The organism is Marinoscillum pacificum (genome assembly GCF_024714495.1).
Taxonomy (GTDB): Bacteria; Bacteroidota; Bacteroidia; order Cytophagales; family Cyclobacteriaceae; genus Marinoscillum; species Marinoscillum pacificum.
This window is the reverse complement of record NZ_JAMZMJ010000001.1, coordinates 173015-230685: the sequence shown is the minus strand read 5'-3', so window position 1 is coordinate 230685 and position 57671 is coordinate 173015. Positions and strand designations below refer to the sequence as shown.

Genomic DNA, 57671 nt, shown 5'->3' with positions numbered 1-57671 from the left:
AGACGTTCACGAACCAGCCGCATTCCTTTGGAGCTCGACTTAACCATATTTTCAGTATCAAATCCAGGTCCATTGTCTTTGGTCGTAATTTCAATCCAACCATTTCTTTGAACGAATGATAAACTGATTTCACCGTCTCCATGGAGCGTGGATACTCCGTGCCATATGGCATTTTCCAATATTGGTTGAATAGCCATCGAGGGGACGTAGGTTGAGTAGACATCAATTTGTTCATCAACTTTCACATCATAATGAAAACTTCCTTTGACTCTTATTTGCTCCAGTTCCACATACAATTGCAGTGCTTCCAACTCATCATTGAGAGGAACGGTTAGTTCATCTGAATGATCCAGGATTTTACGCATCAGCTTGCCGTATTTGACAAGGTAGCCTTCTGCCACATCATGTTTGTCTTCCAAGATGTATGACTGGATAGAATTTAATGCATTGAATAAGAAGTGAGGGTTGATCTGAGCTTTAAGAGCTTTGAGCTCAGCCAGGCGCTTTTCTGTTGTGGTTTCTTCTAAGCGCTTTTTAGTTCGGTAAGATTTATACTGACTTGTTCCAAAAACACCACCTAATAAGAGTAATAAACTTATTGATCCAACATAAGCATATTGTCTGATTTCCTTAGTTCTTTTCTCTTCTTCAAGATTGGTGTAGAAATCATCGACGATTTTATTGAAATCGTATTTTTGATGAAGTTGAGTATAGGAATTTAATTCTTGATGATACTTAAACTTATATTGACTTGAGAGTTCTAAATTCTTTTTTTCGCTATAAAGTTTAGAAATGAGATTATACACTTCAAAGAAACTTGGATTATTCTTTACACTAGATTTAGTGGTATCCGAAACCATAGCAGCTCTGATTAGCACAGTTTCATATTTGTCAAAATTACCAATATCATAAAGAAAATAAGCATATTGTTTTAATACTGAAATAGTAACTCTGCTCCTAATTGCATAATCTTTTATTTCATTGAATTGAATCATTGCATTTGAGAAATACTTTTCAGCTGAGTCTAATTCATTTTTTTTCCATAATGAAATGGCTAAATTAAGAGAAGAGCCTGCTAGTACTTGAAATTCTTTTTTTTCAATTGTTCGTCGAGCATAATATATGACACTGTCAAAATCAGACATTCCCATATAACATTCTTGAAGTAGATAAAGCAAAATAGCCTCATTTTTATCTTGATTTTTCAATTGCCCATTATTACTCATTAAAAGTTCAATACCATCCTCAAATTCCCCAAGACTGATTTTTAATCCCGCCAAATTATTGATGATCTTGGGTAGTCTATAATTTAAATTATTTTCTTTTGAGATAGTTAATGATTTATGCAAGAACTTTTCTGCTAATTTGAAAGAATTAAAATTTTCAACTATTAAACCAGAGTTCATTTGAACTGATCCCATTACCTTGTAACGATCTTGAAATTTGTATTCTGTACAACACCTTGTAGCACGGAGATAATGTATCAATGCTGAATCATAAACCTGAAATGTTTCTAAAAGATACCCCATGATATAATGACTTTGAGCTATACCGAAACCATCATCCTTTTTGGTTGCCACTTCCAATAATCTCTCCGCGAAATAAAAAGAGGAGTCGGGTTTAGAGTCAAGTAGCGCAATACTTTGATCATACAGCTGTTGAACCTCTGGATGAATTTCATTCTCTTGTTTGCTCGAACAAGAATTAAGTATCAGAAATAATGCAAACAAAGGAAATAAGCCGAGACTGCTAAAATTCATGTAATACAAATGGCTGTTGGAGTATGTCAAAAATAACGTAATTGAAAGTTATCTCCTATAAGCATGGTCATTAGAATTAAGCCCTCAGCTTCCCTTCAAAATATTCCTTCCACTCATCCATTAAATGGGGATCCGTAATCAGCCTTTTGATCAATTCAACTTCTGAGCCATTGGAATTTTTGGCTACCGTAAAATCATGAATGGCCATTCCACCACTTTTGGTAATGGATTTGATGTCATCACCAGCACAGAACTCACCCTCTTCCAGCACTTCAAAGTAGATTCCTGATTTGAGGCTATCATGAAAAAGCTTGATCATCTGATTGTCATCATACTTGACCCCCAGTTTGAAACAAGGAAAACGTGGTTGAGTTACTTTGATCACCACTGAACCGATCTGATAAACATCCCCAATCGAAACTTCTGTCTCCAGCAAACCTGTTGTAGTAAGATTCTCACCAAAAGCTCCATTTTCAAATTCATGCTGTGGAGCTATGGAATTCCAATACTCAAAATGTTCAGCAGGATAAGCATAAACGGCTTTGAACTGACCTCCATGGACTGTCAAGTCTGATTGTGTATCTCCTTCAAGACCTAATTTCTTGACTTTTACCAGGCCATTGACAGCTTCTTTAAAAATACTGGTCTTTACTTCTCTGTTATTGTAAAGTATAATTTTTGGTTGGCCAACCTGGATGGAGAGAACTTTCATGAACTTCTGTTTAGCAATTCAAAACTAAACCTATTTTACAAGTTTCGCCTTTTCACCCTTTAATTCCCTAAGCCGGGCACCCATAAAGGGAAAGGCGATAAATTCAAATTATTTATTGTTGATAAGTTTAAGTAGTTCCTCCATCTGAGCATCACGGCGAGCTAACACATGATCCAGATCGCGCTTCAAAACAATATCTGGTTCTACTCCATTTCCGTCTAATGTAAGTCCATTTCGTTGGAAAGACACCATTCTGGAATACTTGTAAAGGATTTTGGAATTGGGCAACTCAGACCTGTAAGACATTCCGCTGGATCCATCTACTTTCTTGCCGACAATTTGAACATTAGGATGACCTTTAAAAGCTGTAACCAGCACTGTTGCCGCACTAAATGAGCCTTCATTGGCCAGAATATAAACTGGTTGAGTGTATCGATAACTATCCACTGGAAACTCACGAATTGGCAAAACCATCAAATGCGGTGCACTGAAATCAGCGGAATCAAACGCTAGTTTAGGTTCGAAAGATGACATGAATTGATCGATGGCTATTCGTTCCTGATCATTCCAATACGGACTATTCCATTGAAATAAGAAACGCGAATTCAATTGATCCCGATTCATGGCTCTCATGCGATCATTGTACTCATCATTATCCACCGTAGTTTCCCTTGCTAAAGCCACATTGGCTACCCAGGGGTGCTCTGGATCAGAAAAGTAATGCGAGAAAAAGCCAATAAAATGTCTTTGTCCTCCAGGATTGTTGCGCACATCAATGACCAATGCATCTGTATCTCGAAAATCTAACATCTTCTCTTGAAGCAAGTCATAGAAGCCCTTAGACTCGTCTTTTCCCTTCCTCACCATTTCTGGAATGGTAATGATCCCCACATCATCCATACGCTGAAATAATCCTTCTTGATCTCCAAAAAGTGACTCCTTGTCTTTTTCGGTTTTATCTGCCAATTCACTCCAAGCAATGCGTTCTTTAGAAGTATGGATGGTTACAACAGTATCCTTGGCATTATGTAAATCCGTAAAAACACACTTCAATGAATTAGTGAAAGGAATGCCGGCTCGTTGAAGTTTTTTCTCTATAAAGACAAGTTTAATGACCTCTCGATAGAATTTAGCTTCTTTTGGAGCTTTCTGATGCTGGTAATCCGCCTTGTCCATCAGCTCGTCTACCCTCATTCCATTGACCGATTTCAGGACTGGATATTTCGGATAAACCAAATCATACGTTTGATCATTGTTTGGTTTTACAGCTATTACCAGACTATCCTGAAAAGGTGTAGTAGCGAAGGGCAAATAGGATATTTCTGTATTTCTCGGATCATCCGCTACCCGAACATAGGAATGACGATCACCAAAGTAGCCCATCGTTTTAGACAGACTATCCAACAATTCAAGGACTGAGACTTTTTCCTGAGCTCCAAAGTAAGTTTTGAGAGGTTCCAAGTTTGATGCTACTGATACGTCAGCAAGATTACAATAGGACGCTCCAAATTCCAGATCTTCCTGGAAGGCATTGAGATCTTCTAGGGCTTCTTCTCCCGAGATAAATTCAGGTTGAGAACACCCAATAAGTCCCGCAACAATTAAAAGGTAACAGATTTTGTTCATGTTTTGATCTTAACTTTTGATGGCTAAAATCAGCTTTAAAAAGCTCCTAATCGACCATATTTATAATATTGCACCAATTAAGCGACCATTTTATCAGACATATTTTTTAGAAATTGGGTTGGCGACATCCCCTTGTATTTTTTAAAAGCCAGATTGAAACTTGACTTGGAATTGAAACCACATTCCATAGCAATCCCTAATAAGGTCTTATGCTGAAGTTCACCTTTTTCTAATTGTTGAATCAATCTTTCCAATCGCCATTGATTGACAAAGTCATTGAACTTGATGGAGCGGTACTGATTCAGACTTTGCGAAACATTGTGAGGAGATTCGTTGAGGTTTTTTGCCGTTTCTGGCAGGGTCAATTTGGATTGTAAATACAACTGTTGTTGCTCCATGAGATCATCTAGTCTGGACAGTATATCGCTCGCATGTTCCTCACTTAAACTAGAAGATTGGTATGATTTTGCTTTTGAATTCGCAACAAGCTGTTGGCTCAGGTGTCCTTCTCGAATGGCTTTAACAGCAATCAAAATGACCAATACGGTACTAGATAGATGTAACCAATGGTAACTCACGAAATCATAGATCACAAAATCAACGAATGTGATTCCCGAAGTAATTAGGCTGCTGAAGAAGCAAGCTGTAGTAATGAAGGCAAGCCATTGATAAGTTTCCTTTTTAAGATCCTTTCGCTTTTTCTGGATGACATTCCAAGCCAAAATGCAATAGATTAAAAGCGTTCCTCGTGCGATGAGGTAATTGATGTAATAGGCAATGGGTGTAAACTCAGAGAACTCCCATTCTCGTTTAAAGTCGGCTGATTGCAGCAGGTACGGCACTACTAATACCGCTCCTAGAAAGGCAGGCAAGTAAATAAGTGCTTTTCTGACATTTGATACCGCCAAACCTAACGACTCGACGATATAAGAGAAAAACAGTGCTCCGGTGAATCCATGAATCAAAAAACGCAAACGCAGTAAGTGCGGTAAATACTCCTTCATGATTCCTTCCACTCGCAAATAATGTAGGACTTGAAATAGTCCGATACTGAGTAAGAAAAGAGCCAGGTAAACATAAGGCTTTTTCCTGTCCCTTTTGGTCAATAGAAAGAAGACCAGGGAGAAAGCGATAAAACTACCAATGAAGATGACCAGGTGAGCGTACAAAAGTTGAGGTTGCCAATTTGATGATTAGATACTGTCTTATCTACGAAGGTAAATCAAGAAAGTTAACTTGATCAGTTGGCCAAGATCATCCCTTACGCTCACTAATCGGATTGTAGTCTACCTCAATTTTTCGTTGAAGTCTCTCCTCATCTGCTTCTCGAAGCGGCTCAACTTCCTTCAAGGATTTGTAACAATCCATTGGTAATTTCTGATAGATCTTAGTGCCTTCCGTCTTCCAGGCAATCATCTCATCGGAAACTTCTTTGATGATCCTGGCAGGATTGCCAACCACTAAGCTTCTTCGAGGGATTTCTTCTCCTGCTTTGATAAATGCCAGCGCTCCAATGATGCACTCCTCTCCGATTTCCACATTGTCCATGATTACGGCATTCATCCCAATCATGCTATTGCGACCGATATTAGCGCCGTGTACAATCGCCCCATGACCTATATGTGCATACTCATGAAGCGTGACCGTTTTATTAGGAAACATGTGAATGGTACAGTTTTCCTGCACATTGCAGCCATCTTCCAGGATGATTCGACCCCAATCACCTCTAATAGCAGCTCCTGGACCAATGTAGCAATGCTTTCCAATGATCACATCACCCGTAACAACTGCCATTGGATGTACAAAAGACGTTGGATCGACTACCGGAATAAAGCCATTGAATTCGTAAATCATTTGTACTTGGCCAAGGCCGTTTTGGTGAACTCTGACAATACCAATCGACCACTTTGCTCCGCTCGACTTGCTAATAATTCATCCCAGTTTTCACAGCCTTCCCAGAAGATTCTCTTGAGTTCAGCTCGAGCTTCTGGATTGGTATTAGCTAAGTAGTTCGCTAGTTTGTCGATTGCTGCATCCATTGCTTCTGCATCATCAAAAACCTCAGCAAACAAGCCTTTGTCCAAAGCCCAATTTGCTGACTTGAATTCATCTGCATTGATGGTCAACTGGCTCATAGCAGACAATCCTATTTTGCGCTGAACCGCAGGTCCAACCACGAATGGTCCTATGCCTACATTCAACTCACTAAGCTTGACAGAAGCAAACTGTGTAGCAAAACAATAGTCCACAGCGGATACCACTCCTACACCACCTCCAACTGCTTTTCCTTGTACGCGACCAATGATCAATTTTGGACATTTTCGACAAGCATTGATCACGTTGGCAAACCCAGAGAAGAACTTTTTACCTGTCTCAAAGTCATTGATATTGATTAACTCATCGAAGCTGGCTCCTGCACAGAACGTGCGTTCTCCACCACTTCTAAGGATGATCACGTTTACCGAATCATCTTGTCCAGCTGTTGTAATCTTCTTAGCTAGTTCTGCTAGCACAGCACTTGGCAATGAATTATGCTTCGGATGAAAGAACTCTATGGTCGTGATGCCTTTTGGGCCGTTTATTCTATTTACGTAGGGTTGTTGCATTTCTATTTTTGGTTAATGTTAAGAGTGATTAGTTTAAAGACAAAAATTACTAGTCACGAGACATCATTCACCCTTTTTCATTCTTTTCAAATAATTAATATAACCATTGATCATTCTTGTCAGCTCTTCAATCCTTTCTTTGTAACCTATTAAGGTACTTTCATCAATATATTCACAATCTAAAGCACAGGTCATGTGATCTAAGGTTTCAGAAATAGAACCTCGTGCTACTCTACAGAATTGTATGTTTTCTTGGAAATGAAAACGACCATGTCCTTCGGCAATATTTGCACAAACAGATCTGGATGACCTAACAATCTGACTAACTAAATCATACTTTTCTTCTTTGGGAAAAGTCTTCGAAAGCATGAAAACATCTTTTCTTAATTCCCTTCCTCTTTTCCAAATTTCTAAATCGGTAAAACTGCGGTGTTCCATAGTTTTTTAATGACTAGTGGTCCTTGATGAGTGATTAGTATCGAACTTGAAATAAATTAGCAAACAACTTCCTTTTTACCAATCACTTCTCCACTAATAACCAATCCACCAGTCACTACTAAACAATTCCAAATTGTCTAAAATGATGATCAAAGTGTTTTCTATTCAATAGATCCCAAAGATCCTTGTTTAGCATTCCGAAAACCGTATTTGGCGTTTCTGCATCAGGATTTTCTTTGAAATAGGCTTCAAACTGATCATATGCTTCCAGAAGCATCTCCTTAGCCTCGGCCAGGCTTCCATATCTTAAGTCTTCTGTTTCTCCTTTTCTGAGCAATGGATGATCAAACTTCTTCACCATTGGTTCATAAGTATACAAACTCTCCTGAAGACGCTCGATGTATTTCTCGGGCGTTTCAATAGTCGTTGGAATCTCACCTATTGACATGCGATGGAAAAACTCGATGTGCTCCACCATGTGTTGTGGGGTCATGATACCCCACTGTGGCTGCATGTCTTCAGTCAAGAGTGACAGCTTCTCTTCCAGATATGATCTACTTATCTCATCAAATGGGCACTTTTTCTGAACCAACGTAAGAATTGTAGCAAAAGCCACTAACTCATCGTTTGCATCAAAAATCTCCTCATACCATTTCACCACACCTGCTGGAAACTCTCTTCCTCGCGAATCCCGATCAATTTTTTGCTTACAAGTCAATCGAACATAGATCGTGTCGTTGTGGTAAATGGGCTTCAAAAAACGACATTCATCCAAACCGTAGTTAGCCTGAACAGGACCTTTGTTTGGATGAACAAACAATCCAGCTCCGGCCGATAACAAGAAATAGCCATGAGCAGCACGCTTTTCGAAGATCGTTCCTTTCAACGAAGTGATGTCCGTGTGCGCATAGAAATGATCCCAGGTCAGATTGGCAAAATTCTGAATGTCATTATCCGTTACTGTGCGCTTATGGGTTGTCAATGACATACCAGGTTTGATGTCCTCAAAGTAATATTTGAATGGATGCTGAGGTGCTTCCTGTACTTTGGCTCCTGGCTGATATTGCTCGGTAATGGCAGTCAAAGTTGTTGGAGTACCTTGAATAGCACAACGCTGCAAGTAATGCATGACACCACGCTTACCACCCATTTCTTCTCCGCCTCCAGCTCGTCCCGGACCTCCATGAGTCAGCATCGGCATTGGTGAACCGTGACCTGTGCTTTCTTTCGCACTTTCTCTATTCAAAACCAAAATACGACCATGATGAGAAGCTGCGCCAACCACGAACTCCTTGGCAATAGCATCATCGAAAGTTGCAATGGAACTTACCAAAGACCCTTTACCCATCTGAGCTAATTCAACCGCTTCATCGAGAGTCTTGTAAGGCATGATTGTGCTTACAGGTCCAAATGCTTCCGTTTCGTGCGTTAAGGTCTTCTTGAAAGGGTCATTATTAATCATCAGTAAAGGAGAGTAAAACGCACCCTTAGAAGCATCTGCCTCTATCAAATCAAACTGACCTTGAGGATCACCAAAGGCAACTTCACATTCCGATAAGAGCTTGTTAACCTGCTTGTTAACCTCTTCCACTTGCTCTTTACTCACAAGTGCTCCCATTCTGACAGCTTCATTGGTTGGATTACCAATGGTGACTTTGCCAAGTTGCTTTCCTAAGGCAATCTGTACATCTTCAACCAATTTCTCTGGAACAATAATTCGGCGAATAGCCGTACATTTCTGACCACTCTTCACGGTCATTTCCTTACGAACCTCCTTAATGAATAAGTCAAACTCAGCCGTTCCGGGTACAGCATCTTCTCCAAGAACAGAAGCATTCAAACTATCTGCTTCCATATTGAAAGGAATAGAATTTTCAATGATGTTCGGAAAGCCTTTCAACATTCTTCCAGTGCTGGCGGAACCGGTGAAGCTTACCACATCCTGCTCATTAAGTGGATCGAGAATGCCATTACCTGGTCCGTTCACCAATTGAAGTGCTCCTTCTGGCAATATCTTCGAATCAATAATGTCTTTGACCATGGCTGCTGTCAAAAATGAAGTAGGCTCTGCTGATTTGACTATAGCAGGCATGCCGGCTAACCAATTGACGGAGCATTTCTCCAACATACCCCAAATAGGAAAGTTGAAAGCATTGATATGCACAGCCACACCACGCTTTGGAACCATGATGTGGTGACCAATGAATGTTCCTTCTTTGGATAGATTAGCCAATTCACCGTCAACATGCCATGGTGTGTTTGGAAACTGCTTCCGAAGGCTCGCATAAGCGAATAAGGTACCTATTCCCCCATCGATATCAATCCAACTATCTACTTTGGTCGCACCTGTACGATAACTCAGTGGATAGTAGTCATGTCTTCGCTTGTGTAAGAACATGGCCAATTTCTTGAGCATCATACCACGTTCCTGGAAAGTCATCTTTCGAAGATTCTCATTGCCAATGGTTCTGGCGTAATTTGCCATCTCCGCAAAGTCTATTCCTTCACTACCACACAGACTAATGACCTCTCCAGTGACAGCATCGTATTGGGGTATGCCATCTCCCTCAGGAGTCATCCACTTTCCACAAACCAGATTTTCGAGTTTATTCATTTCTTTCGTTGATTAGTTAAATAGTGATTAGTGATTGGTTATTCTCAACATGTTCCAATCTCTAGTCACTGATCACTAGCTTCTTTCTAATATCGCTGCATATCCCTGACCTACACCTACGCACATGGTCACTAAGGCATATTTCTTACCTGTTAAGCTCAACTCCAAGGCTGCTGAATAACAAGTTCTTGCCCCAGTAGCACCAAGAGGATGACCAATAGCTATTGCTCCGCCATTAGGATTGATTCTTGGGTCATCATCAGCCAATCCCCATGCTCGAGTACAAGACAAAACCTGTGCTGCAAAAGCTTCATTGATTTCGATAATATCCATATCATCCATGGTCAATCCAGCTTTCTTCAGAGCCTGATTGGAAGCTTCTACAGGACCAATCCCCATGATTCGTGGCTCTACACCTACCACAGCCGAAGAAACGATTTTAGCTAATGGTTTCAAACCATATTGCTTCACAGCATCACCGGATGCTACTAGTACAGCAGCAGCGCCATCATTCAAACCTGAGGCATTGCCTGCTGTTACTGATCCATTTTCTTTTTTAAAGGCAGGCCGTAATTTGGCTAGAACTTCTAGAGAAGTGTTTGGCTTAACGAATTCATCCTGATCAAAGACAATCGGATCCTTTTTCCGTTGAGGGATTTCTACAGCTACAATTTCTTTTCCTAGTCTACCGGACTCCTGTGCTTTGGAAGCTTTCATTTGTGACCAGTAGGCAAACTGATCTTGGTCTTCTCTACTGATTTGGTACAGATCCACCAGGTTTTCGGCAGTCTGTCCCATACCATCAGTTCCATATAAGTCCACCATTTTTTGATTGACAAAGCGCCATCCAAAACTGCTATCATGCATTTCTGCATCTCTTCCAAACGGTGTAGAGGTCTTCGAAATCACCCATGGGCCACGCGTCATGTGCTCTACACCTCCAGCGATGAATACATCCCCATCTCCCGTTTTAATGGCTCTGTTCGCATGTATAATAGCTGATAATCCAGAAGAACAAAGTCGATTGACGGTTTCTCCTGGAACGGTAAATGGCAATCCTGCTAATAATGAACTCATACGAGCCACATTGCGATTGTCTTCACCTGCTTGATTGGCACAACCCATGATCACATCACTGATTGCCTCAGTAGGAACTTCTGGGTTTCGTTTAACCAATTCCTTAATAACCAAAGCTCCTAAATCATCAGCTCTAACAGGTGATAAGGTGCCTGTAAAGCTTCCAACTGGAGTTCTGATCCCATCAACTATATATGCGTCTTTCATTCTTGATTTAAATGTTCTTTACTTGTCCTGTATACAGTACCTCTGAATACATAGAGCTTCTCAGAGGTATCTTTGTTCGAAACCACCACGTCAAAATCGGCGGTTTTATGAGTTATATTTAAGGAATTAGCCTCAGCAATTAATACATCTCCTTCTTTTGCAGATTTCATGAAGTTCATACTTCCCTGAATGGAAACCGCAACCCGCCCATATGAATTGGAGGCAAAGGCAAAAGCACTGTCGGCGAAGGTATAAGCCATCCCGCCATGCAAGATCCCGAAACCATTGAGCATGTCTTTCTTAACCGTCATCTGGATGATACAATGTCCTTCTTCAATGGAAATAGGTTCTATCCCCAGCCATTGACTACAGTAATCTTGTGCCATCATGGATTCATAGACTGCTCGTGCTTTGCTCATTCTGCATAGAATTTGAGTTGTTCACGAGCCATCTTTCTAAGCAATGGACTGCATCGGTAACGTTCTTCATGGTACTCAAAATAGAGTTCATCCATTCGCTCCACACACGTTTGTATGCCAATATGATCTGCCCATCTCAATAATCCTTTAGGATAGTTCACTCCTTTGGTCATGGCCGTATCAATATCATCTCTAGTCGCAATACGATAGTGAAGTGTGTCTGCTGCTTCATTGATCAACATCACCAGCACACGATCTAACAACTTTTGCCCTTCCACCGGATCAGTTTTAGGTTCTGGTATTTCAGCTCCTTCGCTGTAATCATAATGCCCTCGACCAGATTTTCGACCTAAATAACCAGCTTCTGCCAGCCTTTTTTGAGTAAATGAAGGCCGAAAGCGCGGATCATAAAAGAATGCTTTGTAGACCGTTTCTGTAACCGTGTAATTGACATCATTGCCGATGAAATCCATCAGCTCAAATGGACCCATTTTAAAACCTCCGAGCTCTTTCATTGCCCAATCAATAGTCGCTGGATCTGCCAATCCTTCTTCATACATCCGGATAGATTCTCCGTAAAAAGATCTTGCAACCTTATTGACAATAAAGCCAGGGGTATCTTTTGCAATCACCACATCCTTTTCCCAACTAGTAATAATCTCTTTGACTTTGGTGGTTAAAGTAGTATTAGTCTGAATAGCAGGAATCACTTCAACCAACTTCATCAATGGTGCAGGGTTGAAAAAATGAATCCCTATGAATCTTTCGGGGTTTTTCAGGCAGGCCGCTAAAGAGGTGATAGACAAGGAAGATGTATTACTTGCTATAATGCAATCCTTCGAAACATGCTTCTCAAGACCTTCGAAAACAGTCTTTTTAATTGCAGCATCTTCAATAATTGCTTCAATAATTAAATCACTTGATTTTAAACCACTTAACTCACTGATATATTGAATATTATTCTGAATCGACTGTTTCTTTTCTTGATCGATTTTTCCCTTTTCAATCAATCTTGAAAGTACCTTTTCGAGTTGTTCTTTACTCCTGTCTAGCGCTTTCTGATTGGTATCAAAAACGAGTACTTCACAACCAGCAGTCGCCGCTACTTGAGCGATGCCACTACCCATTGTTCCGCTACCTATTATTCCTACTTTCATATGTTCGATTCATTATGATGTCTCAAATAAACCTACCCGTCATTCTGAATTTATTTCAGAATCTCATAAAGGTAGATTTCATTAAAGATCCTGAATCAAGTTCAGGATGACCACATCAATTTTGAGACATCAAAACCCATAATTATCTTCCTTTAAACGCTGGATTTCGTTTCTCGACGAAAGCAGCCACACCTTCATTGTAATCTTCTGTACTAGCAGCTTTCAACTGAAGATCAGTCTCCAACAACATCTGCTGATCGAATGAATTCTTCAACGACTGATTCAATGCGAGCTTGGTTAATCCCAAACCCTTAGTAGGCATATTGGCCAATTTCTTTGCTATTGCTTGAACTTCATCCTCAAATGTTTCTGCTGAAAAGTATTTGTAAATCATCCCTATTCGTTCCGCTTCTTCTGCAGACACTTTATCTCCTAGCATGGCCAGTGCAGTTGCCTTTGCCATTCCTACTGCTCTTGGTAACGTATATGTTCCGCCTGAGTCAGGAATCAAGCCAATGGCACTGAATGCCTGGATAAAGACCGCATGCTCTACAGCTACAATAATATCACAAGCCAAAGCAAAGTTGGCTCCTGCTCCTGCAGCCACTCCATTCACCTTCGCTACAATTGGTTTTTCAATTCCTCGAAGCAAATGAACAATCGGCTCATAGTGATCTTTCATGAGGGTGTCAAAACCAGGGTCTAACTCAGGAGTAGTTACTTCTTTCAAATCCTGACCTGCACAGAATGCCTTACCCGAACCGGTTAAAACAATGGCTCGTATAGAGTCATCATCTTTGCATTGCTGTAAAGCATCGATGAGTCCATGAGCTAGGGCTGTATTGACACTGTTGTAAGCTTCAGGTCGATTAAGGGTGATGGTAGCAATGTTGTCTTTTACATCAAAAAGTACTGCAGACATTGGGTTGTTGTTAGTTTAGTTGTATTTCGTTTTCAAGTTTTTCATTTTAGATGCTGAAACAAGTTCAGCATGACCATAGATGTTTATTCGTCATTTCTTAAATGTCATCCTGAATTTATTTCAGGATCTGAAACTTGAAAACGTCATTTAATTCTATTTCAAACATTTAAAATAATCGAATGGCTCATCGCATTCATTGCATTGAAACAAGGCTTTGCATGCTGTAGAACCAAATTGACTGATCATTCTCGTATTAGTTGACCCACAATGGGTACACTTCACAAGTCGTTCTCCATCGATTAGAGCTGCTTTGTCGGCAGCTTCTTCCATCGGTGGAGCTATTCCATATTCGGCTAGTTTTTTCCTGCCTCGCTCAGTTATCCAATCTGTAGTCCATGCGGGTGCTAACACCAACTTCACTCTTGATTGATATCCTTCCTCCTTTAATGCCTTTTTGATATCATCGCCAATGGTATCCATTGCAGGACAGCCAGAATATGTTGGAGTAATGGAAACGACAACCAAATCATTCTCCATATCCACTTGTCGCACTACTCCCATATCCATAATCGAAAGAACAGGTATTTCCGGATCCGTAACCGTCCAGAGTGCCTTCATGATGCTTTCGTTCTCCATATGTAGCGTAGAGTTTACCATTGCATGTTTGGATAAGCTCGTTGCATAAATTGAAGGTCGCTCAAAATAAAGCCCATGTGCTCAGAATGTATTCCTTGTTTTCCTCTAACCATTCTTGGTTCTGATTCAGGAATGCTCAATGTCGCTTCAGCAATTACTTCATTAATGGTTGCCAATGAATGATCTTTCACAACACTAAGATCAGCACCTATACCTTGTTCCTTCATCTCCTTTTCAATTGGAGATTCATGATACAATTCATGTAAATAAGGATACAGATGATTCAATGCGGCTTGGGTTCGTTGATGGCTCTCTTCAGTACCATCTCCTAAACGTTTCATCCATTCAGAGGAAAATCTCAAATGATACTTAGCTTCTTTGATAGACTTGGCAGCAATTGCCGCAATCGTTTCATCTTCTGAATGCATCAATTGTTCCAGCAATGGAACATGATAGCTATCGAACAAGAACTGACGTACAATTACATGAGCGAAATCAGTGTTTGGCTGTTCTACAATAATGGAATTACGGTAATCCCTATCAAATCGAAGAAAAGCTATGGAATCCTCTGTTGCCTCATCTCCTTTCAGTTCAGCTGCATATTGAAAATAGCTTCTTACCTGACCAAACAAATCCAATGAGATATTAGTCAGTGCAATATCAGTCTCCAAACTTGGACCATGCCCACAGAGCTCAGACAATCTATGTCCCAGAATCATGGAGTTATCACCAAGCATTAGTAAGTATTCATACAATGACTGATCCTTCATGATTACATGTGTTTTAGTTCTTCCGGCAAATTGTAAAATGTAGGATGTCGATAGACTTTATCCTTAGCCGGCTCAAACAATTCTCCTGATTCTTCAGGATTAGATGCTGTGATGTCACTTGATTTGACCACCCAGATGCTCACACCTTCACTTCTTCTGGTGTAAACGTCTCTAGCATTTTCGATAGCCATTTCTGCATCTGCAGCATGTAGACTACCGAAATGACGGTGTTCTAAACCATTTTTACTTCTTACAAACACCTCCCAAAGAGGCCATTCATTTTTTTTCATGTTGTTTAGTTTATTCACCAACAATCTCTTCGTAGATAAAGTCTTTAGATTCTTCGTTTCTTAGAATGACAAAGACTTATGCACTTAACTTCTGTTTCTTCTGCTCTTTCTTTTCTGCATGAGCTACAGCTGCATCGCGCACCCAGGCTCCTTCGTCCCAGGCTTTTTGCTTAGCAGCAATACGGTCTTTGTTACACTGACCATTTCCATTAACTACTTGCCAGAATTCATCCCAATCAATGTCGCCAAAGTCGTAATGCCCTCTTTCTTCATTCCACTTCAAGTCTGGATCAGGGATCGTAATTCCTAAAATATCGGCCTGGGGCTTGGTGATATCAATGAACTGTTGACGAAGCTCATCATTGGTTTTACGCTTGATTTTCCATTTCATGGACTGCTCAGTGTGTGGAGATTCAGCATCTCTTGGCCCAAACATCATCAAGGACGGCCACCACCATCTATTCAAAGCATCCTGAGCCAAAGCTTTTTGTTCAGGGGTGCCATTACAAAGAGTCAACATGATTTCGTAACCCTGACGCTGATGGAAACTCTCTTCTTTACAAATACGAACCATCGCTCGTGCATAGGGTCCATATGAAGTTCTGGTCAACATCACTTGATTGATGATCGCTGCCCCATCTACTAACCAACCAATAGCTCCTATGTCCGCCCAGGTAAGTGTTGGATAGTTGAATATGGAAGAGTATTTAGCTTTGCCAGACAGTAATTGCTCGGTCATCTCATCTCTGGAAATGCCTAAGGTCTCTGCTGCACTATATAGATACAATCCATGACCAGCTTCGTCCTGCACTTTTGCGAGCAATGCCACCTTTCTTCTCAATGAAGGCGCCCTAGTGATCCAGTTGCCTTCTGGCAACATACCGACGATCTCTGAATGCGCATGCTGAGAAATCTGACGAATATGTGTCTTGCGATATTTCTCAGGCATCCAGTCCTTTGGTTCGATGCTTTCACCAGCAGCTATCTTAGCTTCAAATCGATCTTCTAAACTTTTAATGTCCATATCTTTTAGTGATTTGTCCCGATTGCATCGGTTGTGATTAGTTCATTAGTGATAGTCAAAGAGATATTACTAATCACCAATCCACTAGTCACTCATTTACTAATTATCCTTTTTCATCAAAATCAACCACTACCTTATCTGAGATAGGCAGTGCCTGACAAGTCAATATGTATCCAGCGGCGATTTCATCATCCTCCAGACCATAATTCACTTGCATATCTACCTGTCCTTCAATGAGTTTGGCTTTGCAAGTGCAACAAACTCCTCCTTTGCAGGCAAACGGTAGATCAGCATTATTTTTCAATGCTTCGTCTAATATATTATTTGCTCCTTGTGCTGTTTTGAAGTTGATAGACTTGCCACCTTCCAAAACGGTTACATCAGAAACTTTGCCATCGAATTCCTTAGCCACCACTTTCTTCTTGCCAGCTCCAGCTGTTCCGAATAATTCAAAATGAATTTGTTTCTTCTCTACACCTTTGGACTCCAGGAAATCACGAATCATAAAAATCATTTGTTCTGGACCACAGATAAAGTAATGATCCAGGTCCTCAACATCACAAATCGTTTTGAAGATGACATCAAGCTTATCTTCATTCAGTCGACCATTGAATAGCTCCACATCTCGTTGCTCCTGAGTGAGGAAATGATAGATTTCCAGACGATTCATGAAGCGATTTTTCAATGCTTCCAAATCCTCTTTCAACATGATAGAAGAAACACTCTGATTGATGTAGAAGAGCTTGAAGGTTGTATTTGGCTCTTGTGTCAGATGTGTTTTGATAATCGACAATATTGGAGTAATTCCACTACCTGCAGCAAATGCTACATAGTTTCTTTGGGTGGTATCAGAACAATCAACGAAGAACCGACCATCTGGAGCAGCTACTTCTAACTCATCTCCAACCTTCAGGTGATCGTGCACAAAAGACGAAAACTTACCATCATGGACTTTCTTCACTCCAATTCTCCACTCATTATCAAGTGGACTAGAACAGAGTGAATAGGATCTACGAACTTCTTCGCCGTTGATTAATGCCTTAAGGTTGAGGTATTGTCCTTGTTTATATTGAAACTGGTCATGCAGCTCCGGTGTGACATCAAGGGTCACAATGGTACAGTCCTGAGTGGACCTGTCGAGCTGTCGTACTTTAACGGGGTGAAATAGCATACTAACAGTTATTAGTTCAAAACTAATGATTGTTAGTTACAATTCAAAAATCATATTTTCAACCCACCTAACAATAGCTGTTTTAAATATTCTTCAATATCAACCATGCTTAATTGCGAATGTTTATCATACCAGCTATAAAACCACTTTAAAGTGGTCAATATGCTGAAGAAAGCAATCTCGATATCCATGGCATGAATGAGACCATTTTCCATGGCCCCTTTTAAAATGATTCGAAAATCATTTTCATAGGAGTTTCTAAGCTTTAGGTATTCTCTTAGACCCTCTCCTTCAAGGTGTCTCCACTCCACAGCTATGAGTGCCATCAGATCTGTATGCTCAACAGTAATTCTTAAGTGTAAAGCAATTAGTCGCTCAAGCTTTTGCAACTCGTTCACTTTTGAAGATTTTATCTCTTTCATCCCATCAACAAACAGATTAGCTCCAAAAGACAATAGTTCTACCAAAATATCCTGCTTAGAAGATATGTGATTGTATAGACTCGCCGGTTTTATCCCTAATTCATTAGCAATGTCCTGCATGGATGTTCCAGCGTAACCAGATTTGCGAAACAAACGTGTGCAGGTTAACAGGATTTGGGCTCTCTTACTCGTTGATAATGGGTTATTCATCGATGTGAAGATAAAATGAATTGCTTAAATGTTAAGTTTGCCACTCTTCCAGCCCATTTTATTCCCATCCATTCAAAGTGATGGAACGATTATTGTGAAACACTGTTTATTTGACTGATGATTATTACTAAATCCTTACATATCATGTGGTTGAGTTTCATTCGGCTCATACTTCCTGCAGGGTTTGCTTTGTTATTTGCAATTACTCCGCAGGATAAACCGTTTACTCAAATAACCAATGCCAAGAATGTCACTGCTGAAAATATCCGAAGTGAAAAGATTATCCGTGCCTTTGAAAAAGTAGTAGAGCGCTACCACAGCCTTCATGAATATCAAATTGTTCTGGTACAAGGTCAAATCAAAGAATCTACAATGCAGGCTCAGCCTATCGTTGGGATGGACAACCTGTTCAATGGAGTGAAAAAATACCAGGTCAAAATCGGTGAGTTTGTTCGTGATAGCGATACCCGTCTCGAAGATTTATCTGAAGATATACTAATGGGTTGGTTCGCTCATGAGCTGGGACATTTAGTGGATTACCAGCCGCATTCCAACTTTGAAATGATTGAGTTTGGCATCAAATACATGTGGTTTGATGATTTTAAGCGCAAAGTGGAACATGCCGCAGATCAAATCGCAATCAAATATGGTTTCAAGGAAGAAATACTAGCAAGCAAGCGATTTCTGATGGAAAGTGAATTCAAAGACAGCTCCTATCAGGACAAAATCAAAGAATTCTACATGCCTTTGGAAGAAATTGAATCTCTTGAAACAGAAGCATCAGGAATTTGATGCTATGAATTGCATTAATTCCTCTAATTTTTCCTTCCCCATTACCTTCGGTGTTTTTACTTGACCACCTTTCTTTTTAGTAGATTCAAGGTAAGCATGATATTGGGCTTTAGAGATACTTTCAACCCTGAGATCACGTAGCGCTTTACTTCTAGCTACTTTATAGTTCTTATTTGCACTTTTCAGCTCATCATCTAGTTGATTTCTAAATGCTAGATTATTTATTTCATCATCAGAAACCACAACCCATTGATGATAATATTCCTCCTTATCATCCTGCAGAGCCCCTACCATATATTCACTCACTTCGACTTCCAACTGATTACTCACCTCAACAATTGCGGCATCCATTTTCTCTTCAGACAATTGAGACCCTACTACATTCAAAAAGAACTTAGTTCTACCTGTAATTTTAACCTCATGAGGATCAATGCTGGTAAATTTGATGACATCACCGATGATATAGCGCCATGCTCCAGCACAGCTACTGATTACCAATACATATTCCTGATTAACCTCCACTTCGGATAAAGAAAGAGACAAAGGATCATCTAACAGATTACCCATTTCATCAACCCCACGCTCATCAAAAGGAATGAACTCATAGTAATAACCATGATTTACGGCCAATTGCATGCTCATAGTGTCCGGTCTGGCGCCATACGAGAAAAAGCCTTCAGAAGCTAAATAAGTATCTATAATGGTTATTGGCTTGGCACTTATCTTCTCAAATCCTTTCTTGTAGGTATCGAATGCCACACCACCAGATGCATACACCGTCAGGTTTGGCCAAATGTCATGTATGGTTTTGAGATTATGTGCCTTCACGATTTCCTGAAGCATCGTTAGTACCCATGATGGGATACCTGCAATGGCTCCAATGTTCCAATTAGGAGCTTCTTCTATGATTCGGGCAATCCGCTCATCCCAATCATCTATGGCGGCTATTTCCTTTCCAGGTCTATAAAACCAATCATACCATCCAGGGAAATTGGACACATTAATTCCACTTATTTCTCCCTCCTTATGTCCATTATGCTCATTAAGGTTGGCAGAACTACTAAGCATCAATATTTCTGTTTCAAAAAGTTCTTTTGGAAATTCGAAATTTGGTAGAGATTGGATCATGCTTGTCCCAACATCACGCATACTTTGAATAAAGTCATCTGTAATCGGAATGCGCTTACTGGATTTGCCTGTGGTACCGCTGCTCAACGCAAAGAAATCAGGTTTACCTGGCCAGGTGATATCTGGATTGATTTGCTGCTGAGACCACCATCTTTCATTCATTTGATGATAATCTACAATAGGCACGGCTCGCTTAAATCCTGCTTCCACATCCTCTTCTTTCAGTAACTCCGAGAATCCATAAAACTTCCCAAAAGCCGTTCCCTTGGCTTTATCTAAAAGCGTTTTTAATTGATTAATCTGATATTCTTGTGGAGTCCTAAACTCAAAAGATAGTTTCTGATTTAGGTTTAAAGCTCCGTGAATGAGTGATGCAGTAAATGACATAGTGGTTGATTCGTTCCTTTAATAAACAATTAGTGGCAAAAATGTTCTTAGAAATCATGGATAAAACAGGTATCTTTAACTAAACCGAATGCTATAATGATGAAGCGTAATCCTTTTTTGGCCCTACTATTGTTGACTTCATACTTTCTATCAGGTGCTCAAAATCAATCACTTGATCTCCAAAGCCAAATTGAAGTACTAAGAACTACAGAGTTGGTCCAGTCTATGGCGCAACGTTCCTTATTGACACCTTCCTATTTTCCTGAAAAGAAGGCTCTGGTTGCCAGACAGGCCTATAATTTTTGGATTGAAAATCCTGGTGATCGCCTGGTCTCACACTTAAATGTCTACCAAGCCCTATACTACGCCAACAAATACCTGGGATATGATCCAGTCAATAAACAATCTTATAATCAAGCATTGGGTCATGATGAATCAGTCATGTCCGTTCAATATGGCACTGATGAAAACACCTTTTACACTGCCGGATCTGATGGAAAAGTACTGAGATGGAAGCTGGAGGAAGAATTTAATACACCAGAGGTAATATATGAAGGAAAGTACCTGGTCCGATCGCTTGACATCTCTGACGATGGTAATTGGATTCTTGTAGTTACCAAAGATCAGGGCATTATCATTTTGGATAATAGAACACAAGACTCCAGTGATGAGAGACCAGCAGTAGCTAAAGACACAGAATTGGTACAGTCCGGTGTTTTCATGCCTGGAGAGAATAAAGTTGCCGTGGTGACTAAAAAAGGAGAACTCAAAATCAAAGGTTTTGGTAAGGAGCGAGTCATAGGACGAACCATGGACAAGGTAACTACCATGGAAGTAAACAAATCTAATGATGAAATATTGGCAGGTACAGCCCAAGGAAATGTTCAATTTTGGGAAGACACCCTAGCCAGAAAACTTTACATCGAAGAAGCTTTTGCTATAAACACTATGGCTATAAGTTCTGATTTTAAAACCTTGGCCTTGGGGCGAGAAAAAGGTGATGTGGTGCTTTACGATCTGATCAAACATCAAATGATACGAATCATAAGCGGGCACCAATCAGCCATCACAGATGTGGATTTCAACTTGGATGACACCAAATTGCTCTCCTCAAGTAGAGATGGCTCTGTAAGAGTTTGGGACATCAATGATCCAAGAAAACTTCCTTTGATACTGGACGATCATGAGGATTGGGTCATGTCTGCATGCTTCTCCCCTGATGGGAAAAGAGTCATCTCAGGCTCAAGGGATAACTCCATTCGTTTTTGGCCAGTAGACCCTAAAGAATTGGCTGATAGAGTATGCCAGCTTGTAAGTAGGGACCTTACTGAAGAAGAATGGATTGAATTCGTCGGAACAGGCATACCGTATACCAAGACTTGTCCTTTAAGCGATGTTTCTTTAGAAAGTAAATAGATTCAAAGTGTAGATGTATCTTAGATAAATGACAAATAAACATGTTTGGTTAGTCGGATTTTTGATTTCAATACTTGTTTTGCTCATGAGTATTGATTTTCAAACTTTTACTGGTGCAAGTGGTAACGGTTGGAGTTTAGGGTTGCGATTAGAGCCTGCTTACTTCTTATTTATTCTCCCCACTTTGTTGCTTATAGGTGTGTTGATGCAGGTATTGCATCTTAAAAAACGTTAAACTGGTTCCTTTTAAAGATTCACCTATCCACTGGTGTAAGCATTATAGCTTTTGATTTATTGATTTCGTAAGTTCAATTAGATCAATCTAACTCAAACTATCATGCTAAAAACCTTTATTCTGGTTGCTTTGCGCAATTTCAGGAAAAACAGACTAACGACAGCCATCAACACCATTGGTTTGGTTCTTGGCTTTTCTACATTCATCATTCTTGCTTTCTCTGTTTACAATGACTTGTCCTATGATCGATGGCATAGTAAATCAAGCAGAACCTATCGATTTACAACGATCGACGAAGCTCTGGGTGTAACCAGCAATCAGGTTGCCATAACCAATCCATACATGCCACGTGCAGCCCAGCAAGAAATTCCTGAAGTAGAAACTGCGTCAAGAGTGCTCTATGCAGGAGAACAGCGTATGGAAAAAGGTGATCAAGGATATTATTCTCAACATGGATTATATGTAGAAAATGACTTCTTTGATATCTTCGATTTGCCTGTTCAGAATCGTGAAGAAGCACTTAAAAAGTTCAATCAACCTCACAAAATGATTCTTTCGGAATCCTTCGCAAAAACCATTTTTGGACAAAGTGATAAAATTGGAGAAGTACTGGATATAGATGGTGACTCCTGGGAAGTAGTTGGTCTAATGGACGACATTACCCAAAACTCTCATTTAGAGTTTGATGCACTTCTCTCCTTATATCCTGCCCACTCAGATTCTTCCTTAGCGCAATACATCAACTCATGGAATGGCTTAGGAACGGTGGGCTATGCTGTACTTGCAGAAGGAGCCGATGAGGCTTCTGTAGAACAGAAAATGAGTGAAATCGCCCTAGCCAATGATGTCAACGATTTCTGGATACCCCAACTTCAACCTGTTGAAGAAATCCATTTGGGGAGCGCTGGCATCTTATTTGACTTTTATCATCAGCATAAAGGCGATCAACTTTATGTCTATGCTCTTACCGGAGTGGCTTTATTCATTCTGTTGATTGCTACATTCAATTTCGTCAACTTAACTACGGCACAGTCTACGGCCCGAGCCAAAGAAGTCGGAATTCGCAAAGTAGTTGGTAGTTCTAAGGGATTATTAATTAGTCAGCATATGACTGAGTCTATCCTGATGTCCATAGGTGCTATGGTTTTATCCATCGGAGTAGTTTATGCACTTGTTGAGGTCGTCGGATTAGATATGAACTTCGATCTTCTTGCATTGGTCAGCAACAATCCTCTTGCTCTTTTATCACTAATTGCTCTGGCGATTATCATCGGAGCATTAGCAGGTGTTTATCCAGCTTTTGTTTTGTCCAGCATCAAATCAGTCAACATAGTTCGAGGCAAATTCCAAACGAGTAATAAAGGTATATGGCTCAGAAAAACGCTTGTTGTAATGCAGTTCGTAGCAGCCATAGGCATGATTTGTACTACGTTGATAGTTTCCAAACAAATTGATTTCATAAAGAACAAGCACCTCGGATTTGAAAAGGATCAGGTTATTAATATCAATGTAGGAGATCCTGGTTTGGCTGACAGAATAGAAAGCTTCCAACAAGAGCTAGAAGGCAATCCAGCGGTATTGCATACTTCCTTTAGCAACAACATGCCAGGGCGTACTTTTGGACGTGGTGGTGTTAATGTAGAAGGCGGAAATCAAGACGAGCCATGGATTGTAAGTGTCATGTCCATGGATGAAAACTATTTGGAAACCATGGGCATCCAATTGGCAAATGGTCGAAACTATGACCCTAGCTTTGGTTCAGACCAACAGGAATCAATCATTATTAATCAAGCAATGATGGAATCACTTGGCTGGGAAGAAGCTGTTGGTAAGAAATTAGTCTTTGGAAGTAATACCACACGAACAGTGATTGGAGTAATCGAGGACTTCCATTTCTCCAGCATGCGTCACAAGATTGAACCATTAATGGTTTATTACAATCCTGGACCAAATAGCAATTTCAATGTGAAGGTGAGCCCTGAAAACGTGAAATCTACCATGGACTTTTTACAAGCCACATGGAATGATCGTTTTCCAAATTACCCTTTTGACTACCAGTTCTTTGATCAGGAATTTGATCAGATCTATGCATCAGACGAGTTCTTCGCCACGTTGGTGAGCACTTTCACCTGGTTGTCCATTGTGCTTTCTGCTTTGGGACTATTCGGTCTATCTTTCTTCATGGTGGAGCAACGTAAGAAAGAAATTGGAGTACGTAAAGTTTTAGGCTCCACCATTGGACAAATTGTTTCTCTAATCATGAAAGAATTCGTGTGGTTGATTATTGTCGCCAATCTTATTGCCTGGCCTGTAGCCTATTTGTTTACGAAGCGGTGGATTAGCGATTTCCAATACAGAATAGATCTATTGGGGTTTGAAAGTTTAGCTACATTCTTATTTGCAGGAATTGGAGCGCTACTTATCGCACTGATTGCAATTAGTTACAAGTCAATCAATGCAGCGTTAGCTAATCCGGTCAAATCACTAAGAGATGAATAAACAAAAGAGGCCGTTTCAAAAGTATTTTGAACGGCCTCTTCCCTTTTTCTTAAATGCCTTACAATCAGGAATTCTCTAAGAAGAACTAGCTGTATATTACCAGTCGAATGAGAGAATTGCGCTAAATAAAAGATTTTTCATTCAATCGTGACTTTAATAACTCAATCATTTTCTTCGATGATCACGTAGTTTCTTAACTCCGTAGATACCTCCAGCAGCCAACAAAATCGATAGTCCACCATCAATAGGAGTTGCAGGTGGAGCACTTTGAGCCATCATTGGAAATACCGACATCAACAATATTACAGAGGTTATAACCTTAATTTTCATAATAGTTCGTAGTTGGGTGAAGGACTTATTTAATGGAGAATTTCAAACTCTCGTTACCTACCTTGAGGATATATACCTGATGTCTATTCAGCTTTACATCAACTGAAACAGGCTGCTCTTCTCCATAGATTGTCTTGTTGAAATGAACACGCCCGTTGACATCATAAACAGTAATATACTGGTCTTTTTTGGCATATCTAATAGTCAATCCTCTTTCATTAGCTTTTAACAATGTGAGATCTGATGCCATATTAGTTTCTGCCAGTACACGACTAGATAGAACTTTCAAAGCGAATCGCTTGTCACTAGCTTTTTTATCCAGATGAACACTGATATCAACGTTCTCCTGTAGATTATAGGAAGTATTGCTTTCCAAATCCACCAGCCACACACTCAAGTCTTCATTAATACCTTCTAGTTGTTTTGTTTTGATGAGATAATCTCCAGATTCTTTCACCGTATATCCTAGTGGAATAGTAATATCGTCTAAACTTGACAAACCCAATGCCTGAATAGCTAACTCAACCCCATTATTGATTGAATACAGGGAGACTGCTGTATTGGCTAATTTTCTTTTAGCATCAAGCGCATAATCTATATCATTAGTCGCTAATAAATCAAATGCTACAAGTGTTTCACTTTCAAATTGATCACCTGCTAAAGCTAATTTGATTTTTGGCTGCTGTAAGGTGCTAGAAGCTCTATAAAAGTTGGCATTATTGTTATTTCCAGCCACTTGCATGCTTGAGTAAAGGATACGTCTCCATTAGTTGTAGCCTCAATATAGAATCCTTGCATTGAGGTAATGTATCCATCATACACTCCGGTACCTTTTGCACCAGTTACACCATCACTCAAGCTGTTTGTACCTACAGCACCGAGAGCATTAGCTGTAATAAAATCTCCACCTCTAAAATTCCCATTGTTTTGTCCTCCATCATCCCAGAAGTAAACTACTCCGGTTGTATTGGTGGAATTTGTTGAATTATTTAAGAATTCTGCAACACTTATTGCTGCAGTATAAGGATTCCCTACCAAATTAAAGTTATCAGAAGTCCCTTGTGTTACCGGCACACTTACCGCAGCACCAACGGGGCTTCCCGCAAATCCAAGTGTAAAAACTTCTTGACCATAGCCATTAAGTGATACAAAATAACCAACTCCTGGGGTGGTCGCATTTGAATAGTCCAATGCTTCGAAATCTCCAGTTTCGTTATCCCATAAATAAGCATAGACCCCATTAAACAACCCAACATTTCCATCGGTGAATGGAATAGCGTAAATACTGTAGTTTGAATTCCCATAAACAGAACGTGAATTGGCGACTGTTCCAGAACCAATACTAGAGTAACTTCCCAATAAGACTAATGAACAGTTGGTATTTGCACGAATTAATCCGCCATTTTCAGTAAACCCGTTTACCTTTAAAGTAGCACTTTCCCCTCCTATCTCTAATCGTCCACTTTCAGCTACAGTAAGGTTATTAACTTCAAAACTAGCATCAGTAGCGATGGTTGGTGCTTTATAGTTTGATTGAGACGTAGCAGGAATGATTACGTCATCACTAGCACCAGGAACAGAGCCACCTTCCCAGTTAGAGGCTGTGCCCCAATCAGCATCTGTAGTTCCTGTCCATGTAATTTGTGCTTGAGCATGTAGAGCACATAGCGCCAAAAGGAGTAAACCGACTCGGAATATTTTAAACCTATTGATTCGATTTGATAGTTTCATGTTGTGTTAGTTATGATTGGTTTTCAGTAAAACGGTAGGTCCATGAATTACCCTACTATCCAGTTCTTGAATAGTCAATAGTTTCTCAGCTCTTGAATTTTACCTATATTAGATTAACTCAATAAACACTTACATGATCCCATTTTTCGGAGAGATTCTTGGCACATTCATTTTGATGGTCCTTGGCAACGGTGTTAACGCCAATGTCTCACTAAGTAAAACCTATGGAAATAATTCAGGATGGATTGTTATAGCCTTTGGTTGGGGAATAGCTGTATTTGTAGCAGTTTACATTGCTGGTCCTATCAGTGGAGCACATATCAATCCAGCAGTAACCATCGGGCTGGCTGTTACTGAAAAGTTCCCCTGGGCACAAGTTCCGGGCTACATTATCGCTCAAATGATTGGTGCTTTTCTAGGCGCCTTTGCCACTTTCTTGCAGTATCGACCTCATTTTAAAGAAACAGAAAATGCCGATGCAAAACTTGGTCTGTTTAGCACAGGACCAGCTATCAAAAGCACTCTTGACAACCTAATTTCTGAGATCATTGGCACCTTCATTCTTGTTCTTGCGGTATTCTTTCTAGTAAGTGGTGAAGGGCTGGGCTCCCTTGATGCACTTCCTGTAGGTCTTTTGGTACTTGGTATAGGACTGTCATTAGGAGGAAGTACTGGATACGCAATCAATCCAGCAAGAGACTTAGGTCCACGCATTTTTCATGCCATTGCTCCTATTCCTGGAAAACGAGATAGTAATTGGGCTTATTCATGGATACCAGTTATCGGACCAATTATTGGTGCCGTAATTGCAGGTTTATGTTATAACCTGATGACATAAAAAAAGCTGTACACTAACAAGTGAACAGCTTTATGAAAACTGGAATATTTTATAAGAATTAGTCGATTACTTCAACGTTAACCGCGTTCATTCCTTTTCTACCTTTTTCTAGGTCAAATTTAACTCTGTCATTCTCACGGATTTCATCCACAAGTCCACTTGAGTGAACGAAGATATCATCTCCTTGATCAGCTGGTTTAATAAATCCAAATCCTTTTGACTCGTTGAAAAACTTTACAGTTCCTTCTTGCATTGTACTAATGTATTATTGTTTAAAAATTATATCGAGTTAAAAACATAACTGCTTAAGACTCTGGCACTAAGAAATATGAAGGAATAAAGTTGAAACATAGGAGTAGTTCGTCTGAACTAAACTTTTGGAAACGGTTACCCCCGTATAATCGAAATGATGCTGCAAGCTACAGCTAATTATTGAATTACAATTCAATACTTTCAATTATTATCTTTTTTTAGGCTCTCCCGAGTTGATATAGCATGTCGGTGTGACTCTTTAGTGCATGAAACAGTGTTCGTTTGCTATGATATGGTATTCCATACTTCTCAGCTGTTTCCTGCACAATCTTCGACAGCTCTCTATAGTGCAGATGACAAATATGCGGCATCAAGTGATGTTCGATCTGATAATTTAAGCCACCAACAAACCAGGACAACACTCTATTTCTTGGCGCAAAATTGCACGTTGTTGCTAGTTGATGAATAGACCAATTTTGACCTATTAATCCGTTTTCGTCTGGTTGTGGAAATTCTGATGACGGCATGATATGCCCCATCTGGAAAATGACCGTTAATACAATCCCGGTGACAAAGTGCATGCTGAAATAAGCTAATAAAACGATCCACCAGGCAACAGGTATCATCAACATTGGGATCGCTATGGAATAACCAAAGTAGAAAAACTTAAGAATGATCGCCTCAATAATAATTCTGTTGTATTCCTTCTGGGTCTTTACTAACCCCATATTTCTATATCGCTTCAATCTGGTAAAATCTCTTGTTGTCACCCATACCAGTGTCATCATTCCATATAAAACCCACGCGTAGACAAATTGAAACTTATGAATCCAAAACCTATTCTGATCAGGTGAAATACGCAGTATGCCAGGAACATGAAGATCATCATCTGCTTCATCAATATTCGTATAGGTATGATGAAGGACATTATGCTGTATTTTCCAAACTGTAGGGTTGGCTCCGATCAAATAGATTGACCACCCCATCACTTTATTTATCGCCTTTTTAGAAGAGAAGGTACCATGCAAGGCATCGTGCATCACACTCATTCCTATACCGGCCATTCCTAGTCCGCTTAACAGGTAAAGTCCAAATACAGCCCAAATATTACTAATGAATCCAGAACATAGAATCAACAATGGAAATAAGAACATTGAAATCATCACAGCGGATTTAACACCCATTCGATAATCACCAGATCTGGAAATCTCTTTGGAGGAGAAATACTGATTCACACGCTCTTTTAATTCCTTGGTAAAACTGGTTCCAAGATGATTTGAAAACTTGTATACGTTCATTTGTGGATATTTCGATACTCCCGTAGGTGGGATAACTTGAGAGTATGTTCTTTTGGGTTAATAGTTCTACAGCTTAAGCTCTTCCGTAAAACTACCAGCTATTTATTGAATAGAAATCAATGTGAGTGAGTTATTTTGTTTAACATATTTATCGATATATTAAACATTTTGCAATTAACCCCGTTGTAACTCTATGAAAAGGAAGTTTATAGCACTAGGTTTATTAGTAGCAGGACTGATTATAGGATCAAGTTTTGCAGACAATTCGTTAGATTATCAATACTTATCCAACACTGTTTCAAAGCTAGATGGTCAGCTTCACCATTTAGAATCTTCATTCATCAGTAGCCTACATATTATCGAATCCGCTGACATAGATTAACTCACTCCTCTTTACTTCAACTCCTTCGGAACGAATCACTACAGCCATTTCCTTTTCAGAACTCAATCGAGTAATAAAGCCCTGATTCATTTCTTTCATTATTTCATAGTACTTAGACGCCTTAGATAAACAGGTAATTGCAGTATTCCTTTTCTTCTCTGCTAATGCAGTCTCAATCAACGACTCTAAATAGTTCTCATGACCTGATTTAACTACGAAACCCTCAAGAGATAAGAACTCAAAGTTGGTATTGAACAGTCGGTTGATAAATGGGATTTTTGAGACCAATTTGATTAGATGCTTTCCTCCAGGAATTTCAAAGATCTTCCATCGCTCAGCATTAGCTTGCAAAGCAGCTACTATCTGGCCATTTTCAACAATACCATAAGCCCCATTTTCATAGCCAAGGTTCTCATCTGTAAATAACATGTGACCTTCATATTCCAGTTTGGCCAATTTCTTATATTCAGCTAACAACTCCCCTTTTAGCTCTATCACATGAGAGTGCTTTTTAGGAAAAAACCGACTGAAGTACACGGTTTGAAATCTTCCTATTTCTTGAAAATGATAGCTGTCAATTATGCGTTTAGAACGAAGATTACCTGGATCTACATAAGCATAGTACACCTTAGGTTTTTCGGACAAAATATCCGTAGAAAAAAGAGATTCTATTTCTTCTTTTAATCTACTTTTTTTGGCTATTCGGCTGATAGCCTTACCACTAGTTCTAAAAGCATCTTTAAATGAAAAGTACCGGATATAAAATGATTCAGCAGCTTCACCTAAAGAATAAGTTTCTCGTTTCACGTAACAGCAAACCCCTACTACGCTCCCACCAAGTTCTACACTTATAAAGATTGGATGATCGATATAGTCTATTTTAGAATCTACGCGCTGATGTTGATACACCATACTTTGACCAGGAGTACCAATCACGTTGTTATTCAACAGTGATCTAATTTGATCTCCTGGATCTCCAAATCTTAGCTTGAGGAGGCGCATTTAGTTGATAATAATCTTTCCGCGATGTTGCTCACCTTCCATATCAATCACATAAAAGTAAAGTCCAGCTCGCAAGTCATGTAAAGAAACTACTTCTCGACTAGAATAAAGCACTTTAGAGAGCACTATACCTCCATGTTTATCATATATTTTTAGATCAGAAAAGCTGGTCAATTCCTTGGTATAGAAACTAGCCAGTTTATCGCCCGGCACTGGATTTGGAAAAACCAAGACTGACTTTTCAGTTAAATAATAAGTTCCTGTGGCAGTAACCATAAGCTTTTCTCCATTATTGAAATAAATGGTCGCTTCATGCTCATTAAGTCCTTGAATTGGATTCGCATCTAAAAACCTAAGTTCTTTGGCCACATTGCGAACATTAACTAGTCTTTGTCTTCCTAGATAATTCACTTGATCAATCACAACACTGTCTATACCATACACACTACTCAATTCTAGTTTCAACAAAATTCCTTCGTCATTTACTTCTTCATGATAGAAAGACTTCACAAAACATCCCGCACCCTGTTGTTGATAATTGAATGTTGTAGATGGTAAGTATTGATAATTGTCTATTTGTGGTCTAATATTGAAATACGTATTCTGAGGGCTATACACCATAAATGAAGTATCAGTAGTCGTATGGACTAACTCCAGTTTTTGTTCGCCCGGCTGTCTAATTTCATAATAATCAATTCCTTGTCTAAGTGCCCAACTAATCAACACAGAGTCAGCGCAATCAATCTCTACAGATGCTTTCAACTCTTGAGAAACAACAAACGGATCAGTTTTAAAAGTGTCCTGATCAACGATCATCATGGCTTCAACAATACCATTTTCTAAACTATTAGCCATACCCCATCTCAAGTATCCTCTCTTTAAATCTATACCTGAACGGATAAGCTTCCAATCACCTTCTAAATACCTGTAGTATAAATCTCCTTTTGTGAAATCCAAACTTGAACTCCATCTAAAATAAGTTCCTGTTTCTCCATTGTAAGGAAAATTACTACCCCTAACAGGATAATCCCATTCAAAAACATCTGTTAAATCCATATGATAAGCAAGGCTGTACATCTGATGATCCGACAATAGTTTATTGCCGGAAACAATGACTTGATATTCTCCAGCTTCAGGAAATTCAATCGATAAAAATTCAATCGTATTAACAATGTCTGTACCTCGTGTAGCTTCCTTTTGTAGTTCAAGCACCTCAGGAAGCGTTGACAAAACCCAGGGTCTGATCGTATCCTTTTTTGGGCTAATTAGCATCAGATCCAGATCATTTATCAAAACTCGTTGATCTCCGGCATTGGCAGCAGGATCTACCCAGTTCAAAACAACCGTCAGTTTTTCAATTTGATCTGGCACTACAATTACTTCAGTATTTACTGTAGAAACTGTTAGTGTATCAACCCAGTAGTTTGATTTTTCAAGTAGTTTCATAGACCTACTAGCATTCATCACTCCAAAACCACGCTCATAGTCTGGCCCAGGATGACCAAGATCATCACTTCCTGCTATTAGCAATGCTTTGATCAAGTCAGATCTTGGGTATGCATTAAAGGTCTCGTAATAGTATTGCTGCATTAAAGTTGCTGTTCCTGACACCAAAGCCGCCGCATTGGAACTTCCAACCAAACTATAAGCGGAGATCTCAGGTTTCACTCGACCATCGAAAGCAGGCCCACGTGAGGAAAAGTTGATGCTTCTGCCTACTGAATCAGTAGCACCAACGGTTAAGATGTTTTTTGCGGTTTTAAAGTTGCCTGTGATATTGGCATAATTCGTAACTCCTTGATAGGTTCCTGATTCCGGTGTTTCCAATCCACTATTTCCAATACTGAAAACATGTAGGACCTCTGGGTTAGATGCTACTTGTTGATCATATTGCTGAGCTCCAAGTCCATATTCATTTTCGATCACAGTCCCATAAGAATGATTTTGAAGATAAGAATTCAATGAACTAAAATGCTCAATTGGGTCTGGAAATAAGTTTTCAAATGAAGAAGCCGTAATTTGAGCCTCTGGAGCCACACCATATCCTGTCACAAAGCTATTACCTGCTCCAGCAATGATCGTCGCCATTTCTGTAGCGTGATTTGACAGCTGTTCATCTTCTAATCCTGATAACAGGGATCTACCCCTCAAATCCAAATCTTGCGAATCATAAGAACGTTCTTTTATGGAGATCGTCATTTGCTGTCCTCTTAGATCTGGATAAAGGTGGTGGAGTTTTGAAACTCTATTTGGATTTAGGTTTAAATCGATAACCCTACTCTCCTCCTGAACTTCACCTGACTCCAGAGAAATATAATTGACCGCTGGCGATTTGGCTAGTTCTACTAAGTCTGATCGCTTGCCAGACCCTTGATAGATACCACCATTGACCCACCGCAAGTCAAACTTTTCCACTAATTCACCAATTACTTTATTATCATTTGATATAATCTGAACATAAAATGAAACTTTTTTATGGTTATTTAGCGCAAAAATGGATTCATCCCATTTCCATCTTGAATCCACCACAAAAAACGGCTTCCTGATTAGCTTAGATTCATCTGATATATTACCAGAAACCAGGTAGTAATTATCAGGTAACCTTCTCAATATTTCACCTTCACCGTGCCGTACCATTTGCACAGCCTCCGTTGGATTCATTTGCACTAAAAGTGCAGTTTTATCAATATTTAATGAATTTTCATCTTTCGATACAACTTTCTTCAAATGATCGAGAACAGCAGTTTGACCAAACACCGGAAACGCTAAAGTGACAAGAGTTAGCGTTATTAAAATCTGTTTTACAGTTCTCACATTTTTAAGCATTGTGAATTCATTCTAAGAAAAGTTTCATAGTGAAATTAGATTTTTTTGTCGACAATAATCAATAATACCTCCCAGCCTCTTTCACCATATTATATTTTGCATAAAAGAATTTTAATTACTGTTTATATGTTGTATCAAATGATATACTCCAAATAAATATTATTAGTTCTGCTTTTAACAAATCTACCTCATCATTATATTGGCTCCTTAATTAAACCTAATTCACTATGTTAAAACTCAAATTTTCGCTAATGAGTGTAGTCACACTCATAGCAACCGTTTTCATTATGTCATCATGTGCTCAAGATGACATTGCACCTAACACCAATGAGATTTCTGACGAAGTATCAGCCAAATTTTCAGAACTTGGATTTGATGTGAGTGATATCAAAAGATCATCACAGGAAAATCCGATTACTGGAAAAGTTGAATCAGGGTTCATTCTAGAGAATGATATCATGATATCTGATGCCTTGTTTGAGGAAATGCTTAAAAGTGATGTAGCCCATGAGGGAGCTTGCGGTGAACAGTACAGAACTAACAATCTGGTAAGCACCCCACAAACTATAAGTGTATTAGGCTACACTGGTGGAAGTTATGCATTGGACAATACCATGAGAACTGCGCTTTCATGGGCTGTTGACAACTACAATGCATTGAACATTGGATTGAATTTCTCACTTTCTTATGGAACCAACACAGGTTCTGCAGACATTGTAGTTTATCGCGTTAGCGGTGGCGGCGGTGGTTCTGCTGGATTCCCAAGTGGTGGAAACCCATATAAGTGGGTACAAATTCTTTCTGGTACTTCTAGCTATGGAACAAACACTACTGAGCACGTTATTACGCATGAAATAGGCCATTGTTTAGGTCTGCGTCACACAGATTACTTCAACAGGTCACTTTCTTGTGGAAGTGGTGGAAATGAAGGAGACGGTGGAGTTGGAGCAATTCATATTCCTGGCACTCCTACTGGATTTGACGCAAACTCGATTATGCTTTCATGCTTTAGCGCTAATGAAGACGGAGAGTTTGGAAACTATGATGTAGTTGCTTTAGAGTACCTATATTAAGTTTCACATTGAGCACAACTTTAAAAGGCCGCATCCGCGGCCTTTTTCATTGTTTGATAAACGAATTCTTATTGAGCGATAATCGGAACTTCCAACTTCATTTCTGCCCATTTGACTACTAACTTTTGGCTATTGTCATATAAAGGCTCCAGTTCAATAGTAAACTGCTCTGTAAAATCACTTTTTAAAACAGGCACCTTCACTGTAGCAACGTCTTGCGTAGAATCAGGCTCAGAATATCCCCATCCAAAACTACTATTCAAGATCAGATCAAAATAATACTCACCAGGTACTGCATACATTCGGTATCGCCCTTTTTTTATTTCTTGATCAACTAATAACACATCCGATTTGAATTCAATTTCCGTAGCCTCATTTGCACCAAGTCTCCAGTACTGTCCATAAGGTTGCAATGCACCTTCTTCTTCTGTTCCAAACACTACTCGCTCACGAACAGATGGCCTACAGTAATCTACAACTATCTCTAAACCACCATTTTCCAATTCTGCAGTTCCTCTTGGACTCAATGAGTAGTTACGGTATTGCAAATAACCGAATGCAGCTCCAAGGATCACCACTAAAACTCCTAAGCCGATTAATATTTTCTTCAACATATTCTTTAAAAAGTTAAAACAATAGCAAGGTAGAATACTTTATTTGGTATACCAAAATGTATTTATTCACGCAATACGATAGTTTTTTGGTAAGTTTGGAAATAGTATGAAAGTTCTTGGAATTGATATTGGCGGCACTGGAATAAAAGGTGCCATTGTAGATACAAAAAGAGGTAAGTTAGTCACAGATCGAGTGAGAATTCCCACACCTGATCCTGCTACGCCACAAGCTGTTATAGATACCGTAATCAAGCTCGTAAAGGAGTTTGACTATAAAGGACCAATAGGGTGTGGTTTTCCTGCGGCTGTAAGGCATGAAATCGTCAAGACTGCATCCAATATTGACAAAAGCTGGCTTGGAATGAATGCTGCAGCACAAATCAGAAAAGCAACCAAATGCCCTACTCATATAATCAATGATGTAGATGCTGCAGGAATCGCTGAAATGAAATTTGGATCCGGAAAGAAACAAAAGAAAGGAGATACAACATTGGTAGTGGCTGCAGGAACAGGTATTGGCACCGCTTTATTTGTCGGCAAGAACCTGGTTCCAAATACTGAGTTGGGATTTGTGCAAATAAATGGAATGGCCGGAGAGCATTATGCCGCTAATTCTGTTCGCGAAGCACAAGACCTATCTTTGGAAGAATGGGCCACAAGGTTCAATGAATACCTCAATCGATTGGAAGCATTGTTTTGGCCGGACCTATTCATCATGGGCGGAGGAATCAGTAAGAAATTTGAAGAGTACCAGCAGTATTTCAAATTAGATACCCCTATTGTTCCTGCCAAATCAAGAAATCATGCAGGAATTATTGGCGCTGCCCTTTCTGCTAAAGACTTGATTAAATAAGTACTACACAACTAAGATTAAACCCAACAATGGCCGAATATCCCTGGTTAAAAAATTACCCTGACAAAGTTCCGCATGAAATAGACCCGGACCAGTATGAATCATTATTAGACTTTTTAGATGATTGCGTTACTCGATTCGGAGATCTCCCAGCCTTTGAAAACATGGGAGTCGAATTGTCTTATAAAGAGCTTGATGAACAAAGTACAGCTTTGGCAAATTATTTAAGTCAGGAGACTTCCCTGGTAAAAGGTGACCGCATCGCTTTACAAATGCCTAACGTCTTACAATACCCAATTTCACTTTTTGGTGTTTTGAAAGCAGGAATGGTTGTTGTCAATACCAATCCACAGTACAAACCCTCTGAAATGGAGCATCAATTCAATGATGCTGGTGTAAAGGGAATCATCATCCTCAGCACGTTTGCCTTCAAGTTGGAGGAAGTAATGCAGCACACTACTGTAAAAGAAGTTATTGTGGCTGAAGTTGGCGATATGCTAGGATCATTCAAGGGAGCGGTGGTTGATTTTATGGTTAAGCGTGTCAAGAAAATGATACCAGACTACAATCTCCCAACAGCTATCAACTTTGGAGATGCACTAAAAAAGGGTAAAAAGAAAACCTATCAAAGGCCAGAAGTAAAATCCTCAGATCTGGCTCTTTTACAATATACAGGAGGCACAACCGGCGTTGCGAAAGGGGCTGCTCTAAGTCATCGCAACCTGATTGCCAATATAGAGCAAGTAGCGGGCTGGATGAGAGCATCTTTAATTGACGGACAGGAAGTAACCATCACTCCACTCCCATTGTATCATGTTTTTGCATTGACCGTCAATTGTTTTGGGATGATGCGAATTGGAGCTAAAAGTGTCCTTATTACGGATCCGCGTAAAATGAAGGATTTTATCAAGGTATTGAAAAAGACTCCATTTACGGTAATTACTGGTATCAATACATTGTTTAATGGATTGCTTCAACAACCTGATTTTAAAGATGTTGACTTCTCCAAACTAAAAGTAGCTGTATCAGGAGGTATGGCTTTGCAAATGGCCGTTGCAGAACGATGGAAGCAGGTGACCGGAAATGATCTGGTAGAAGGGTACGGACTGTCTGAAACCTCTCCGCTCCTAACCTGCAATCCAATCATTGGCAAACAAAAACTTGGAACTATTGGATTGCCGGTGCCATCAACGGAAATCAAAATCATTGGTGATGAGGGTGACGAGAAGCCTGTAGGCGAATTTGGTGAAATATGGGCACGAGGACCACAAGTAATGACTGGTTATTGGCAAAATCAAAAGGAAACAGATATTGTCATGGAAGGTGACTGGTTTAAAACAGGTGATATAGGTTTTTTTGATGCTGATGGCTTCATCAAAATTGTTGACCGTAAAAAGGAGATGGTCAACGTTTCTGGTATGAAAGTATTCCCCAATGAAGTAGAAGATGTTATTGCTTCTATGCCAGGAGTATTGGAAGTTGGTGTGATTGGAGTACCTCACAAAACGTCCGGTGAAGTAGTTAAGGCATTCATTGTAAAGAAAGATCCCAATCTTACTCAGGATGAAATCTTAAAACACTGTAAAGAGCACCTTGTTGCTTATAAAATGCCAAAACACATTGAATTTAGAGAAGAGCTGCCAAAATCAAATGTCGGTAAAATCTTAAGAAAAGAACTGCGTAAAGAGGAAGCAAACAATGTCGTATAATATTGTGGTTCTGGATGGTATTTATGCTAACCCGGGAGACCTTAGCTGGGAACCATTAAATGAATATGGAGATGTTACCATCTATGAGCGTACCAGTCCGGATCAAGTTTTAGAAAGAGCAGCGAATGCTGATATTCTAATCATTAACAAGATTAAATTAGGTGCTGCTGAGTTTGAGAAACTACCTAATCTTCAACTGGTTATCATTTCTGCCACAGGAATGGATAATGTGGATCTGGATGCCGCTAAGAAATATGATATTTCGGTTAAAAATGTCTCAGGATATAGTACTCAATCTGTCGCGCAACATGTCTTTAGCATGATCTTGACGCTTTACAATCAAGTGGAGGCTCATGATCAATCAGTAAAAAATGGTGAATGGAATAGTGATAAAGGCTTCAGTTATTTACTGTCTACAATTCCAGAGCTATCCTCTAAGACCATCACTGTGGTTGGATATGGACAAATTGGCTCCGAAGTAGCTAAAGTATCTAAAGCCTTCGGAATGGAGGTATTAATAGTGAGCAATCACTCCAAACATCTTGATGATTACGAGCTTGTATCTCTTGAGGAAGGTTTTAAAAGAGGTGATATTGTTAGTTTACACTGGCCTATGACACCAGAACGCGAGGGCTTGATCAATAAAAAGCTATTGAGAACCATGAAGCCTTCTGCCATATTGATCAACACGGCTCGTGGTGGACTGATCAATGAAAGCGATTTAACAGATGCTTTGAAAGACAAAACCATCGCAGCTGCGGCGTTAGATGTGATGATCAATGAGCCACCTGTAACAAATCATCCACTTTTGATGTTATCTAATTGTATAGTTACTCCCCACATAGCTTGGGCCTCATCAAAAGCCAGATCCATACTTTTGAAAAAGGTCTTCGATCATGTGGCCAATTTCAAAACAAGATAGATTTGCAAGCATATAGTTCATACATCAGATATTTTTTAGGCGGGTTATTCGCTTTACTAGGTATCGTCTTAATGTGCATACCTTTTATCCCTTTTGGGTATGTGTTGGTCTTCCTTTCGCTATTTATACTAGCTCCAAAAATTCCATTTCTTAAAAAGTACGTGCGTTTTTTGAAACGAAAGGACAAAAAAGGTCACTTAAAACGTATAGAAGACCGTATGAATGAATGGGAAGCCAGTTTTATGGCACAATCTGCGGAGAATACAAACAAATAACAGTTTCTAGGAGCCTGATTTGCAACAGTTTCCTATTTTTGCGAGCAAATAAGATTTCCTCATGAGGCTCGGCCAACTTGCAAGACACTTAGAAACCAGCACAACAGAAATAGTTCAGTTCCTTCGAGAATCAGGAATTGAAAAGAATGACCACCCTAACGTCAAAATTGAAGAAGAAGACGAAAAGAACGTCATTGCTCATTTTAGGCCGGATTTAATTCCTTCTGAAGAAGAGATAATCAACGAAACTCAAGAAGAAGAAGCTAACGTTTCTGAGTTAGAGGAAAGTATACCAGAACAAGCCATACCAACCACTGAAATAGCTGAAGATGGCACTGAACTAACTCCAATTTTGGAAAATGAGGATCCAGAATTAGAGGACGAGGATAAGATTCAAGAGCCGTTAGTTGAGGAGTCTAATGCTATGAAGCAGGTCGTTAGTATCACAGCAGCTGAGCTAAACACCGAAGAAGATGAAGCTCCTGTATTAACAGAATTTGATGTTATTAAAGCTCCCAAGGTTGAACTACCTGGACTGAAAGTGGTAGGCAAAATAGATCTTCCTGAACCTAAAGCAGCCAAAGAAGAGGACGAAATATCAGAAGATGAACCTACTGAATCAACCCACTCTGAAGAGCAACAAACTGAGACTAAAGTCATCAGACATCATCATAAGAATAGCAGAAGAAGGCTTACCGAAGAAGAAAGAGAAGCTCGCAGACTTAAGAATAAACGCGAAAAAGAAAAACGCATAGCGCGCCAGGAAGCTAGAAAAAAGCAGCTAGAGGAAAGGAAAATCAAAGAACAGAAAGCGGAACATTATAAACAAAAGATTTCTAAGCCTGTTCCGATTACTAAAACAAAGAAAAAGAAACCAAGTAAAGCAGCCCAAACTGCAGATACCAGACCTAAGCCTAAAACAGTATTAGGAAAGTTCTGGAGATGGTTAAATACATAAAAAAGCCGGCGCATGCCGGCTTTTTTATTTTAGATGTAGGAAGTCAATTATCTTCTTGCCCCACCTCTTTTCATTTCTTCTATAGTGTTGACAGCTGTTTGAAGTTCACGCTTCAGCCTCACTTGTACTTCCCTGCTCTTATCTCTATGTTCGTCATATTCATGACGCATCTGTTCCAAATCTTTCTTGAATCTGGAAGTTAAGCCATTACTTCGGATATACATGAAGTAAGCTATTACTGCCAAAGCCGCCAAAATGATAATGATCGTCCAAACTAGAATGTGATAGACAGTTTTATCAAAAGGGATGCCTACAAAACTGATTTCAGAATTGGTAGCCTCACTAGTCTCGAGATTATTCTTTACAGTAGCCAGATCACTTTTCAGTGAATCAATCATTGCATTAAGCGCCACAATCTCTACATTCAATTGACTGATTGATCGATCTTTGGTGATCAAAGAATCATTCACTTCTACCCAGAACTGATTCATTCTGGTAATGGGAATGACTTTGTACTGCTCATAAGTAGAATACTTTTCCATCATACCATCAAACGTACCTTTCAGTGTTTGAGGTTGGTCGACAGCAGCTTCTTCCTCTTGAGCAACTACTGCAAATGAACTGATTAATAATAGGACTAGTGCGGTGATTCTCAAACTGAAATCTTGTCTCTTCATGTTTAAGTGAAAATAAATACTGGTTGTTTAGTAAAAGGTTATTTCGCAATCAGGAAACTCTGCCTTGAATTCGTCCATGGTTCTGGTCCTGATTCTGGTATTGTAGCAAACCAAGGTGTTTAGGCTGCGAATATCGTAAAGCCTATCCATTCGCCAAACTCTGGTGTTACTAATATCTAAATAATTTAAGCTGTATAATTCTTCAAGTCCTTTTAGATTCTTAATATTTGTTCCAGAACAGTTCAGGTAATTCAAGCTCCTACTGTCTCTCAACGGGCGCAAATCATCTACAGCCGTATTGCTGATATCAAGCTTTTTAAGCTCATAATGCTCCTCAATTGACTCCAAATCCATCAACGGCCCATTCTTGCATACAATCTCTTCTATATGCTCATGTGGTGCCAAATCTATCAAGCTGGTAATACCGGTTTTGTCCAGGTAAACTTTTCTTAAGTTAATAAACATATCCAACGGTCGCAAAGAAGAAATCCGACTGTTCTCAATTTTGACTTCTTTACTTTCCGTTAACTGATGTAAATGATAGGAATCTACTTTTTCCAAATCAAACTCATCTCTCCATTCCCCTGGTAGATTATCCCACCATTCATGAAGTTCGGTTGGACGATAAATTACTACTGTGTTTGGACTAACTTGTAAAAAGTCCTTTACTCCACTCTCTGATACCGCTGTAGCTTCTACATCGAGCAATTCTAATTTGCCCAAAGCTTCCAGAGACTGAATATCTTTTACAATACTTTCAGTGAGGATTAAATACTTTAGATTCTTGTTAACTTCTAGTCCTGCCGTGCTTGTTGCTGGCATTTTTACAGCTTTCAAAAACTCAAGATCCTCCATCTCTGCCGTGAAGTCAAAGTTGGTGATCAGGTTTTTAGAAATATCCAAATAACGCATGCGATTAAACCGAGCCAAAGGAGCTCCATCCAGTATTCGTCTGTTACTTAGATCTAGAGAATCGATGTTAATCAGCTTTGCAATATCCTCTTTTCCTGGTCTGGCAGGCAAATAAGTTTGCAATGCACTTTTCCACTCTGCATTCAATCCAGACCACCAGTCCATGATTTTTTCAGAGTTAGTAATGATAAGGACTCCTCTATTGGCGGTCATGAAGTCAGACGCTAATCGCTCATTGATACCTGAGTAGTCTGCATAGATCTTTTTCAGGCTCTTCAAACCCTTCAATGGTGCCAGACTATTGATTCTGGTCTGGTTGATGTAAAGCTCCTTTAAGGCTGTCATTTGACCCGCTCCGTTCAGATCAGTTATGTAAGATTCAGAAACGTCTAGATAAGTCAGGTTTTGACAACCAGACAATGGTTGCACTGAGGTAATGCCAGTTCTTGATAAGTCAGCATAAGTCAATTGACTATTCTTGGCTAATTGTGTCGTGTTAGAAAATGCCGTGTTAGCCAAAACAACTTTCTTCAACGTAGCCACTGAATTCAATGGCGTAAAAACAATTACATTGGTTCCGCTCAGATTCAGACTTTCTAATGCTGTACTTGATATAGCCTCGATATTCGTCACATTGGTTCTGCTCAGATCCAAATGCTTCAAACCTTCGAAATATTGAATTACTGAGATGTCATTTACCGCACTACTTGTTGCAATTAGTGTTTGCAGCCTGGGAGAATATCTCAGTGGAGTGAGATCATTTACCTTAGTATTGGAAATATCTAAATAGCGGAGCTTTTTCAATGCAGCCAAAGGTTTAACAGATTGAATGAACTGATTGTTACTCAAATTCAAACTATCAATATCCGCAATTCTGATTAGCACATCTTTGTCTATCGTTTCGAAAGGCACATATGCTTTAAATATACGTGTCCACTCAAATGACAGGCTCTCCCACCAATTTCTAAGCTCTTTCTCACGACTGATCTTGGTGGAATAAACACTTACTATTTTCAGGTCACTACTTTCCGGATCGAAGTTCACTTCTATGTAGCGCTTATCTCCTCTGTTATAGGATTCGCCTTCTAACGTAGTGGCTTCTATCTGATTTTGAAAGGATACCAAATAATAGTCTTTACCATTATCTCGCTCTCCTTTCGTTATTTCTATCTCCTGAAAATCAAATTTGATGTCTTTAAAAAAGAAGTCGACATCACGAAGGTATGCGCTGATGTCTTTATTGGTTATTGCATTTCTATCTGGGAGTAAATCATCTTCCACTTGCACGAAACCATCCTTAAATGCTTTTTTATAGCTTTCTGTAATGATTACTTCTTTGTCTCGAGTGGATGTTTTGGTGCCTCCCACAGTATTGAGCATATACTTGTAAAAACTTACTAAGCTTTGTACTTCCTCTATATAAGGATCATTCTCAGCATCCTGAGCATGGACCTGAGAAAGAGAAAGTAACAATAGAAATAAAGCTGAGAACCAGGTGTTAGTTCTTGTCATAGATGTAATCTTTCATCATTTGTTTCTGATTGCCTTCGAGTTTTGTCAGGTTGGAAATTAGCCAACCAGTATTGTACCCTGGCCTATTAAAGTTTGATAATTCGAAGTACCAATTATCGATTGTAAAGAAGTGAAATTTCACGTTCTTCACTGTTTTAAACTTAAGATTACCTGCTTTTAATTCAAATAAGAATAGTGTCAAGTAGTCTGGTTGATATTCTCTAGGAGTGAATTGTTCTGGATACTTTTCATTTTGAAGTGCTTTTCGCAGCGTCATAAATCCTAATTCATGACTCATGGGGTGCATAAAACGCTTTGCTTCAGAAGTATCCTTCTTATATAATTTCTTGAATGGATCAAACGCCACATCATCGATAACCCATTCGTAGCCCAAGCCTTGCTGTTGCATTTTCATATAAAGCAATGCTGAAGTTTCTTTTCCTTTATAAGTAAAAATCGCTGACACTTCAGCGAACATTTCTTTATCATGGAGATCAAGAAATTCCGGGTTACGTTTATCAGTAACTTCTTTGATGAAGTCTTTGGCTACTGTTTCACTGATATATCCAGTTTCCTTATCGAATAACACTGGGAGATACTTCTTACGAAGGCCATCATCACGGTATTTTTTATCACCAGAGTAGTATCTATTGCCTTCTTCATCTTCTTCACCATTGAAGCGTCTAAGAAACTGGTTGATTTGTTTGGTGGAAGCATAAAGCTTCTCCTCGGTATCTTTCATTTCATCAGTGAGCCCCTGGCCCACTGATGTATGAAAGCATAATATTGTTAAACTAAGAATTGCTAGTATTCTCATGCAGAGGTTTCAGTTACACGTACATCACCCAATAGTACATCCCAGAATTCGATAGTTCTTCCGGCGATTTGTGTCTCTTTTTTCTTCACATAAATCGTAATGTCTTTTTTGGTGGTATCCTTATAACTTAGACCATCATCAGATGTTCCTTCAAATCGTTGATAGATTGTGATCACCCCTACATAAGTACCATCAGGTTGTTTTTCCAAATCACTGATATAGTGAATATCATACCACTTGATAGTGACCTTATCATAGTTGAGCGCCATTAGACGCTCGAAGTATTCGCGCACTTTATAATAAGTGATTTCCTCCCTGCTAAGTGAAGAAACGCCCATTTCGCTATCATCAGCAAAAAGCTCTTCAGCTCTGTCCATTACGCGCTGTGCTTCTGAAAACTGAGTTTTCTTATCACCAATAATGCTGATATACTTACTTAAATCTTTTACTTTCTCTAGTGCTAACGAGTCAATGGCTTGTTTCCTTCTTGGATCTACATCGTCTTGAGCAGATACTGTAAACACAGCAACTAAAGAGAATGCTACTAATAGAAAATATTTATTCAATTTCATCTTGATCTTCATTTTGAGTTATTACTTCTTAAGAACCAATTCTTTGATTTTACCATAGTCATCAAGGACCATCTCCTCTACTACAGCCTTATTGTTTTTCGTATCCTTTAGGTATTCCAGATACTTTTTGATGGTTGTTGGCTCGTCATAATCCGGGTTACCACTTCCTCTGTAGATTACAATTAGAACTGGTGCATTAGGATTAGAAAACATTGTCAGTGCCTCGCTAATACTGCTATTCGCTGATGCTGTAGAAGATGCTTGAGCTATGGCCTGGAAGTAATTTTCCAGTCTCTCAGATTTTGTTGGTTCTTTAACCGCAACTCTTTCTTCAGGAATCTCCTCTTCTGTCTCTTCTAATTCTTCTTCGATTTGCTGACCTACGGTATTCGGATCAGAAATGTCAGACATTTTTTTCTTGTTCTTACAAGAAGAAAAACCAACAACGAGTGCCAATAAAAGGACTCCATTTAGAGTGTAAAATTTTAGTTTATTACTTTTCATTCTGTTCAGATTTATTACGCTATCAAAACGTATTTCTCACCTTTTGGATTTAGGATTTAGATATTGTTTGATTCTATATTACAAATAGCAAGCCAAAATCAAATTTGTGCTAAAAAATGATCTAAACAAATACTGAAGAAGTCAATTTGAGAATGTTCTATTCAAAATGAGAAGCATTCTCATTTATCCAAACAAAGCTATAGGCTTCAATTAGTGCTGGACTAGGTTTTCCTGACAGCACATCGACACCTACGTTATATGGATTAGCTATTTGATGAGCGGTAAAATTGAACACACACTTTATAGTTATTTGATGATCCGAACTGGTTCTGCTTATACAAAGTAGACCATCCTCTACATCAGGAATAGAAAACGATGCAAAAGGATTGAAACAACTAAAAGATGCTCTGATCTTAATCATTTCCTTAATGCGTGTTAATATTTTAGCTCGATCACTGGAATCATCTTTCAACTGATCGTTCAAATCATTCAGATCTAGCTTTTCACGGTTGATAGTTCGGTTACGTCCAGTTTGCTTCACTCCTTCGGTAAAGTTCTCTGAGCCTACCAAGGAATGAAAATAAATAGCAGGCAATCCAGGCATACACATCATCACCGCCTGGCTCAATAGAAATCTTCTTAATGCAAAATCAGGATTATTATCTACTCCTTTAAGAAGGCTCTTGTAGTTACAGTTTAACTCATAAGGTGATTCAGATCCATCAGGGTTCGTTTTATAAGAGATAAATCCATTGTTATGTTTCACTGAATCAACGAGGATATTTAATTCTTCATCTGTCAAAATACCTTGAACAGGTCTCACTCCAACCCCATCATGACTAGCAGTAAAATTGAAAAAGCACACTTGATCAGATGGAAGCTTTAAAGATGACGCCCACGCTTTAAACTTAGAGGTCGACTGACTCAATAAACTAAAGGCTAACAAAGGTGGTAATGTGAAATTATAAACCATCCTTGCCTCATTGTACCCGTTTCCGAAATAGGTGATATTCTCCTTGTGAGGCACATTCGTTTCACTGATCAGTACTACATCAGGATAGACTTTTTCTAAGACCTGACGCATTACCTGAATTAATGCATGTGCTTGAGGCAAGTGAATGCAAGTCGAGCCTTTTTCCTTCCACATGAATCCAATGGCATCCAAACGAATGAGCTTCGCACCATTGCTCAAGTAAAATAACATTACGTCCAGCACCTGTAAAAACAGTTCAGGAGTTTCGTAATTCAAATCAACCTGATCCTTGCTAAAAGTAGTCCACAGATACTTCGACTCTCCATTCTGATCTAAGAACTCATGAAAGACAGGACTCGTTCGTGGCCTGGTTACTGCACTAAAATCTTCTGAAGGGTCAACTTCTTTAAAATACCCAGCATATTGGTTTTTACCTTGTAAGTACCCTTTTAGCCAGTCTGATTCCTGCGATATATGATTGATTACCCCATCAAACATGAGTGAGTAATTCTTGCTGAGCTCATCAATATTGGACCAGTCGCCCAGGTCTTTATTTACTTCATAATAATCTATAACTGAGAACCCATCATCAGAACTATATGGATAAAATGGAAGTAAATGAACTAGCTTGATACTGTTTGACAAATGCTCATCCAGGAAGGACTTTAGAGAACTTAATTTAGCTTCACCCGGTCGGTAAACCTGATCTCCATAAGTAATCATCAGAACGTCATTCTCATCAAGTTCTAGTGGGTCAAGGCTAACTTTCTTCTGATAAGACTGAATTAGTTGATCTATTCCAACCATCAGTTTATCTACATCTGAATCATTGTAGACAGAGGTCAATAAAGCTCGAATATCAGTCATATTAAATAAGAGAAGGAATCGCTAATGCGATTACAATAATGAAAATAAAAAATCCTAAAAGAATGAAAGTATCCTTAGTCCACACATTGGCTACTTCCATTTCAATATGTTGTACTTTTTCACTGCCTTTTGGCACAATTAAACTAGCCAATAGTGCTACAACCAAAGTTACCAAAGCACCCGTTGCATTCCACCAGAACCAGAATAATTGATCACCTACTCCTAGCCATAAATAAACATTGCACAGCACACCAGATAGCAAACCAATATTCATTCCTCTAGCATGTACCCTTTTGATTTTAACAGCGATTAAGAAAGTCGCTAATATTGGTCCAAAAAACACAGAGCCAACTTTATTTATTGCTTCAATCACAGTACTAGCTATATTCCCTGCGAAGAAGGCCAAAACGATACATACAACTCCCCAAAACAGTGCTGTTACTCGCGAATACTTCACATATTGTGCATGAGACACATTCTTTCCATGTGTTAAAAAGTCTTCTGTGGATACAGCACTGAGAGAATTCACTGCAGAGCTTAAGGAAGACATTGCAGCAGAAAGAATTGCTACAATCAAAATTCCAATAATGCCATGTGGTAAATAATCTCTAATGAAAATAGGAATCATCAAGTCTGGTTTGTCAGCAGGTATTTGACTTAAAAACTCTGGCGTTTGCAGCACGAATGTTCCTAACACTAATCCCATGATACAATAGCTCAATGTCACAGGGAATCGTAAAAGACCATTGAACAATATGGTTTTCTTGACGGTATCAAGACTGTTTGCTGATAGTAATCTTTGTACCTGACTTTGATCGGTTCCGTAATATGACGCATACAAAAAGAACCCACCGATAATCATTGGCCAAAAGCCAAAGCCATCGCTATTCCCTATTCCAAGCGAGCTGAAATCCACTGCAGTCAGTCGGTCTCTATCTACCAACGAAACGAAATTGTCCCAGCCATCTAAATAAGACAAGCCGTACCCTAGACAGATTAAGATACCTACGAACAATATGATCATCTGAATCATATCTCCATAAACCACTGCTTTCATACCACCCTGATATGAATAGATCACTGTAATAACCCCTATTACCACCACTGTTTGCCAGAATGGAATATCCATGACACTCGTTAAGATCAGTGCAACAGCATAAATCATGACACATGTGGCAAAAGCCCTACTTATCTGAAAAACTAAGCTGAGTAATAACCGTGTAGATCGACTGAAACGTTTCTCCAGGAATTCATAAATGCTGACAACTCCAGATTTGTAAAGAGTTGGGATAAGGTAACTTCCTAAATAGATCATGGCTATAGGCACAGCAAACTCATAACTAAGCCATTTCATACCACCTCCTGCACGCATCCCTACAAATGCAGGAGCCGAAATAAAACTAATAGCTGAAAGCTGGGTGGCCATCACAGAAAGGCTTAAAGGGAACCAACCAAACGACCGACCGCCAAGAAAATAATCTTTTTTGTTTTGCTGATTTTTAAAAATATATCCTAAGCCAAGAAATGCAATCGAGTAGACGATGATGATGGCATAATCTAGTAAGTTCATGGGATGTAGGTTAATAGTCTAAGTTACTATTTTATTAAAAAATCCCGTTATGATATAGAAATTACGCCATTTATTAAAAAAATGATCATATCTGAACAATATACCACAGATATTGTTTAAATTACATAAGCTCCTGAATTTATGCGATTTAGGATTCAAATCTTCACTTATTCCATAAAATATAAAATCCGAACAATCTATGCTTCAACAGACAAGAAGTAAAATTTCTTACGACGAGGTGTTGGCGAATGTAATTGAGAAAGTAAGAAAGCAAGGTTACGACAATATCAGAGCTGATCTGAGCGATTACGACTCCCCACATCAACTAATCGGCAAGACGAACAACGTTAACTTTACACCCGACGTTACAGCAACAAAAAATGAGGGAAAAGCCTATTTTGAAATCTCTACCAAAATGGACAACCCAAACGAATTAATTAACAAATGGAAGCTCCTAGAAACACTAGCTTCTATGAAGAATGGAACATTTCAAATTTATGTTCCTCATGGACACATGAAGTTTACCCAAGAATTAGTGAAAGATCATAACATCCGTGCGGAGATAGTTAAAATCTAATAGATATTTACCTACCTAAAATGCAAAAAGTCGACCTGGAGTCGACTTTTTTGTTTTACATTCATGCTGGTTACAATGAACGGAGGATTTGTTTTTATCAAAAAAAGAACGCCATACTAAACGCATGCATCTTTCCAAAAAGCTCTGAAATCATACCGTGAGTTGAAGATTCATTAGTTTTGAAGAACTCTTCTTTGCTTTCAGCTAATGTTAACACCTTGCAGTCCTTCAGCTTACAATTCCCCATTATTTCGTTTCTTACCTTTTGTGATTCTGGAAAATTGCTATCAATTATAAATACCTTGGTATAACTGTTTATTTCTTTTCCGGTGTATAGTCCATCTGAAGTCAAGTAATCAAATGTTCTATCTATGTCCTTCAACCATATTAATTCATTATTCAAATGAGAGCGCTTCAGGGCTTTCAAAATCCACTGTGCATCCTCTGTATTATTGGAGATGAGGACAATCTCGTAATTGGTGAATGAGTTATTCATGCCTCTTCCTTTTTGTGTTCACTATTAATAACAATACAAAGGTAGAGGTAGCAACAATCTTATATAAGAGGGGATCGCCTAAGTGTGAAAATTAAGGGTATCACTTAGAAAGCACTTATTATACCGTTCTAAGCATTTTATTTAATTCTCCCACTTCATCAGCAACTGACTTAAGACTGAATAACGTGCATACTTTTAAAACACCTTGCTCTTCCAAATGTCGGGTAACCAATGATACACCTTCCAGATCATAGTCAAGAATAATTGCTACTTCCTGACCACTTTCTTTGAAATCTAAAAATTGTTTTGGGTTTTGAAAATGCCGCTTGACCTGATCATGATTTCGGAGCCAATGGACACTTCTACTGACATCCTGCCTTCGGATGACATTTAAGAGAGATCTTGTTTTCTCATCATCGCTTGAAATAAAAACAATGATGGAATCTAGTAATGGACTATGAGACATTGTGGTTGATGGTTGATGTCTTATTTCTAAGTTAAGACAATATTACGAATTATCATCATCCACTCGCTGAGGGGAACCCTTAAATCATATTTTTACGTGAAACCCTTAGTCAGATTTTAAACAATTCCTCTTTCTATAGCATAAATAGCAAGTCCCGCCACTGTTTTACATCCCGTTTTCTCCAGAATGTTTCGCTTGTGCGCTTCCACGGTCCGCACACTAATAAATAGTTTCTCAGCAATCTCCTGATTGGTTAGCTCATCCATGACCAACTTAACGATTTCCTTTTCTCTACGTGACAGAGGGATTTCCACCGTAAGACGCTGTTTAGGCTTCCTGCCGGTTAGCTGCCCCATAATGATTTCGTAAACCTCCTTGGAGTAATAAGTTTCACCAGAACGAATGCTTTTGATGGCCTGCAGAATTTCCTCTTTTGGACTATTCTTCAGTACATAACCTTTAGCTCCAAGAGAAATCATTTTCTTAACCTGAGAGACTTCATTAATCATAGAAATTACCAGTACATCTTGTTGAATATTTTGCTCCTGAAGTGCAGTTAAAAACTCCACTCCATTCATTTCTGGCATGGCTATGTCTGTAATCACCAAATCAAATTGTTTATCTTTCAGCAAATCAAGAGCCTCTTTCCCATTGTTCGCTTCTGCGAGGATTTCTATTTCATTGGTTTTGCTAAAATATAGAGACATGGCATCCCTGATCATCGGATGATCGTCAACCAGCATGATGGTAATCTTATTCTCCATGGTACGTGTCGGGTTCTAGTTCCACTAATATGCTCGTGCCTTCATTAGGAACGCTATCAATTTCCACATGTGCGCCTATTCCTGAAGCTCGATTTTTAATACTTGATAATCCGAATCCAGCTTCTTCCAGGTCACCAGCATCAAAACCATGACCATCGTCTTCAATCATCAAGGACAACCTCTCTTCGCTCTCCAGCAGCTGCACCATTATGGCGTTAGCACTGGCATGCTTGAAAATATTAGACATAGCTTCCTGAAAGATACGATAAAGATTCAATTCAATATCCTGGTGAAACCGTTTTGTCCCTATATTCTCATGAAATGCTGCGTTGACAGTGGAATTCTTATTCAGCTGCTCTACTTCGTCATTTAATGTGGCCGCAAGACCGCTATTGCGCAAAGCTCTGGGCACCAAACTATGAGACATGTTTCTAATCTCATTTATGGCTTCATTCAGTTTTTCTATACTATTCGTAAGAACTTCCTGGTTGTGATCAGTGTTCTCTTCCAGTGTTTGAAGATACATATTGACTGTTGCAATTTTCTGCTGAATACCATCATGTAGCTCATGTGCAATCCGATAGCGTTCCTTGTCCTCAGCCTTGATCGTGGCAGTCATTAACTGTTCATTGACTTTAGACTGTAATACCTGAGCTTGCAACTTATTTCGTTCGGTTAAGTCTCGAGCCACATTAGCATAGCAAATGAATCCTTCGTGATCATCATAAATAGGAAAAATCTGATGATCCATAGGAATGACCTCTCCTGTTTTCCAATGATGAATATCAAACTCCACCTCCCATATTTTCCCCTGTAAGGCATATCGAGTCATGCCATTCCTGACAATTTTTAAAGTCACGTCATCCAATAACTCCTGAATATGAATACCCTCATAATCTTCAAATCCAAGACGCTCAATACCGAACCGATTGATATAAATGAATTTAAAATCTTCATCCAAAAAGGATATAAAGTCCGAACTATTCTCAATAGAGGAAATCAAAATCTTCTGCTGTCGTTCTGCCTCTCTTCTTCGCGTAATATCCCGACTCACCCCAGAAAGCCCTACTATAGTCCCTTCTACATCATAGATAGGCTCAGTAGTGGCCTGTATCCAACGAACCACCCCTTCTTTGTCCATGAACTGATGCTCTTTATTTATGGCATGCAGGCCCTCTTCCAGCACTCGTAATTCATCATCCGCTACTTGACGTGCATTGAATTCATTGATTTCAACTTCACGCTTACCAATCATTTCCTTCCAGGAGCTGAAGCCATTTAAGTCTGCTAGCGATTGACTGGCAATCACATATCTTCTTTCAAGGTCTTTAATGAAAATGTGATCATAGGCAGTATCCATGAGACTAAGCATATACTGATTTATTTGAACCAACTCAGTCACATCTTCACTAACACAAGAAACACCTGAAACTACACCTCCAACTTTAATTGGATTAAAAGAAGTGATATAACTCTTTATTTCGCCATCGATCTTCATGGAATCCTGAACAGAGTATTTCTCACCTTCTAAAGCCCTTAAATAGCGCTGCAGCCATCGTTCTCTCATATGATCAGGAAAATAGTCCAGCCACATGGCTCCAAGCCTGATGGGTTGATCTGTAAAATTTGAAATAAACTTTTCTATAGCAGAGTTCTTGGCTCGTAAACACAGATCAATATCCAATGAATAAATCATTGCGTCAGTGTTCTCAAGTAGCGCTAAAATATTGGCCTGATTTTGTTGAAGTAAATCCTGAACTACTTTCCGCTTTCGAATAACACGTCGTAGAGAAAAAATCCAACCTATTAAGAGAATCAATAACACTCCTGAAATGATTGCTATTTGATAGGCCAATTTTCGATCAAGTGTTTCCACTATTTCAGATCCATACCATTTTTTAATCATCGATTGTTTCTCAGCTTCTGGCACCTTAGCCATTGCTTTTTGAAAAACTGAAGTTAATAGTAGGTTGGAAGAAGAAAAGCGCAGGTCAGTTTTAAGATCCGTAAGCGAAGCAATGAAAACATCAGAATATCCCTGTGTCTGAATGTAATAGTTTAATGTTGATATGGATCCAATATATCCATCAATTTCTCCACTTAAAATCCGATCCAGTCCATTGCTTGTTTTTAACAGTGGTACCAATATCAGGTTAGGATACTTCTTTGCGATCGCCTCAAAATGAGGGTTGTATTCTAAAACACCAACTTCAATACGACCAATACTCTTTATATCACTGAAGAATGGACTTCCTCGTTTCATTGCCAAGCCGTAAGGAATAGACAGAAAAACGTCTGTATAATTTAATTCCGGGTGCTTAAAATCAAAATCTGGATAAACAAACACTGATTTGTGATCTTTTAGTAATTCAGCTATTTCCAGACTATCATCTGTCCCAACAGGTTGATAGGAAATAGGAATGTGATCAGACATTTGACTTATGAAATCACCAACAAGCCCACCTAGATTTCCTTGATCTACCGTAACAATAGGTACCCATTCTTTAGTAGTGACCAGGCTTATCTCTTGAAGTGAACTTAACATCTCCAGTTCTTCTGCTGAATATGTAGGTTCGAAATCCTGATCCACACGCAACCAGTTATTCATCATGGCAACACGCTTCATAGGGCTAATGGATGCAATTCCTTTATTAATAATGCTAAGTATCGGACTATCTGTATGGCGAATGGAAAATACGACATCAAAACCCGGCCCATCCGGCAGATAGACCAACTTAATTCCGGGAATAGAGTTTTTCCACAGGTAATAATTGATATCCAGGGCGGCAAAAAAGAACTCTATCTCACCACTAAGAGTGGCTTCAATCATTTCTCGTCTGGTATCGAAATTTCGTTTTTCTATATAGGGAATGGCATCCAGATAGTTATTCATGAACTGGTCAGAACTTTGAACACCTACTACTTTTCCATACAGCTCAGAAGTATCTGATAAAGAAACATGATCAACAGTACTGTAAAAACCAACCTGAAATTGATTGTATGGAGCGCTGAAATCAAAATATTGAAGTCTTTGTGGTTCTGGTGAAGAATAGACTAATCCATCTATGATACCGCTTTCAGCTTCTTTAACGATATTCTTCCAAACACCAGCCTTGAGTTCAAATTTTAATCCAGTAATTTGTGTTAACTCATCCAGGTATTCTCTTTCAAAACCCGTAACAACTCCATCCTGATTTTGGATGATCATTGGCTCCCAGGAGGAGTCCCCACCCAAGACAACTGTCGGATTAGAATCTAGAAATGCCTGCTCTTCAGGAGTTAAGGAGATTTTTTGAGCCAATAGAAAATTGACCAATAGAAAGGCAAATAGAAAAGGGTATAACTTTCTAGGCATGTGCCCATCAAATTAATCCATTCTAAGCATTCATAAAAGCCGCGAGGCCACTATCTCCAACATTAGTTAGTCAATTCAATCGAACTGTCAAGAATTTTGATTTGACGCTGTTTGTACAAAGATCCAATAGCTTTCTTGAAATTCTTTTTACTCATACCCAATACAGATTGAATCTCTTCAGGGTTACTCTTGTCATGCAATGGCAATGAACCACCAGAAGATTTCAAAGCATCCAAAATTTTCTGAGCATTTGGTTCTATACTCTCTACTCCTATTGGTTCCAGACTCAAATCAATCTTATTATCTTCTCTGATTTCCTTAACATAAGCTGTAGTATGATCTCCTGGATTGATCGGGCGGAATATTTGATTCTTATACACCAACCCTCTGTATAAATTATCGATAATACAGACATAACCTATCTCGGTTTCATTACCAACAAGAATATCAACCTGTTGACCAACCTCCAACTCAATGTCATCAAACTCCAGAAGCTTACCAATATGAGCGGAACCCACTAACCGATCAGTTAATTCATCTAGATACATCTGTACCAAATAGCCTTCACCGACTTCCATTCTAGTTGTTTGTTCTTTAAAGGGCACGAATAAATCTTTTTCCAGTCCCATATCCAGAAAAGCACCGTGAGAAGAAACATGCTTCACTTCCAAATAGGCAATGTGATCCAATTCGATTTTTGGCTTCAATGTAGTGGCTACTGGACGTTCTTGAGAATCATTATAAATGAATACATCAATAAAATCTCCCACCTCAAGACCTTCAGGCACATATTTATTAGGTAAAAGGATCTCTTCTACAGAATCCCCCACATAATAACCTTGTTCTGTAATTTTCAACACTTCCAGGTTGTTGAATTTGCCTATTTCGATAATTGGTATTGCCATAATTGCGTAAATCTTCCGCAAAGGTATCTCTTTTATGAGGGCTGGATTAAATTTGCACGATCAATAAATCAACACAAATGAAAAAAGCAGAAATACATACTAAAAAAGGAGTGATGAAAATCGAGTTCTACGAGAAAGATGCTCCTAAGACAGTAGCCAACTTTATCGATCTTGCTGAGCATGGTTTCTACGACGGCTTGACTTTCCACAGAGTAATTCCTGATTTCGTTATTCAAGGCGGATGCCCGAACGGCACAGGTGCTGGTGGACCTGGATACCATATTGATTGTGAGCTAGATGGCGACAACCAATACCATGACAGAGGTGTATTGTCGATGGCACATGCCGGAAGAAACACTGGTGGATCTCAATTCTTCATTTGCCACAGCAGAACTAACACTGCACACCTTGACAGAAACCATACGTGTTTTGGTAAAGTAGTAGATGGTTTGGATGTTATTGACCAAATCAAACAAGGCGATACAATGGAAAAAGTTGTTATCACTGAATAAGAATTTCCAGGTCTCCTGATTGTTAACTATTCAATCAGGAGCTTTCCTTCTTAATTTTCCAAGATTACATCCTGCACTTACCGTTTATTTCAATATTATAAACAGATACTCTTCAGTATCTTCTTTTACATTATCTTCATGCCTCAATTTGAAGATGATGAAAACCCTACTCCTCACTGTACTTATTAGCTGTGGCTCGTTCGCATTGCATGCTCAAGTGAACTTTACAGAATCCAATCTCCCAATCATACTTATCGATACGGATCATGAGATCGTAGATGAGCCAAAAGTCATGGCCACTATGAAAATCATCAATAATCCTAGTGGCAACAATCAAATCACTGATGTACCAAATGATTACAACGGCTATATCGGAATTGAATTCAGGGGACAGTCGAGTCAATCTTTTGATAAGAAGAATTTCGGAATAGAACTATGGGACGAAGCTGGTGAGGATATTAAGTTTCCAGTACTTGGTTTACCAGAAGAAGAAGATTGGATACTTCACGGCCCATATTCTGATAAATCACTGATTAGAAACTATTTAACCTTCAACCTTTGGGCGAAAACTGGTCGCTATGGATCCAGAACAGTTCTAACAGAAGTTGTTATCAATGGAGACTATCGCGGAGTTTACGTTTTGATGGAAAAAATCAAACGTGATGGAGAACGAGTAGACATCAGCAAACTGGAAGAAGATGAAAACGATGGTGATGACCTAACAGGTGGGTACATCGTGAAGTTGGACAAAATAAATGAAGGCGAACTGGTCAAGAGTTGGGAATCAGCCTATGCCCCACCTTTAAGACAAGAGAACTTTCAAATAGTGAATTTCCTGGTAGACTATCCTAAACCTGAAGATCTAACTGACGCTCAATTCACTTACATTAAAACGTATATTTCAGCATTTGAACAAGCCCTGTATACCAAGGACTTTTCAGATGAAACAGGCTATCAAAATTATATAGACGTTGCGTCTTTTATCGATTATGCACTACTATGCGAATTGAATCGAAATGTGGACAGTTATCGCTTAAGTACTTATTTATTCAAAGACAAAGACAGTGATGATGGTAAACTAACAATGGGTCCTCCGTGGGATTATAATCTTGCTTTTGGCAATGCTGACTACTGCAACGGAGGAACTACTACTGGTTGGGCCTGGGACTTCAATGAAGCTTGCCCTTGGGATTACTGGCTTAACCCTTTTTGGTGGAATTTCTTTTTACAAGATCCTGAGTATGTCAGTTTAATGAAATCTAGATGGACAGAATTACGAAATGGTGATTGGTCAGATGAAGCCATTGCTTCTTTGATAGATAATGCAACAAGAAAATTGAGTGGGCCTGCTGTCAGAAACTTTCAAAGATGGCCGATCCTCGGCACCTACGTTTGGCCAAACAATTATGTTGGAAGTTCTTATGGAGATGAGCTTAGTTATTTAAATACGTGGATTACCAATCGTTTGGCCTGGATGGATCAAGCAATAGCTGACTTAGAAGTACAAGAAATAGTGCTGAGTGAGGAAATCAATCAGGAATTGAGCGTGTTTCCAAACCCAACAGCCAATTATTGGCAAATCCAACAATCAGACAATCAATTCACTTATACTATTTACTCATTGGATGGACGAATTGTCGAGGAAGCGGAAGACACCAATCACAACACCGCTATCGGTTCAACTCTAAAGTCTGGCAAATACCTTCTGCGGATTACTCAAAACAATAAAACAGCTTCTCAACTGATTATCAAAAATTAAGCTTAGAGCTCTTTCTTGATAAATGCTAAAGTTGAATCCATCACTGCTTCAATATTTTGCGCTTTCAATGGATTGGTTATCACATGTGTACCTGCATCAGGAAACGCGATTACCTTTTTATGATCTAGAGGCGTAGATGTATGCTCATCGAACCACAGCATGGCGTCAGTGGAAACTGTTGGGTCTCTTTCTTGATCATTTTTGTAATAATAGCCAAGGAAGTATGGCTGAGTCACTTGCTCAAAAATATCTATAGTCATAGTTTGATCTAATAGTGCTTGCAAAGTCATCAGACCCTCTGTCCTATAGGTGGTTGTCCAGTACTTTAACCCATCTCCCTCTCCTTCTCCTGAAGGATTCCAGTAAGGGCCAATCAAGGAACTGACTATTTGTGGCCCCCAATGCCCCGTAATAAGCTTCGCCGTTGGGTCAGCCAGTGCAATATTTGGAGAATACATCACCAACATATCGATCATCTCTTTGTTCGCACCAGCCAGATAGATGGACAAGGTTGCTCCGGTACTACACGACATGACAATCACTTGATCACCCAATAACTGACCAATAGCGATAGCTTCCTTAGCATCATTAATCAAGTCATTAGGAACCAATTCTTTGAACGATTCTTTATCATCCAAACCATGTCCTGCTAATAACGGAAGATAAATATTGGCGCCTAGACTTTTAGCTATTTCAAAATGTGTTGGATTTGACTCCATCGGGCTAGCGGAAAAACCATGCAAATACACGATGGCATATTTCGTTTTTCGAATGCTATCAGCCCAAACAATTCTCGATTCATTCCCAGGTTTTAGTCTTTCCAAGCTAGACTCCTTTTGCTTCACGAATTGA

General features: G+C 39.2%; 51 protein-coding genes and 1 pseudogene (2 of these 52 running past the window's edge). 13 read left to right on the top strand and 39 right to left on the bottom strand.

Translation table 11 applies throughout. The features are described from left to right. From NXS00_RS00965 to NXS00_RS00880, 18 genes are all read right to left on the bottom strand, one after another. On the bottom strand, window positions 1-1760 hold the 5' portion of the coding sequence (locus NXS00_RS00965) for a histidine kinase (protein ID WP_258097234.1). Its footprint begins 106 nt before the window's first position; 1760 of the gene's 1866 nt are visible here — the first part of the coding sequence; the start codon lies at window positions 1758-1760; its stop codon lies beyond the left edge, outside the window. Between the two features lie 76 nt (window positions 1761-1836). Continuing rightward, window positions 1837-2472, bottom strand: coding sequence for an MOSC domain-containing protein (locus NXS00_RS00960; RefSeq protein ID WP_258097233.1), 636 nt, complete (start codon window positions 2470-2472; stop codon window positions 1837-1839). A 108-nt stretch (window positions 2473-2580) separates the two neighbouring features. Then, window positions 2581-4098 carry a S41 family peptidase gene (locus tag NXS00_RS00955; RefSeq protein WP_258097232.1) on the bottom strand — a complete coding sequence of 506 codons (1518 nt, stop codon included), beginning with the start codon at window positions 4096-4098 and terminating at the stop codon, window positions 2581-2583. 77 nt (window positions 4099-4175) lie between these two features. Next, entirely contained in the window at window positions 4176-5267 is a 1092-nt protein-coding gene (locus tag NXS00_RS00950; RefSeq protein ID WP_258097231.1) for a helix-turn-helix transcriptional regulator, read from the bottom strand. Between the two features lie 85 nt (window positions 5268-5352). After that, window positions 5353-5952: an acyltransferase gene (locus NXS00_RS00945; RefSeq protein ID WP_258097230.1), complete on the bottom strand. Its 600-nt coding sequence runs from the start codon at window positions 5950-5952 to the stop codon at window positions 5353-5355. Next, a complete protein-coding gene (locus NXS00_RS00940) occupies window positions 5949-6704 on the bottom strand; it encodes an enoyl-CoA hydratase/isomerase family protein (RefSeq protein ID WP_258097229.1) in 756 nt (251 codons plus the stop codon). The genes NXS00_RS00945 and NXS00_RS00940 overlap by 4 nt, the downstream gene beginning before the upstream one ends. Window positions 6705-6767: 63 nt before the next feature. After that, window positions 6768-7142 carry a four helix bundle protein gene (locus tag NXS00_RS00935; protein WP_258097228.1) on the bottom strand — a complete coding sequence of 125 codons (375 nt, stop codon included), beginning with the start codon at window positions 7140-7142 and terminating at the stop codon, window positions 6768-6770. Between the two features lie 118 nt (window positions 7143-7260). Further along, window positions 7261-9756, bottom strand: a complete 2496-nt coding sequence (gene paaZ / locus NXS00_RS00930) for a phenylacetic acid degradation bifunctional protein PaaZ (RefSeq protein ID WP_258097227.1) — start codon at window positions 9754-9756, stop codon at window positions 7261-7263. A 75-nt stretch (window positions 9757-9831) separates the two neighbouring features. Continuing rightward, window positions 9832-11040 carry a 3-oxoadipyl-CoA thiolase gene (gene pcaF, locus NXS00_RS00925; RefSeq protein WP_258097226.1) on the bottom strand — a complete coding sequence of 403 codons (1209 nt, stop codon included), beginning with the start codon at window positions 11038-11040 and terminating at the stop codon, window positions 9832-9834. Beyond that, window positions 11037-11459, bottom strand: coding sequence for a PaaI family thioesterase (locus tag NXS00_RS00920; protein WP_258097225.1), 423 nt, complete (start codon window positions 11457-11459; stop codon window positions 11037-11039). The genes pcaF and NXS00_RS00920 overlap by 4 nt, the downstream gene beginning before the upstream one ends. Next, complete coding sequence (locus NXS00_RS00915; RefSeq protein ID WP_258097224.1) at window positions 11456-12616, bottom strand: 3-hydroxyacyl-CoA dehydrogenase NAD-binding domain-containing protein; 1161 nt, start codon at window positions 12614-12616, stop codon at window positions 11456-11458. The genes NXS00_RS00920 and NXS00_RS00915 overlap by 4 nt, the downstream gene beginning before the upstream one ends. A gap of 142 nt (window positions 12617-12758) precedes the next feature. Further along, window positions 12759-13538, bottom strand: coding sequence for an enoyl-CoA hydratase-related protein (locus tag NXS00_RS00910; protein ID WP_258097223.1), 780 nt, complete (start codon window positions 13536-13538; stop codon window positions 12759-12761). Window positions 13539-13691: 153 nt separating this feature from the next. After that, on the bottom strand, window positions 13692-14174 hold the full coding sequence (gene paaD / locus NXS00_RS00905) for a 1,2-phenylacetyl-CoA epoxidase subunit PaaD (RefSeq protein WP_258097222.1): 483 nt from the start codon (window positions 14172-14174) through the stop codon (window positions 13692-13694). Between the two features lie 14 nt (window positions 14175-14188). Then, window positions 14189-14944: a 1,2-phenylacetyl-CoA epoxidase subunit PaaC gene (paaC, locus tag NXS00_RS00900; protein ID WP_258097221.1), complete on the bottom strand. Its 756-nt coding sequence runs from the start codon at window positions 14942-14944 to the stop codon at window positions 14189-14191. 2 nt (window positions 14945-14946) lie between these two features. Further along, window positions 14947-15234, bottom strand: a complete 288-nt coding sequence (gene paaB, locus NXS00_RS00895; protein WP_258097220.1) for a 1,2-phenylacetyl-CoA epoxidase subunit PaaB — start codon at window positions 15232-15234, stop codon at window positions 14947-14949. Between the two features lie 76 nt (window positions 15235-15310). Beyond that, entirely contained in the window at window positions 15311-16258 is a 948-nt protein-coding gene (gene paaA / locus NXS00_RS00890) for a 1,2-phenylacetyl-CoA epoxidase subunit PaaA (RefSeq protein WP_308708193.1), read from the bottom strand. A gap of 103 nt (window positions 16259-16361) precedes the next feature. Beyond that, window positions 16362-17429, bottom strand: coding sequence for a 1,2-phenylacetyl-CoA epoxidase subunit PaaE (gene paaE / locus NXS00_RS00885; protein ID WP_258097219.1), 1068 nt, complete (start codon window positions 17427-17429; stop codon window positions 16362-16364). 50 nt (window positions 17430-17479) lie between these two features. Continuing rightward, entirely contained in the window at window positions 17480-18004 is a 525-nt protein-coding gene (locus tag NXS00_RS00880) for a TetR/AcrR family transcriptional regulator (protein ID WP_373418650.1), read from the bottom strand. Window positions 18005-18178: 174 nt separating this feature from the next. On the opposite strand from NXS00_RS00880, the gene NXS00_RS00875 reads away from it, so the two are divergent. Next, the gene (locus tag NXS00_RS00875; protein WP_258097217.1) at window positions 18179-18853 is read left to right on the top strand and encodes a hypothetical protein; all 675 of its coding nucleotides are present in this window, start codon (window positions 18179-18181) and stop codon (window positions 18851-18853) included. Here the strand turns inward: NXS00_RS00875 and NXS00_RS00870 are convergent. Then, a complete protein-coding gene (locus NXS00_RS00870; RefSeq protein ID WP_258097215.1) occupies window positions 18842-20368 on the bottom strand; it encodes a GH3 family acyl-acid amido synthetase in 1527 nt (508 codons plus the stop codon). The genes NXS00_RS00875 and NXS00_RS00870 overlap by 12 nt on opposite strands. A 96-nt stretch (window positions 20369-20464) precedes the next feature. Between NXS00_RS00870 and NXS00_RS00865 the strand changes: the two genes are divergently transcribed. Together NXS00_RS00865 and NXS00_RS00860 are read left to right on the top strand one after the other, a co-directional pair. Continuing rightward, window positions 20465-21784, top strand: coding sequence for a WD40 repeat domain-containing protein (locus NXS00_RS00865; protein WP_258097214.1), 1320 nt, complete (start codon window positions 20465-20467; stop codon window positions 21782-21784). A 337-nt stretch (window positions 21785-22121) separates the two neighbouring features. Further along, a complete protein-coding gene (locus NXS00_RS00860) occupies window positions 22122-24518 on the top strand; it encodes an ABC transporter permease (RefSeq protein ID WP_258097213.1) in 2397 nt (798 codons plus the stop codon). Between the two features lie 165 nt (window positions 24519-24683). Here the strand turns inward: NXS00_RS00860 and NXS00_RS00855 are convergent, their stop codons facing one another. Together NXS00_RS00855 and NXS00_RS26985 are read right to left on the bottom strand one after the other, a co-directional pair. Continuing rightward, entirely contained in the window at window positions 24684-24848 is a 165-nt protein-coding gene (locus tag NXS00_RS00855) for a PID-CTERM protein-sorting domain-containing protein (protein WP_258097212.1), read from the bottom strand. A gap of 25 nt (window positions 24849-24873) precedes the next feature. After that, window positions 24874-26579, bottom strand: a pseudogene (locus NXS00_RS26985) (DUF8693 domain-containing protein). A 133-nt stretch (window positions 26580-26712) separates the two neighbouring features. Here NXS00_RS26985 and NXS00_RS00840 point away from each other — a divergent pair. Beyond that, window positions 26713-27417, top strand: a complete 705-nt coding sequence (locus tag NXS00_RS00840) for an MIP/aquaporin family protein (RefSeq protein WP_258097209.1) — start codon at window positions 26713-26715, stop codon at window positions 27415-27417. A 58-nt stretch (window positions 27418-27475) separates the two neighbouring features. Here NXS00_RS00840 and NXS00_RS00835 read toward each other — a convergent pair whose 3' ends face one another. Both NXS00_RS00835 and NXS00_RS00830 read right to left on the bottom strand, forming a co-directional pair. After that, complete coding sequence (locus NXS00_RS00835; RefSeq protein WP_258097208.1) at window positions 27476-27670, bottom strand: cold-shock protein; 195 nt, start codon at window positions 27668-27670, stop codon at window positions 27476-27478. A gap of 217 nt (window positions 27671-27887) precedes the next feature. Beyond that, window positions 27888-28967 carry a fatty acid desaturase family protein gene (locus NXS00_RS00830; protein ID WP_258097207.1) on the bottom strand — a complete coding sequence of 360 codons (1080 nt, stop codon included), beginning with the start codon at window positions 28965-28967 and terminating at the stop codon, window positions 27888-27890. A 193-nt stretch (window positions 28968-29160) separates the two neighbouring features. Between NXS00_RS00830 and NXS00_RS00825 the strand changes: the two genes are divergently transcribed. Further along, complete coding sequence (locus NXS00_RS00825) at window positions 29161-29349, top strand: hypothetical protein (RefSeq protein ID WP_258097206.1); 189 nt, start codon at window positions 29161-29163, stop codon at window positions 29347-29349. On the opposite strand, the gene NXS00_RS00820 is transcribed toward NXS00_RS00825, so the two are convergent. Together NXS00_RS00820 and NXS00_RS00815 are read right to left on the bottom strand one after the other, a co-directional pair. Continuing rightward, window positions 29317-30351 carry a hypothetical protein gene (locus tag NXS00_RS00820; protein ID WP_258097205.1) on the bottom strand — a complete coding sequence of 345 codons (1035 nt, stop codon included), beginning with the start codon at window positions 30349-30351 and terminating at the stop codon, window positions 29317-29319. The genes NXS00_RS00825 and NXS00_RS00820 overlap by 33 nt on opposite strands. After that, entirely contained in the window at window positions 30352-33165 is a 2814-nt protein-coding gene (locus NXS00_RS00815) for a S8 family peptidase (protein ID WP_258097204.1), read from the bottom strand. Between the two features lie 239 nt (window positions 33166-33404). On the opposite strand from NXS00_RS00815, the gene NXS00_RS00810 reads away from it, so the two are divergent. Further along, window positions 33405-34250 (top strand): M57 family metalloprotease, encoded by an 846-nt coding sequence (locus NXS00_RS00810; RefSeq protein WP_258097203.1) that lies wholly within the window; start codon window positions 33405-33407, stop codon window positions 34248-34250. 68 nt (window positions 34251-34318) lie between these two features. On the opposite strand, the gene NXS00_RS00805 is transcribed toward NXS00_RS00810, so the two are convergent. Then, window positions 34319-34864: a DUF2911 domain-containing protein gene (locus NXS00_RS00805; protein WP_258097202.1), complete on the bottom strand. Its 546-nt coding sequence runs from the start codon at window positions 34862-34864 to the stop codon at window positions 34319-34321. 106 nt (window positions 34865-34970) lie between these two features. On the opposite strand from NXS00_RS00805, the gene ppgK reads away from it, so the two are divergent. From ppgK to NXS00_RS00785, 4 genes are all read left to right on the top strand, one after another. Next, complete coding sequence (gene ppgK, locus NXS00_RS00800) at window positions 34971-35717, top strand: polyphosphate--glucose phosphotransferase (protein WP_258097201.1); 747 nt, start codon at window positions 34971-34973, stop codon at window positions 35715-35717. A gap of 29 nt (window positions 35718-35746) precedes the next feature. Next, window positions 35747-37426, top strand: coding sequence for an AMP-binding protein (locus NXS00_RS00795; protein WP_258097200.1), 1680 nt, complete (start codon window positions 35747-35749; stop codon window positions 37424-37426). Beyond that, a complete protein-coding gene (locus NXS00_RS00790; RefSeq protein ID WP_258097199.1) occupies window positions 37416-38348 on the top strand; it encodes a D-2-hydroxyacid dehydrogenase in 933 nt (310 codons plus the stop codon). Before NXS00_RS00795 ends, NXS00_RS00790 begins: the two co-directional genes overlap by 11 nt. A gap of 336 nt (window positions 38349-38684) precedes the next feature. Then, window positions 38685-39581, top strand: coding sequence for a hypothetical protein (locus NXS00_RS00785; RefSeq protein WP_258097198.1), 897 nt, complete (start codon window positions 38685-38687; stop codon window positions 39579-39581). 47 nt (window positions 39582-39628) lie between these two features. Here the strand turns inward: NXS00_RS00785 and NXS00_RS00780 are convergent, their stop codons facing one another. The 7 genes from NXS00_RS00780 to NXS00_RS00750 all read right to left on the bottom strand — a co-directional run bounded on the left by NXS00_RS00780 (window position 39629) and on the right by NXS00_RS00750 (window position 47985). After that, entirely contained in the window at window positions 39629-40258 is a 630-nt protein-coding gene (locus NXS00_RS00780) for a hypothetical protein (RefSeq protein WP_258097197.1), read from the bottom strand. A gap of 27 nt (window positions 40259-40285) precedes the next feature. After that, on the bottom strand, window positions 40286-42682 hold the full coding sequence (locus NXS00_RS00775; protein ID WP_258097196.1) for a leucine-rich repeat domain-containing protein: 2397 nt from the start codon (window positions 42680-42682) through the stop codon (window positions 40286-40288). Then, the gene (locus tag NXS00_RS00770; protein WP_258097195.1) at window positions 42669-43499 is read right to left on the bottom strand and encodes a hypothetical protein; all 831 of its coding nucleotides are present in this window, start codon (window positions 43497-43499) and stop codon (window positions 42669-42671) included. The genes NXS00_RS00775 and NXS00_RS00770 overlap by 14 nt, the downstream gene beginning before the upstream one ends. Beyond that, complete coding sequence (locus tag NXS00_RS00765; RefSeq protein WP_258097194.1) at window positions 43496-44071, bottom strand: hypothetical protein; 576 nt, start codon at window positions 44069-44071, stop codon at window positions 43496-43498. Before NXS00_RS00765 ends, NXS00_RS00770 begins: the two co-directional genes overlap by 4 nt. Window positions 44072-44092: 21 nt before the next feature. Next, window positions 44093-44575: a nucleoid-structuring protein H-NS gene (locus NXS00_RS00760; protein WP_258097193.1), complete on the bottom strand. Its 483-nt coding sequence runs from the start codon at window positions 44573-44575 to the stop codon at window positions 44093-44095. 157 nt (window positions 44576-44732) lie between these two features. Next, window positions 44733-46415 (bottom strand): sugar phosphorylase, encoded by a 1683-nt coding sequence (locus tag NXS00_RS00755; RefSeq protein ID WP_258097192.1) that lies wholly within the window; start codon window positions 46413-46415, stop codon window positions 44733-44735. 1 nt (window position 46416) lies between these two features. Continuing rightward, window positions 46417-47985: a sodium:solute symporter family protein gene (locus tag NXS00_RS00750; protein ID WP_258097191.1), complete on the bottom strand. Its 1569-nt coding sequence runs from the start codon at window positions 47983-47985 to the stop codon at window positions 46417-46419. 199 nt (window positions 47986-48184) lie between these two features. Between NXS00_RS00750 and NXS00_RS00745 the strand changes: the two genes are divergently transcribed. Then, window positions 48185-48562 carry a hypothetical protein gene (locus tag NXS00_RS00745; RefSeq protein ID WP_258097190.1) on the top strand — a complete coding sequence of 126 codons (378 nt, stop codon included), beginning with the start codon at window positions 48185-48187 and terminating at the stop codon, window positions 48560-48562. Window positions 48563-48659: 97 nt separating this feature from the next. On the opposite strand, the gene NXS00_RS00740 is transcribed toward NXS00_RS00745, so the two are convergent. From NXS00_RS00740 to NXS00_RS00720, 5 genes are all read right to left on the bottom strand, one after another. After that, complete coding sequence (locus NXS00_RS00740; RefSeq protein WP_258097189.1) at window positions 48660-49058, bottom strand: response regulator; 399 nt, start codon at window positions 49056-49058, stop codon at window positions 48660-48662. Window positions 49059-49176: 118 nt separating this feature from the next. Next, complete coding sequence (locus tag NXS00_RS00735) at window positions 49177-49524, bottom strand: hypothetical protein (protein WP_258097188.1); 348 nt, start codon at window positions 49522-49524, stop codon at window positions 49177-49179. Window positions 49525-49640: 116 nt separating this feature from the next. After that, window positions 49641-50288 carry a response regulator transcription factor gene (locus tag NXS00_RS00730; protein ID WP_258097187.1) on the bottom strand — a complete coding sequence of 216 codons (648 nt, stop codon included), beginning with the start codon at window positions 50286-50288 and terminating at the stop codon, window positions 49641-49643. Further along, the gene (locus tag NXS00_RS00725) at window positions 50278-53643 is read right to left on the bottom strand and encodes a PAS domain-containing sensor histidine kinase (RefSeq protein ID WP_258097186.1); all 3366 of its coding nucleotides are present in this window, start codon (window positions 53641-53643) and stop codon (window positions 50278-50280) included. Before NXS00_RS00725 ends, NXS00_RS00730 begins: the two co-directional genes overlap by 11 nt. A gap of 62 nt (window positions 53644-53705) precedes the next feature. Further along, the gene (locus tag NXS00_RS00720) at window positions 53706-54548 is read right to left on the bottom strand and encodes a CvfB family protein (RefSeq protein WP_258097185.1); all 843 of its coding nucleotides are present in this window, start codon (window positions 54546-54548) and stop codon (window positions 53706-53708) included. A 77-nt stretch (window positions 54549-54625) separates the two neighbouring features. Here NXS00_RS00720 and NXS00_RS00715 point away from each other — a divergent pair, with 77 nt between their 5' ends. Continuing rightward, window positions 54626-55060, top strand: a complete 435-nt coding sequence (locus NXS00_RS00715; RefSeq protein WP_258097184.1) for a peptidylprolyl isomerase — start codon at window positions 54626-54628, stop codon at window positions 55058-55060. A 154-nt stretch (window positions 55061-55214) separates the two neighbouring features. Next, entirely contained in the window at window positions 55215-56819 is a 1605-nt protein-coding gene (locus NXS00_RS00710; RefSeq protein WP_258097183.1) for a CotH kinase family protein, read from the top strand. Between the two features lie 2 nt (window positions 56820-56821). Here the strand turns inward: NXS00_RS00710 and NXS00_RS00705 are convergent, their stop codons facing one another. Then, window positions 56822-57671 carry the 3' portion of an alpha/beta hydrolase gene (locus tag NXS00_RS00705; protein ID WP_258097182.1) on the bottom strand. 134 nt of this gene lie beyond the right edge of the window, so 850 of the gene's 984 nt are visible here — the last part of the coding sequence; its start codon lies beyond the right edge, outside the window; its stop codon occupies window positions 56822-56824.

Bases quoted from the DNA above. Each gene is read 5' to 3' on its own strand.
- NXS00_RS00765 (WP_258097194.1), bottom strand. From the start codon at position 44,071: ATGAAATTGAATAAATATTTTCTATTAGTAGCATTCTCTTTAGTTGCT.
- NXS00_RS00855 (WP_258097212.1), bottom strand. From the start codon at position 24,848: ATGAAAATTAAGGTTATAACCTCTGTAATATTGTTGATGTCGGTATTT.
- NXS00_RS00805 (WP_258097202.1), bottom strand. From the start codon at position 34,864: ATGTTGAAGAAAATATTAATCGGCTTAGGAGTTTTAGTGGTGATCCTT.
- NXS00_RS00715 (WP_258097184.1), top strand. From the start codon at position 54,626: ATGAAAAAAGCAGAAATACATACTAAAAAAGGAGTGATGAAAATCGAG.
- NXS00_RS00760 (WP_258097193.1), bottom strand. From the start codon at position 44,575: ATGAAAAGTAATAAACTAAAATTTTACACTCTAAATGGAGTCCTTTTA.
- NXS00_RS00940 (WP_258097229.1), bottom strand. From the start codon at position 6,704: ATGCAACAACCCTACGTAAATAGAATAAACGGCCCAAAAGGCATCACG.
- NXS00_RS00755 (WP_258097192.1), bottom strand. From the start codon at position 46,415: ATGACTGATATTCGAGCTTTATTGACCTCTGTCTACAATGATTCAGAT.
- NXS00_RS00795 (WP_258097200.1), top strand. From the start codon at position 35,747: ATGGCCGAATATCCCTGGTTAAAAAATTACCCTGACAAAGTTCCGCAT.
- NXS00_RS00830 (WP_258097207.1), bottom strand. From the start codon at position 28,967: ATGAACGTATACAAGTTTTCAAATCATCTTGGAACCAGTTTTACCAAG.
- NXS00_RS00960 (WP_258097233.1), bottom strand. From the start codon at position 2,472: ATGAAAGTTCTCTCCATCCAGGTTGGCCAACCAAAAATTATACTTTAC.
- NXS00_RS00955 (WP_258097232.1), bottom strand. From the start codon at position 4,098: ATGAACAAAATCTGTTACCTTTTAATTGTTGCGGGACTTATTGGGTGT.
- NXS00_RS00750 (WP_258097191.1), bottom strand. From the start codon at position 47,985: ATGAACTTACTAGATTATGCCATCATCATCGTCTACTCGATTGCATTT.
- NXS00_RS00915 (WP_258097224.1), bottom strand. From the start codon at position 12,616: ATGAAAGTAGGAATAATAGGTAGCGGAACAATGGGTAGTGGCATCGCT.
- NXS00_RS00910 (WP_258097223.1), bottom strand. From the start codon at position 13,538: ATGTCTGCAGTACTTTTTGATGTAAAAGACAACATTGCTACCATCACC.
- paaB (WP_258097220.1), bottom strand. From the start codon at position 15,234: ATGAAAAAAAATGAATGGCCTCTTTGGGAGGTGTTTGTAAGAAGTAAA.
- NXS00_RS00840 (WP_258097209.1), top strand. From the start codon at position 26,713: ATGATCCCATTTTTCGGAGAGATTCTTGGCACATTCATTTTGATGGTC.
- NXS00_RS00865 (WP_258097214.1), top strand. From the start codon at position 20,465: ATGATGAAGCGTAATCCTTTTTTGGCCCTACTATTGTTGACTTCATAC.
- NXS00_RS00790 (WP_258097199.1), top strand. From the start codon at position 37,416: ATGTCGTATAATATTGTGGTTCTGGATGGTATTTATGCTAACCCGGGA.
- NXS00_RS00745 (WP_258097190.1), top strand. From the start codon at position 48,185: ATGCTTCAACAGACAAGAAGTAAAATTTCTTACGACGAGGTGTTGGCG.
- ppgK (WP_258097201.1), top strand. From the start codon at position 34,971: ATGAAAGTTCTTGGAATTGATATTGGCGGCACTGGAATAAAAGGTGCC.
- NXS00_RS00810 (WP_258097203.1), top strand. From the start codon at position 33,405: ATGTTAAAACTCAAATTTTCGCTAATGAGTGTAGTCACACTCATAGCA.
- NXS00_RS00860 (WP_258097213.1), top strand. From the start codon at position 22,122: ATGCTAAAAACCTTTATTCTGGTTGCTTTGCGCAATTTCAGGAAAAAC.
- NXS00_RS00710 (WP_258097183.1), top strand. From the start codon at position 55,215: ATGATGAAAACCCTACTCCTCACTGTACTTATTAGCTGTGGCTCGTTC.
- NXS00_RS00920 (WP_258097225.1), bottom strand. From the start codon at position 11,459: ATGAGCAAAGCACGAGCAGTCTATGAATCCATGATGGCACAAGATTAC.
- NXS00_RS00825 (WP_258097206.1), top strand. From the start codon at position 29,161: ATGAAAAGGAAGTTTATAGCACTAGGTTTATTAGTAGCAGGACTGATT.
- NXS00_RS00870 (WP_258097215.1), bottom strand. From the start codon at position 20,368: ATGTCATTTACTGCATCACTCATTCACGGAGCTTTAAACCTAAATCAG.
- pcaF (WP_258097226.1), bottom strand. From the start codon at position 11,040: ATGAAAGACGCATATATAGTTGATGGGATCAGAACTCCAGTTGGAAGC.
- paaA (WP_308708193.1), bottom strand. From the start codon at position 16,258: ATGGACATTAAAAGTTTAGAAGATCGATTTGAAGCTAAGATAGCTGCT.
- NXS00_RS00740 (WP_258097189.1), bottom strand. From the start codon at position 49,058: ATGAATAACTCATTCACCAATTACGAGATTGTCCTCATCTCCAATAAT.
- NXS00_RS00730 (WP_258097187.1), bottom strand. From the start codon at position 50,288: ATGGAGAATAAGATTACCATCATGCTGGTTGACGATCATCCGATGATC.
- paaZ (WP_258097227.1), bottom strand. From the start codon at position 9,756: ATGAATAAACTCGAAAATCTGGTTTGTGGAAAGTGGATGACTCCTGAG.
- paaE (WP_258097219.1), bottom strand. From the start codon at position 17,429: ATGCTATTTCACCCCGTTAAAGTACGACAGCTCGACAGGTCCACTCAG.
- NXS00_RS00735 (WP_258097188.1), bottom strand. From the start codon at position 49,524: ATGTCTCATAGTCCATTACTAGATTCCATCATTGTTTTTATTTCAAGC.
- NXS00_RS00770 (WP_258097195.1), bottom strand. From the start codon at position 43,499: ATGAGAATACTAGCAATTCTTAGTTTAACAATATTATGCTTTCATACA.
- NXS00_RS00720 (WP_258097185.1), bottom strand. From the start codon at position 54,548: ATGGCAATACCAATTATCGAAATAGGCAAATTCAACAACCTGGAAGTG.
- paaD (WP_258097222.1), bottom strand. From the start codon at position 14,174: ATGGAGAACGAAAGCATCATGAAGGCACTCTGGACGGTTACGGATCCG.
- NXS00_RS00820 (WP_258097205.1), bottom strand. From the start codon at position 30,351: ATGCGCCTCCTCAAGCTAAGATTTGGAGATCCAGGAGATCAAATTAGA.
- NXS00_RS00945 (WP_258097230.1), bottom strand. From the start codon at position 5,952: ATGATTTACGAATTCAATGGCTTTATTCCGGTAGTCGATCCAACGTCT.
- NXS00_RS00875 (WP_258097217.1), top strand. From the start codon at position 18,179: ATGATTATTACTAAATCCTTACATATCATGTGGTTGAGTTTCATTCGG.
- NXS00_RS00835 (WP_258097208.1), bottom strand. From the start codon at position 27,670: ATGCAAGAAGGAACTGTAAAGTTTTTCAACGAGTCAAAAGGATTTGGA.
- NXS00_RS00935 (WP_258097228.1), bottom strand. From the start codon at position 7,142: ATGGAACACCGCAGTTTTACCGATTTAGAAATTTGGAAAAGAGGAAGG.
- NXS00_RS00775 (WP_258097196.1), bottom strand. From the start codon at position 42,682: ATGACAAGAACTAACACCTGGTTCTCAGCTTTATTTCTATTGTTACTT.
- NXS00_RS00785 (WP_258097198.1), top strand. From the start codon at position 38,685: ATGAGGCTCGGCCAACTTGCAAGACACTTAGAAACCAGCACAACAGAA.
- NXS00_RS00725 (WP_258097186.1), bottom strand. From the start codon at position 53,643: ATGCCTAGAAAGTTATACCCTTTTCTATTTGCCTTTCTATTGGTCAAT.
- NXS00_RS00780 (WP_258097197.1), bottom strand. From the start codon at position 40,258: ATGAAGAGACAAGATTTCAGTTTGAGAATCACCGCACTAGTCCTATTA.
- paaC (WP_258097221.1), bottom strand. From the start codon at position 14,944: ATGAAGGATCAGTCATTGTATGAATACTTACTAATGCTTGGTGATAAC.